The 57,671-nt window shown below is 37.5% G+C and carries 54 protein-coding genes and 3 tRNA genes (1 of these 57 running past the window's edge); 17 read left to right on the top strand and 40 right to left on the bottom strand.

All coding sequences use genetic code 11. The features are described from left to right. From AXA65_RS13835 to AXA65_RS13810, 7 genes are all read right to left on the bottom strand, one after another. Positions 1–848, bottom strand: the 5' portion of a protein-coding gene (locus AXA65_RS13835; protein ID WP_063970684.1) for an MBL fold metallo-hydrolase. Its footprint begins 19 nt before the window's first position; the window shows 848 of its 867 coding nt (coding positions 1–848); its start codon is at positions 846–848; its stop codon lies beyond the left edge, outside the window. A gap of 27 nt (positions 849–875) precedes the next feature. After that, complete coding sequence (locus tag AXA65_RS20235) at positions 876–1,133, bottom strand: hypothetical protein (protein ID WP_228391686.1); 258 nt, start codon at positions 1,131–1,133, stop codon at positions 876–878. Between the two features lie 12 nt (positions 1,134–1,145). Then, positions 1,146–1,487, bottom strand: coding sequence for an FMN-binding negative transcriptional regulator (locus AXA65_RS20230; RefSeq protein ID WP_228391685.1), 342 nt, complete (start codon positions 1,485–1,487; stop codon positions 1,146–1,148). Between the two features lie 18 nt (positions 1,488–1,505). Further along, on the bottom strand, positions 1,506–2,528 hold the full coding sequence (gene ruvB / locus AXA65_RS13825) for a Holliday junction branch migration DNA helicase RuvB (protein WP_063970683.1): 1,023 nt from the start codon (positions 2,526–2,528) through the stop codon (positions 1,506–1,508). Between the two features lie 95 nt (positions 2,529–2,623). Next, positions 2,624–4,240 carry an LIC_10190 family membrane protein gene (locus tag AXA65_RS13820; protein WP_063970682.1) on the bottom strand — a complete coding sequence of 539 codons (1,617 nt, stop codon included), beginning with the start codon at positions 4,238–4,240 and terminating at the stop codon, positions 2,624–2,626. A 59-nt stretch (positions 4,241–4,299) separates the two neighbouring features. Beyond that, positions 4,300–4,851: a YMGG-like glycine zipper-containing protein gene (locus tag AXA65_RS13815; protein ID WP_063970681.1), complete on the bottom strand. Its 552-nt coding sequence runs from the start codon at positions 4,849–4,851 to the stop codon at positions 4,300–4,302. Positions 4,852–4,994: 143 nt separating this feature from the next. Further along, positions 4,995–6,281 carry an adenylosuccinate synthase gene (locus AXA65_RS13810; RefSeq protein WP_063970680.1) on the bottom strand — a complete coding sequence of 429 codons (1,287 nt, stop codon included), beginning with the start codon at positions 6,279–6,281 and terminating at the stop codon, positions 4,995–4,997. Positions 6,282–6,807: 526 nt separating this feature from the next. Here AXA65_RS13810 and asnB point away from each other — a divergent pair. Together asnB and AXA65_RS13800 are read left to right on the top strand one after the other, a co-directional pair. Next, positions 6,808–8,469 carry an asparagine synthase B gene (gene asnB, locus AXA65_RS13805; RefSeq protein ID WP_063970679.1) on the top strand — a complete coding sequence of 554 codons (1,662 nt, stop codon included), beginning with the start codon at positions 6,808–6,810 and terminating at the stop codon, positions 8,467–8,469. Between the two features lie 391 nt (positions 8,470–8,860). Beyond that, complete coding sequence (locus AXA65_RS13800) at positions 8,861–9,595, top strand: hypothetical protein (RefSeq protein ID WP_063970678.1); 735 nt, start codon at positions 8,861–8,863, stop codon at positions 9,593–9,595. A gap of 224 nt (positions 9,596–9,819) precedes the next feature. Here AXA65_RS13800 and AXA65_RS13795 read toward each other — a convergent pair whose 3' ends face one another. From AXA65_RS13795 to AXA65_RS13785, 3 genes are read right to left on the bottom strand one after another with little or no spacing between them, the layout of a single operon-like run. Beyond that, positions 9,820–10,284, bottom strand: a complete 465-nt coding sequence (locus AXA65_RS13795; protein WP_063970677.1) for a hypothetical protein — start codon at positions 10,282–10,284, stop codon at positions 9,820–9,822. Between the two features lie 2 nt (positions 10,285–10,286). Next, on the bottom strand, positions 10,287–10,667 hold the full coding sequence (locus AXA65_RS13790; protein WP_063970676.1) for a RidA family protein: 381 nt from the start codon (positions 10,665–10,667) through the stop codon (positions 10,287–10,289). Between the two features lie 44 nt (positions 10,668–10,711). Continuing rightward, positions 10,712–13,333, bottom strand: coding sequence for a putative LPS assembly protein LptD (locus AXA65_RS13785; protein ID WP_063970675.1), 2,622 nt, complete (start codon positions 13,331–13,333; stop codon positions 10,712–10,714). Positions 13,334–13,375: 42 nt separating this feature from the next. Between AXA65_RS13785 and AXA65_RS13780 the strand changes: the two genes are divergently transcribed. Continuing rightward, the gene (locus tag AXA65_RS13780) at positions 13,376–14,659 is read left to right on the top strand and encodes an N-acetylmuramoyl-L-alanine amidase (protein ID WP_063970674.1); all 1,284 of its coding nucleotides are present in this window, start codon (positions 13,376–13,378) and stop codon (positions 14,657–14,659) included. Positions 14,660–14,717: 58 nt separating this feature from the next. Further along, positions 14,718–14,789 (top strand) — tRNA-Glu (locus AXA65_RS13775). Between the two features lie 128 nt (positions 14,790–14,917). Here AXA65_RS13775 and AXA65_RS13770 read toward each other — a convergent pair. The 4 genes from AXA65_RS13770 to msrB form a co-directional block, all read right to left on the bottom strand. Next, positions 14,918–15,727, bottom strand: a complete 810-nt coding sequence (locus AXA65_RS13770; RefSeq protein WP_063970673.1) for a ferritin-like domain-containing protein — start codon at positions 15,725–15,727, stop codon at positions 14,918–14,920. Between the two features lie 29 nt (positions 15,728–15,756). Next, the gene (locus AXA65_RS13765) at positions 15,757–16,467 is read right to left on the bottom strand and encodes a ferritin-like domain-containing protein (RefSeq protein WP_063970672.1); all 711 of its coding nucleotides are present in this window, start codon (positions 16,465–16,467) and stop codon (positions 15,757–15,759) included. A 73-nt stretch (positions 16,468–16,540) separates the two neighbouring features. Continuing rightward, positions 16,541–17,110: a fasciclin domain-containing protein gene (locus tag AXA65_RS13760; RefSeq protein WP_063970671.1), complete on the bottom strand. Its 570-nt coding sequence runs from the start codon at positions 17,108–17,110 to the stop codon at positions 16,541–16,543. Between the two features lie 111 nt (positions 17,111–17,221). Next, complete coding sequence (msrB, locus tag AXA65_RS13755) at positions 17,222–17,692, bottom strand: peptide-methionine (R)-S-oxide reductase MsrB (RefSeq protein WP_228391689.1); 471 nt, start codon at positions 17,690–17,692, stop codon at positions 17,222–17,224. Positions 17,693–18,039: 347 nt separating this feature from the next. On the opposite strand from msrB, the gene AXA65_RS13750 reads away from it, so the two are divergent. From AXA65_RS13750 to aroQ, 9 genes are all read left to right on the top strand, one after another. After that, positions 18,040–18,609 carry an RNA polymerase sigma factor gene (locus tag AXA65_RS13750; RefSeq protein ID WP_228391684.1) on the top strand — a complete coding sequence of 190 codons (570 nt, stop codon included), beginning with the start codon at positions 18,040–18,042 and terminating at the stop codon, positions 18,607–18,609. A 1-nt stretch (position 18,610) separates the two neighbouring features. After that, the gene (locus AXA65_RS13745; RefSeq protein WP_063970669.1) at positions 18,611–19,426 is read left to right on the top strand and encodes an anti-sigma factor domain-containing protein; all 816 of its coding nucleotides are present in this window, start codon (positions 18,611–18,613) and stop codon (positions 19,424–19,426) included. A gap of 232 nt (positions 19,427–19,658) precedes the next feature. Further along, positions 19,659–19,913, top strand: a complete 255-nt coding sequence (gene rpsT / locus AXA65_RS13740) for a 30S ribosomal protein S20 (protein WP_034972803.1) — start codon at positions 19,659–19,661, stop codon at positions 19,911–19,913. Between the two features lie 11 nt (positions 19,914–19,924). After that, positions 19,925–19,996 (top strand) — tRNA-Glu (locus tag AXA65_RS13735). A gap of 108 nt (positions 19,997–20,104) precedes the next feature. Next, positions 20,105–20,176 (top strand) — tRNA-Glu (locus AXA65_RS13730). A 166-nt stretch (positions 20,177–20,342) separates the two neighbouring features. Beyond that, positions 20,343–20,963 carry a hypothetical protein gene (locus AXA65_RS13725; protein ID WP_063970668.1) on the top strand — a complete coding sequence of 207 codons (621 nt, stop codon included), beginning with the start codon at positions 20,343–20,345 and terminating at the stop codon, positions 20,961–20,963. Positions 20,964–20,966: 3 nt separating this feature from the next. Continuing rightward, entirely contained in the window at positions 20,967–21,566 is a 600-nt protein-coding gene (locus AXA65_RS13720; RefSeq protein ID WP_063970667.1) for a hypothetical protein, read from the top strand. Positions 21,567–21,637: 71 nt separating this feature from the next. Then, complete coding sequence (locus AXA65_RS13715) at positions 21,638–21,976, top strand: DUF5763 domain-containing protein (RefSeq protein ID WP_063970666.1); 339 nt, start codon at positions 21,638–21,640, stop codon at positions 21,974–21,976. Between the two features lie 27 nt (positions 21,977–22,003). Continuing rightward, positions 22,004–22,411: a type II 3-dehydroquinate dehydratase gene (gene aroQ, locus AXA65_RS13710; protein WP_063970665.1), complete on the top strand. Its 408-nt coding sequence runs from the start codon at positions 22,004–22,006 to the stop codon at positions 22,409–22,411. An 81-nt stretch (positions 22,412–22,492) separates the two neighbouring features. Here the strand turns inward: aroQ and AXA65_RS13705 are convergent, their stop codons facing one another. The 14 genes from AXA65_RS13705 to AXA65_RS13645 form a co-directional block, all read right to left on the bottom strand. Next, the gene (locus tag AXA65_RS13705; protein WP_063970664.1) at positions 22,493–22,990 is read right to left on the bottom strand and encodes a hypothetical protein; all 498 of its coding nucleotides are present in this window, start codon (positions 22,988–22,990) and stop codon (positions 22,493–22,495) included. After that, the gene (locus AXA65_RS13700) at positions 22,953–24,347 is read right to left on the bottom strand and encodes a DUF4153 domain-containing protein (protein WP_063970663.1); all 1,395 of its coding nucleotides are present in this window, start codon (positions 24,345–24,347) and stop codon (positions 22,953–22,955) included. The genes AXA65_RS13705 and AXA65_RS13700 overlap by 38 nt, the downstream gene beginning before the upstream one ends. A gap of 34 nt (positions 24,348–24,381) precedes the next feature. Beyond that, positions 24,382–24,867, bottom strand: coding sequence for a Coq4 family protein (locus tag AXA65_RS13695; RefSeq protein ID WP_063970662.1), 486 nt, complete (start codon positions 24,865–24,867; stop codon positions 24,382–24,384). Positions 24,868–24,877: 10 nt separating this feature from the next. Then, on the bottom strand, positions 24,878–25,717 hold the full coding sequence (locus AXA65_RS13690) for a metallophosphoesterase (protein ID WP_063970661.1): 840 nt from the start codon (positions 25,715–25,717) through the stop codon (positions 24,878–24,880). 113 nt (positions 25,718–25,830) lie between these two features. After that, the gene (locus AXA65_RS13685) at positions 25,831–26,121 is read right to left on the bottom strand and encodes a winged helix-turn-helix domain-containing protein (protein WP_034966172.1); all 291 of its coding nucleotides are present in this window, start codon (positions 26,119–26,121) and stop codon (positions 25,831–25,833) included. 110 nt (positions 26,122–26,231) lie between these two features. Then, positions 26,232–26,354: a four helix bundle protein gene (locus AXA65_RS19595; protein ID WP_086048212.1), complete on the bottom strand. Its 123-nt coding sequence runs from the start codon at positions 26,352–26,354 to the stop codon at positions 26,232–26,234. A 60-nt stretch (positions 26,355–26,414) separates the two neighbouring features. Beyond that, a complete protein-coding gene (locus AXA65_RS13680; protein WP_063970660.1) occupies positions 26,415–27,032 on the bottom strand; it encodes a hypothetical protein in 618 nt (205 codons plus the stop codon). 70 nt (positions 27,033–27,102) lie between these two features. Further along, positions 27,103–27,516 carry a PaaI family thioesterase gene (locus AXA65_RS13675; RefSeq protein ID WP_063970659.1) on the bottom strand — a complete coding sequence of 138 codons (414 nt, stop codon included), beginning with the start codon at positions 27,514–27,516 and terminating at the stop codon, positions 27,103–27,105. 111 nt (positions 27,517–27,627) lie between these two features. Beyond that, positions 27,628–28,428, bottom strand: coding sequence for an enoyl-CoA hydratase/isomerase family protein (locus AXA65_RS13670; protein WP_063970658.1), 801 nt, complete (start codon positions 28,426–28,428; stop codon positions 27,628–27,630). 124 nt (positions 28,429–28,552) lie between these two features. Then, positions 28,553–30,913 (bottom strand): reprolysin-like metallopeptidase, encoded by a 2,361-nt coding sequence (locus AXA65_RS13665; protein WP_063970657.1) that lies wholly within the window; start codon positions 30,911–30,913, stop codon positions 28,553–28,555. A 13-nt stretch (positions 30,914–30,926) separates the two neighbouring features. Then, positions 30,927–31,223 carry a hypothetical protein gene (locus AXA65_RS13660; RefSeq protein WP_131797824.1) on the bottom strand — a complete coding sequence of 99 codons (297 nt, stop codon included), beginning with the start codon at positions 31,221–31,223 and terminating at the stop codon, positions 30,927–30,929. Between the two features lie 205 nt (positions 31,224–31,428). Further along, positions 31,429–32,373 carry a T9SS type A sorting domain-containing protein gene (locus AXA65_RS13655; RefSeq protein ID WP_063970655.1) on the bottom strand — a complete coding sequence of 315 codons (945 nt, stop codon included), beginning with the start codon at positions 32,371–32,373 and terminating at the stop codon, positions 31,429–31,431. Positions 32,374–32,549: 176 nt separating this feature from the next. Next, the gene (locus tag AXA65_RS13650; protein ID WP_131797823.1) at positions 32,550–33,530 is read right to left on the bottom strand and encodes a helix-turn-helix domain-containing protein; all 981 of its coding nucleotides are present in this window, start codon (positions 33,528–33,530) and stop codon (positions 32,550–32,552) included. Positions 33,531–33,546: 16 nt separating this feature from the next. Continuing rightward, complete coding sequence (locus tag AXA65_RS13645) at positions 33,547–34,080, bottom strand: hypothetical protein (protein ID WP_131797822.1); 534 nt, start codon at positions 34,078–34,080, stop codon at positions 33,547–33,549. A 430-nt stretch (positions 34,081–34,510) separates the two neighbouring features. Here AXA65_RS13645 and clpB point away from each other — a divergent pair, with 430 nt between their 5' ends. Continuing rightward, a complete protein-coding gene (gene clpB, locus AXA65_RS13640; RefSeq protein ID WP_063970652.1) occupies positions 34,511–37,102 on the top strand; it encodes an ATP-dependent chaperone ClpB in 2,592 nt (863 codons plus the stop codon). An 85-nt stretch (positions 37,103–37,187) separates the two neighbouring features. Here the strand turns inward: clpB and AXA65_RS13635 are convergent, their stop codons facing one another. Further along, positions 37,188–37,898 carry an FKBP-type peptidyl-prolyl cis-trans isomerase gene (locus tag AXA65_RS13635; RefSeq protein ID WP_063970651.1) on the bottom strand — a complete coding sequence of 237 codons (711 nt, stop codon included), beginning with the start codon at positions 37,896–37,898 and terminating at the stop codon, positions 37,188–37,190. A gap of 200 nt (positions 37,899–38,098) precedes the next feature. Here AXA65_RS13635 and AXA65_RS13630 point away from each other — a divergent pair, with 200 nt between their 5' ends. Continuing rightward, the gene (locus tag AXA65_RS13630; RefSeq protein ID WP_063970650.1) at positions 38,099–39,019 is read left to right on the top strand and encodes a DUF4238 domain-containing protein; all 921 of its coding nucleotides are present in this window, start codon (positions 38,099–38,101) and stop codon (positions 39,017–39,019) included. A 57-nt stretch (positions 39,020–39,076) separates the two neighbouring features. Here AXA65_RS13630 and AXA65_RS13625 read toward each other — a convergent pair whose 3' ends face one another. Next, entirely contained in the window at positions 39,077–40,936 is a 1,860-nt protein-coding gene (locus tag AXA65_RS13625) for a M1 family metallopeptidase (RefSeq protein ID WP_063970649.1), read from the bottom strand. Positions 40,937–41,344: 408 nt separating this feature from the next. Between AXA65_RS13625 and bglX the strand changes: the two genes are divergently transcribed. Further along, positions 41,345–43,567 carry a beta-glucosidase BglX gene (gene bglX, locus AXA65_RS13620; RefSeq protein ID WP_063970648.1) on the top strand — a complete coding sequence of 741 codons (2,223 nt, stop codon included), beginning with the start codon at positions 41,345–41,347 and terminating at the stop codon, positions 43,565–43,567. Positions 43,568–43,709: 142 nt separating this feature from the next. Here the strand turns inward: bglX and AXA65_RS13615 are convergent, their stop codons facing one another. From AXA65_RS13615 to folK, 6 genes are all read right to left on the bottom strand, one after another. After that, complete coding sequence (locus AXA65_RS13615) at positions 43,710–44,540, bottom strand: endonuclease/exonuclease/phosphatase family protein (protein WP_063970647.1); 831 nt, start codon at positions 44,538–44,540, stop codon at positions 43,710–43,712. A 119-nt stretch (positions 44,541–44,659) separates the two neighbouring features. Further along, positions 44,660–45,610 carry a methionyl-tRNA formyltransferase gene (fmt, locus tag AXA65_RS13610; protein ID WP_063970646.1) on the bottom strand — a complete coding sequence of 317 codons (951 nt, stop codon included), beginning with the start codon at positions 45,608–45,610 and terminating at the stop codon, positions 44,660–44,662. A 171-nt stretch (positions 45,611–45,781) separates the two neighbouring features. Then, positions 45,782–47,683 (bottom strand): ATP-dependent DNA helicase RecQ, encoded by a 1,902-nt coding sequence (locus tag AXA65_RS13605; protein WP_063970645.1) that lies wholly within the window; start codon positions 47,681–47,683, stop codon positions 45,782–45,784. 82 nt (positions 47,684–47,765) lie between these two features. Further along, positions 47,766–49,202: an OmpA family protein gene (locus AXA65_RS13600; RefSeq protein ID WP_063970644.1), complete on the bottom strand. Its 1,437-nt coding sequence runs from the start codon at positions 49,200–49,202 to the stop codon at positions 47,766–47,768. Positions 49,203–49,228: 26 nt separating this feature from the next. Then, complete coding sequence (locus AXA65_RS13595; RefSeq protein WP_063970643.1) at positions 49,229–50,656, bottom strand: OmpA family protein; 1,428 nt, start codon at positions 50,654–50,656, stop codon at positions 49,229–49,231. Positions 50,657–50,676: 20 nt separating this feature from the next. Next, positions 50,677–51,093, bottom strand: a complete 417-nt coding sequence (folK, locus tag AXA65_RS13590) for a 2-amino-4-hydroxy-6-hydroxymethyldihydropteridine diphosphokinase (protein ID WP_063970642.1) — start codon at positions 51,091–51,093, stop codon at positions 50,677–50,679. Positions 51,094–51,114: 21 nt separating this feature from the next. On the opposite strand from folK, the gene sppA reads away from it, so the two are divergent. After that, a complete protein-coding gene (gene sppA, locus AXA65_RS13585; RefSeq protein WP_063970641.1) occupies positions 51,115–52,860 on the top strand; it encodes a signal peptide peptidase SppA in 1,746 nt (581 codons plus the stop codon). A gap of 399 nt (positions 52,861–53,259) precedes the next feature. Here sppA and AXA65_RS13575 read toward each other — a convergent pair whose 3' ends face one another. The 4 genes from AXA65_RS13575 to AXA65_RS13560 all read right to left on the bottom strand — a co-directional run bounded on the left by AXA65_RS13575 (position 53,260) and on the right by AXA65_RS13560 (position 57,402). After that, on the bottom strand, positions 53,260–53,928 hold the full coding sequence (locus tag AXA65_RS13575; protein ID WP_063970639.1) for a DUF6048 family protein: 669 nt from the start codon (positions 53,926–53,928) through the stop codon (positions 53,260–53,262). Continuing rightward, a complete protein-coding gene (locus tag AXA65_RS13570) occupies positions 53,894–54,367 on the bottom strand; it encodes a DUF6452 family protein (RefSeq protein ID WP_063970638.1) in 474 nt (157 codons plus the stop codon). The genes AXA65_RS13575 and AXA65_RS13570 overlap by 35 nt, the downstream gene beginning before the upstream one ends. A 44-nt stretch (positions 54,368–54,411) precedes the next feature. Continuing rightward, positions 54,412–55,818 (bottom strand): 23S rRNA (uracil(1939)-C(5))-methyltransferase RlmD, encoded by a 1,407-nt coding sequence (rlmD, locus tag AXA65_RS13565; protein ID WP_063970637.1) that lies wholly within the window; start codon positions 55,816–55,818, stop codon positions 54,412–54,414. 90 nt (positions 55,819–55,908) lie between these two features. Continuing rightward, on the bottom strand, positions 55,909–57,402 hold the full coding sequence (locus tag AXA65_RS13560; protein WP_063970636.1) for a TlpA family protein disulfide reductase: 1,494 nt from the start codon (positions 57,400–57,402) through the stop codon (positions 55,909–55,911). Between the last annotated feature and the right edge of the window lie 269 nt (positions 57,403–57,671).

Here is a 57,671-nt window from a genome sequence, read left to right as displayed (position 1 = left end):
TTAAAACTAAAGGCCTGATCCAGCTTTACGCCTCTTTCCGTCATCTTCAGACTCGCCAATTCGTTGTGTGCATCGTGCTCGAAAAACAAAAGGTAATCATTATCGACGCATTGTTTCAAGAATTTTCCTTTTTCTTCCATGGTCAGCATTGGTCTTGTATCGTAACCCATCACATAAACCTGAGGAATATGACCAGCCGTCGGGATAAGGTCGGCTGCGAAAACAATTGTCTTTTCCTGATACTGCAAAACCGGTAACATCTGCTTTTCTGTATGACCATCGACGAAAATGACGTCCATTTTCAAATCTGGAGCAAATCCATAATTACCAGTGGTTGGCAAAGGTAAGAAGTTAAGTTGTCCACTTTCCTGCATTGGCAGAATGTTTTCTTTCAGGAAACTTGCTTTCTCTCTTGGGTTTGGCTCTGTTGCCCATTGCCAATGGTTTTCGTTGGTCCAAAAGTGCGCATTTTTGAAAGCTGGTCTATAACCAGTTTTGTCATCGTTCCATTCCACTGCACCACCGCAATGGTCAAAGTGGAGATGCGTCAAAAAGACATCTGTAATATCATCCCTCACAAAACCGAATTTTTTCAAATTCTTATCCAAAGAATCATCTCCCCAGAGCGAATAGTGTCCAAAGAACTTTTCGTCTTGTTTGTCTCCAAGCCCACAATCGATGAGGATCAATTTTTTGCCATCTTCTACAAGAAGAGAGCGAGTTCCTAATTCGATAAGGTTTTTTTCGTCAGCTGGATTGGTTTTTTCCCAAAGCGTCTTAGGGACAACCCCAAACATGGCACCACCGTCTAATTTGAATTTCCCGCACTGGATCGGATATAGTTTCATAGTTTTATAATAATTAATAATAAAAAATCACGATCGAAGTTGCCTCATTTTCTCAGCAACTTTCAATGAATTTTCGTTTTTCGATTCCCCTAAATTAAGAATAATTTTTTCAAAATCCTCGTCATTTCTGTTTTGACTTAGTTTATTGGTGATAAAAATCTCCGTTGGAATGATATTGATCCCAAAAGCACCTTTCATTTCTTTCCTAACGAGTTCATCGCCCATATTTTCTACAAACATTGGGCATTTCTGCACGTTTTCATATTTGAACGTCAGCTTTTCCAAATGTTGATACAACTACTCATCATTCATCAATTTCACTTTTCCACGAATTTGAACAGCCTCATAGTTCCAGGTTGAAACATTTGTTTTCTCGTACCAAGACGACGAAATGTAAGAATGTGCGCCTAGAAAATCACACAAAACGTCATCGCCATCTTTCAAAACCTTCGCTTGAAAATTAGCTTTGGAAATATGCGTTTCTAGATAAAAGTTATCATCAGTTTCATTCAATATAAACATAGCATGAGTTGCCGACAGTTTTTCTTTGTCAGAAATCAAAAGCGCAAAAGCATTTTCACTGATGATCTTCTTCATCAATTCCTGGTCTTCGGATCTATATACTTTTGGGATGAACATATTACTTTGAGTAAAAGATTAAAACAACTCACCTGGACTTTTCGGTCTCGAAATTCCTAAATGTTTGTAAGCCTTATCCGTCACTTCTCGACCTCTCGGCGTTCTGATGATAAAACCTTCCTGAATTAAAAACGGTTCATAAACTTCTTCCAAAGTTTCAGGATTTTCGCCGATAGAAGTTGCCAAAGCTGAAATTCCAACTGGTTTCCCACGGAAATTCTCGATCATCACGCGCATGATTTTGTTATCCATATCATCCAAACCGAATTCGTCAACATTGAGGGAATTCAAAGCGAACTTGGTGATTCCGATCTCGATTTCTCCGTTTCCTTTGATCTCTGCAAAATCACGTACTCTTCTCAAAAGTGCATTCGCAATCCTGGGTGTTCCACGGCTTCTTCTTGCAATTTCCAGAGCGGCGTCTTCATATATTTTTATTCCTAAAACCCTTGCGCTTCTTTCGATGATCATTCCAAGAAGTTCGATCGTGTAATATTCCAGTCGGCTTTGAATTCCGAATCTTGCGAGCATCGGTTTGGTCAACATTCCAGAACGTGTGGTTGCACCAACCAAGGTAAAAGGATTGAGTCCAATTTGCACAGAACGAGCATTTGGTCCTGTTTCCAGCATGATGTCGATCTTGTAATCTTCCATCGCCGAATACAAATATTCCTCGACAATCGGAGAAAGACGGTGGATCTCATCAATGAAAAGCACGTCATTTTCCTCAAGATTGGTCAATAATCCAGCTAAACTTCCGGGCTTATCCAAAACAGGACCTGATGTGATCTTGCAACCAACACCCAACTCATTCGCAATGATATTGGCCAAAGTCGTCTTTCCCAAACCTGGCGGACCGTGTAAAAGAACGTGATCCAACGCGCCACCACGATTCTTGGCAGCAGCAACGAAAACTTCCAGATTGTCAAGGGTTTTCCTTTGTCCGGCAAAATCATTGAAACTCTGCGGACGGATCTTTTCTTCCTGAATCAAATCGTCATTGGAATAATTCTCCTTATCGGGATGTAAAAAATCGGGCATTATGGTCAATTAATAATTAAAAATGAAGAATTAAAAATGAAGAATTAAAACTTTAAAATTGAGCTTCAAAGTTCACAGTCAAAGATAGAGAAATTTTAAGGGAGTTTTGGTTTGAGTTTTTCGGTTTCGGAGATGATATTTTTCAATTGTATCTTTTCTGAAGCAGTTAGTTTTTTCTGAAAAATTCCATTTTTAAAATCCTTTTTAAAGTATTGGGGAAATATTCCGTAATAGTCATAAAGCTTCAGATCATAAATGCTGAGCGCTGGAAAATGAACTTTATCACTAGGATCTTTGGACGCATTGAAGTTGAAATTCCCGATCTTGAATTCTTGATTGCTACTAATTGATCTTAATTCATTTGGCTTGTAAAATTGAGACCATTTGAAAGCTGACATTCGTTTCCCCATATCAAATTGTTGAACAAAACCCGGAAATGTAAAAACTACCGCAATGAAAATAGAGAGAAATACAGCGGTAAAAACAGCTTTCTGTTCGGAAAAATTCTTGATCAGTAAAAATAGGGCAATCAAATAAACATCAATAAAAAATCGATATTGCGCAGAAAACGAAATGATAAAAACTGTTTTTATCAATAAACAAATTAATAACAAATAGTAAAATCTATCTTTCTTCGTAAATGCAAAAAATGCTATTACCACAAGTGAAATTAGAACGGCAATATTTAAAATCGATTTATAACCAATTGTAAACCAATGATAAATCCGGTCAATGAAATTAAATTCGATAACCTGTTGATAGGCATATTTCATATCGTAGGATTTCATCATCCCAATTTGAGAGGAGTAGGTCAGCATTTCTGGACGTGGCTTCCAAGGTAAATTGAAATCGAAAAATGAAACTGGAAAAACTGGAAATCCAAATAGCCAAAGATTTTTTAGTATCAATAAAATACCAAAAATGGAAACTGGAATAATGACTTTAAAATTAAATTCCTTCTGACGAAAATTATTTAAAATCACAAAAAGCGGTAACCAGAAAACAATCGGTTTGATGCACACTGCAAATAGCGATAAATAAATTATAATTGAGTTTCCTCTGTTGTTGACCAATTCATTAATGATAATCAAAGTGATGATCAGTATCGGCAGATCTGGACTTGGCTGCTGAACGAACAATAGAAATATGGGAATGAAAATCAATAAAAAGTATGGTTTCCTTTCATAGATGTAGATCAGAAATAAAACCAGTAAGTAAGAATTGATCTTCAAAAACGGGTCAATAAAATGCGAAAATCCAGCCTGATAAATATGCCAGAATGACGTTTGTCCCAACAACAGGTCAAGATTTGAAATCCCTTTTACAAAACCAACTTCGTTCAGATAAGAGATTGTTGGGACATAATAACCGTAATGATCGAATAGATAAGGTGAAAACGAAGCCGAAAAAATGACAATTAATAAAAAGAAATAAAACCAAAAATCAAATTTAAAATTGAACTGTGATAATTTTTCATGAATTAAAAACCAGCCCATTCCAGCCAATCCAATAATGATGAAAAGAATTTCCAAGAGAGAACTCAGCGGAAAGAAAAATGCGACAATCGTCTCCAAAAGTGTAATACCGATGATCCCTAAAAATGAGACCAAGACAAAACTTGGAGACTCAATTTTAAGCAAATTCCTGATGATAATTCCGTTCCCGAAATTCACAGCAAGCAACATCAAAATGGTGAAGAAAATTGAAAGCATAAAAAAAGATTGCCTAAAAATAAGCAATCTTTCGTGTTTAAAATATATATGAAGAAAATTTACTTCTGAACTCGACCAGTTTTTCTGTCATTGGCTCTACCAATGGTATAACCTGTTGCACCACCGGCAACACCACCAATTACCGCACCAAGACCAGGATTTTTTCTGGAAATAATGGCACCAGCCGCTGCGCCACCTACAGTACCGATCACAGTACCTTTAGCAGCACTACTCCAACCTTTCTTCTGCGTTGCAGTAGTTCCTGTAGAACTAGAACCGGAATTAGAAGCTGTAGAGCCTGAAGATGAGCTTCCACCACCAGAACTACCGGAAGATGAACTTCTTCTAGGCGTGGATTTTCTTGCCACTCTGTTTGCTTCTGCTTTTCTATCTGCCTCTTTTTCCTCTTCTATTTTATTAAGACTATCTTTTTGTTTCTCAAAAGATATTTTTTCTTTTTCTATCGCTAATTTTTGTTTTTCAAGATCGATCTGTCTCGCTTGATAGTCCAATTTTTGTTGTTCAAGAGATGCAGTTTGTATCTTTTCGTCCTTGTTACAAGATGTCAAAAGAAATGTTGCTGCGAATAGTGTTAAAAATAACTTTTTCATAATCATTCATTTTTTCACAAACGTGAATTATTGAATTAGTCTTTTCAATTATTATTCCAAAAAACAAAATCCTTGTTAAAGTTTGTTAAACAAAAAAAGCTTTCCCGTAATGAGAAAGCTTTGTGAATATGATTTTCAACTTCTTAGAAAAGTTCTTTTCTGATAATGTTTTGCGAACGTTCAGGTCCTACTGAAACCAAATAAACGTTGATCCCCAAATGCTCCTCGATAAACTCGATATATTTTTTTGCATTAGTAGGAAGTTCGTCGTAAGTTCTGGCGTTGGTAATATCCTCATCCCAACCTTCTAATTCCACATATTGAGGTTCGTAATCGTAAAGTTTAGTCGTAGAAGAAGTGAAATAATCGATGATCTTTCCGTCTTCCGTTTTATATTGTGTAGCAATTTTCAGAGGGGAAATCCCTGACAAAACATCCAACTTCGTGATCACCAAATTATTAATTCCATTGATCATCGTAGCATGTTTCAATGAAACCAGATCCAACCAGCCTGTTCTTCTTGGTCTTCCTGTAGTTGCACCGAATTCGAATCCAATCTGACGGATCTTCTCTCCCAAATCATTGTTCAATTCTGTAGGGAAAGGTCCTTCTCCAACTCTCGTTGTGTAAGCTTTTGCCACACCGATCAGATTTTGAAGACTTGTTGGCGGCACTCCCGCTCCGGAACAAACACCACCAGTTGTAGGTGAAGAAGAGGTTACGTAAGGATATGTTCCAAAATCGATGTCTAGCATTGCAGCCTGTGCGCCTTCAAATAATATATTTTTTCCGTCGTGGATAGCCTGGTTCAGCTCCAATTCGGTATCTACAATTCTATCTTTTAATTGCTCTCCTAAAGCTAAGAATTCATTATAGATCTCATCAAACTCTAAAGTTGGTTTTTCAAAATATTTTTCGAAAAGAGAATTTTTTATTTTTAGATTTTTTCTAATTTTCTCCGCTAACACTTCCGGATTCAGAAGATCGATCATTCTAATACCAACTCTCGCAATTTTATCTTCATAGCAAGGTCCAATTCCTTTTTTGGTCGTACCAATATGGGTTCCTTCTTGTTCCTCTTCTCTGTAAGTATCCAGCAAAATGTGGTAAGGCATGATCACGTGTGCTCTTCTGCTGATGAAAACGTGATCGGTTTTAAGGCCTTTGGCCTCGATCTGTCCAATTTCCTTTAGAAAAGCTTTAGGGTTTACTACCACACCATTGGCAATGATACATTTCCCTTTGCATTGCAGAACACCGGAAGGCAAAAGATGCAAGACGAATTTCTCATCGCCTACATAAACCGTGTGACCAGCGTTGTCGCCACCTTGGAAACGAACAACATAATCAGATTTTGCCGATAGAACATCCGTTATCTTTCCTTTTCCTTCGTCCCCGTACTGAAGACCTACAACTACGTAAGTTGACATATTTTTTACTTTTTTTAGATTATTGACAAAGTTAAATCTTAAATATCGGCTGGCAAAATCGATTGCACAAAAAACCCTCTTACTAATGAAAATAAGAGGGCAAAAACACAAATGATGAAAAAAATTATAAATGCATTTTGAAGTAATTGCTCACTTCACATTTACAATACAATTTTCGGTGCAAAAATCGTACATTTTTTATAAATTATCCTAATAAAAAGCAAACTTTATTTTATTGAATTGAATATTTATCGAAATCAATGTAAAACATTTAAAAATATAATCCATTTTTTTTTAATTATTTAAAGTATTATAAACATTTATTTAAAAAATTCATATTAACCATCGACTTGTATAAAAAATAAAGAAGAAACATTCTTTTTGATTAAAAAAAAGAAAATATTAAACCAATTAAAACCAATATAATTGTTTATTTCAATTTAAATGTAATAATTATTTCATTTTCGAATTAACAACTATACTTTTGTAATATAATTTTAATCAAAATCATAAAACAAATAAAATAATGTGTGGAATTGTATGTGTGTTTGACACCAAACAAAAGAACGAAACGATAAGACCTCAGATCCTGGAAATGTCAAAAAAAATAAGACACCGCGGTCCGGACTGGTCAGGAATCTACCAACACGACAACGTGATCTTCTCCCACGAGAGATTGGCCATCGTTGACCCAACATCTGGGAAACAACCACTATTCACCAAAGATGGAAAAGTTGCATTAGCGGTTAACGGAGAAATATACAATCACCAGGAGCTAAGATCAGAATTTCCTGACTATGAATTCTTAACCCAATCTGATTGTGAAGTAATCCTTGCTTTATACAGAAGAGACGGGAAAAATTTCCTTGAAAAACTAAACGGAATTTTCGCTTTCGCTTTATATGATGAAGAAAATGATGCTTACCTCATCGGTAGAGATCATATGGGAATCGTTCCACTTTATATGGGCTGGGACAAAAACGGCAGTTTCTACGTGGCTTCTGAACTGAAATCCCTCGAAGGTGTTTGCAACAAGATCGAAGAATTTTTACCAGGACATTTTCTATACAGCAAAGACGGGCAGGAGTTGCAGCAGTGGTACAAAAGAGACTGGACAGATTTCGATCATGTAAAAGATAATGCGACCGATATTGCAGCCATCAGAAAAGGTTTGGAAGAAGCAGTTCACAGACAATTAATGAGTGACGTGCCTTATGGTGTTCTACTTTCAGGCGGCCTGGACTCTTCTATCATCGCAGCGGTGACCGCAAAATATGCCAGACAGAGAATCGAAAGTGGCGATACGCAGGAAGCTTGGTATCCAAGACTGCACAGTTTCGCGGTTGGATTGGAAGGTTCACCCGATCTGGCAGCTGCTAGAAAAGCAGCGGATCATATTGGTTCAGTTCACCACGAAATCAAATATACAGTTCAGGAAGGTCTGGACGCCATCAAAGATGTGATCTACCATTTGGAAACATATGACGTAACCACGATCAGAGCATCCACGCCAATGTATCTTTTGGCAAGAGTCATCAAATCGATGGGAATCAAAATGGTATTATCAGGTGAAGGTTCTGACGAATTGTTCGGCGGTTACCTTTATTTCCACAAAGCGCCATCTGCACAAGCTTTCCACGAAGAAACAGTAAGAAAACTTGGCAAACTTCACCTTTACGATTGTCTTAGAGCCAACAAATCTCTAATGGCTTGGGGAATCGAAGGCCGAGTTCCTTTCCTTGACAAAGAATTCATGGACATAGCAATGACCATCAATCCGAAAGATAAAATGATCACACCGGAAAGAATGGAGAAATGGGTTCTTAGAAAAGCGTTCGAAGACCTGTTGCCGGAAAGTATTGCCTGGAGACAGAAAGAGCAGTTCAGTGATGGTGTGGGTTACTCTTGGATTGATACTTTGAAGCAAGTAGCCGAAGATGAAGTGACAGACGAAATGATGGCAAACGCCAAATTCAGATTCCCGATCAATGTACCAATGAGCAAAGAAGAATACCGATACAGAACCATCTTCGAAAGTCACTTCTCAAGCGATTCTGCAGCAAGTTGTGTTCCTTCTGTTCCATCTGTAGCTTGTTCTACGCCAGTTGCATTAGAATGGGATGAAGCTTTCAAAAACGCCAACGACCCAAGCGGAAGAGCTGTGAAAGTGCACGAGACTGCTTACTAGGAATTTATTAAACCAACTATAAAGAAAACCACAAGTCTAGGCTTGTGGTTTTTTGTATTCGTTTTTGAATTTTAATTTCTTCACATTAAAAATTACTAATTTCAAATTGAGTCGCTATCGCAATATTATAGATTTTTACGGATATAAGTGTTCGAATTCTTTCAGTTTAAAAACTTCTTCAATAGCCGGTCTGGGATCAATTAAAAATAGCCTACGTACCAAAGCTCGCAATGCCCATAAACAGTAAAAAAAGAACACACAACAACATAATCCACTGAACTTCGCAACAATACACGAAAATATTTTCGCCTTTCTGTTTTCTCATATCAATATTTATTTTAATTTTATCTTATTAATGAAATTCAATTTTTAATCAAAAACATCAAAACAAATGAGCACAAACACATCCACCTCAGAAGTAGGCCACGCAAAAAACATTGCAAACCTCAATTTGCTAAACACCCACATCCTCGCATTAGGAAACCTTTATAACCCTGCCAACTCAGCTATTCTCCTTACCAATCTTCAGCAAAAATACAACGATGCATTCACCCAACAGGAAGATGTAAACAATCTACTCCCACCATATTCTCAGGCAGTCAACGAGCGGCAAGCCATCTTCAAGCCCCTCAATCGCGACCTCACAAAACTCCGCAAAGCATACAAAGTCACAGAAGGCGTTACCACCGCACAGCTGGAAGATCTCATGACCATCATACGCAAAATCAAAGGAGTCAGAAAAACAGACATCGTAGATTCAACAGATCCAGACAGCAACCAGACAAACTACTCCGTATCACAGATGAGCTACGATCAGCGAACCAATAATATGGAAACACTCATAGCACACCTGCAAAACACACCCAACTACAACCCCAACGAAACAGAATACAAGATCAAAACCTACGAAGACAAAAAAGTACAGATGCTCGCAACAACACAAGCCGTCGCAGATACTTACGTACCACTCAACAATGCCCGAAGCATCAGAAACAACACAATATATAACGCATCAGACAACCTTGTAGACCTTGCCAATACAGCCAAAGACTACATCTTCACAATCCTGGATTCAGACTCGGCACAATACAGAACAGTCGCAAAAATAAAATTCAAAAAAAGATAAAACAACAAGGCATTGTCCCAACTCAACAAAGCTTAGTCCAAACCCAACAAGGCAATGTCTCAATAAAACAAGCCTTAGCCCAAGTCAGATAAAACAATGTCCAAACCCAACAAGACAATGCCTCAACAAAACAAAGAGCAGTCTCAATAGAACAAGACAATGTCAAAATCCAGAAAAGGCTAGTCTCAAAAAAATAAACATTAGGACAACTAAAAACCACAAGCCTAGACTTGTGGTTTCTTATTTTTTAATTGTAATTGCTTTTCTCGTTTTTTCCGTCTTTCGTAGATGACCTCTGTGATCTTTCCGCCGATCCAGGAGAAGGGGAAGAAGATGAGGAATATCGATATCTTGTAGAAGACCGGATGGTAAGGATAGATGATAATGTCCAGCATCGCAATGAACAGCATGATGAAACCGATCAGGATCGCATAGGCCACCTTGGCATACTTCACAATGATCGCAGTGACCACACCTCCGAATGTAACGCCCAATCCGCCAAAGAAAAGAAGTGCGATAAAAAAGGAATCTTTGTGCTGGACGGACCTGAGCAAAGCTTCCCAGTGGTCAAAGGGTGCAAATTGTTTGTAGGTCACCCACGTGGAGTCTATCTTTATCCCTAATGTGATAATGAGAGCTGCGACCGCCAATCCGGCCAAAACACCTATGGTATTCCTACAGAAATTCATGTTTAATCTTTGAAGGCGATCATAGAGATCTCTACGTCCACATTTTTTGGAAGACAAGATACCTGAACGGTTTCTCTCGCAGGGTAGATCTCGTTTTCAAAATAAGAAGCATAGATCTCATTCACCCCAGCAAAGTCGTCCATACTTTTCAGGAAGATAGAAGCTTTTACGGCATTGCTGAAATCCATATCTGCAGCCTTCAAAATGGCTTTCAGGTTTTTCATCACCTGATGTGTTTCTTTATCAATGCCTTCTACCAATTTTCCATTTTCCGGATCTACAGGGATCTGACCTGATATATATAGTGTTCCATTAACCAATGTTGCCTGAGAATAAGGCCCTATCGCAGCCGGAGCCTCTGATGTATGAATGATCTTCTTCATTTTATTATTAATTTTTAAAAAACTATACAAATTTACTTTAAATCCTAAAAAGAACTGTTCGGCTGCGTGAAACTTCTTTCTTTATACTTCACCGCATCTTTCAGGATATTGGCTTTGATCCCGATGAAGAAATCATAGACTTTATATTGTCCAAATGGCACCCAGTTGAATGTGATCGTAAAACTACGCTGATCTCTGGCAAATCCAAGGCGGGTGTATCCCAACTCCTTTTTCTCGATATCGTAATTTGTACTTCCGTTGATATTCCAGTATGGCGTCAGCTTGATGCTACCGTCCAATCCAAGGGTAGCTGTTTTAGTCGGCAATCTGGAGAGCGTTTTCGTGTAAGCATAATTGGCGTTCACGTTCAGGGTCCAAGTTGGTGTGTAGTGGGAATAATTGTCATCATCGAAGAAATAATTCTCGTTCCGGATCTCGCCTTTTTTCTTATACTCTTTCGAGAGTTCTTCTTTCTTTCCAAAAATGGCCTCGCTCATCGGATAAGACAACTGAAGGTTGAAACCTTGAAGACTGAAATGTCCGAAGTCCTCTGTTCTCACCCCTGTGCTGCTTCCTTCCGCAAATTCTATTCTGTACGGCTCCAAGGTAAGACTCGTGTTGACATTCAGTTTATTATTAAAGAAAGACGACTGCCCATTGACTGTGAAGACAGACCATTTGTATTTTTCTGCTGCGAAGTTGTAACCTCCCGAGACATTCAGGTTTTCAAAGATCTTTACTTTTTTCACCCCTGTCGAATCGCTTTTGGATCTCACCTTCATCTCCAGATTATTGTTGATATTGAATCCCACACTTTGAGTAAGACCGGATGATGGTGCTCCGTATATCCCATTGTCAAAGATAGAATACGGCGTCATCTCGCCTCTGGCATTAGAATAGTCCTTGAAATAACCCCAACTTCTCTCCCCAAAATCAGGTGCGTATGTAAAACTGAAACTAGGTGTCACCATGTGGCGTATCGCAACAATAGGAGACGTTTTGCTGAAGTTTTTCTGTCCGTAGAGAACGGTCTGCAAACTCGCACTTGTGGAGAAAGTGGTGTATCCTGCAACTCCTTTTTTAAAATTATCCTCTACCAGGTTTGTAAGCGGGTTATAACTTCTTTCCAGTGTTTTTGTTGTAAGTACGTTATCTGCGTTGGCAGCCAAGGTAAAAGTGAAATATTTGGCCAGCGTTGTATTGGTTGATAGTGAGATATTATTTTTGGCACCCGTTTTCAGATTGTCCCACATCCCTTTTTTGAAAAGCTGATCCTCTGTGGTGGTCACATAATTACTTAAGGCCAATCCAGTATTGACATTGATATTCTCCAGCAATCCAGTCCTCACCCCGGTTTTTGGTTTGAAAAGATAGAATTGATTGATTGCCACCGTCATATCGGGCAAACGAAGATCCGTAAGTCCAGTTGCAAAATTCTGAGAGTAGGCCATACTCGCACTGATGGTCACAGGAAGTTCCAGAAAACGCTTGGTAACATTCACCCTAGAGGTTTGCTGTGTGTTCAGGACATTCTGGTTGAAGATGTAATTGTTGTTGACGGTATTGTCATAAAACTTGGTACTTACAATATCCACACTCGCATTGAACGTAAAATAAGGATTGGCCTTAGAATCCTGAGAATGTCGCCAGGCAATCCTAAACGTTTTGTTTCTAGAATAGTCGTCCAGTCCCTTGATCCCACGAACCGTGTAACCATAATCGGCCGCAAAATTTCCGGAATATCTGTATTTTTTGAGGTAATTAAGCTCAGGTTTCAAGTTCCAGCTACCCTTCGTATAAAGGTCTGCCAATATCTTGAGATCAAAATGGTCGCCGATCGGCTGATAGTAGCCCAATCCATTCAGAAAAAACCCAACATCCTGGCGTTCCCCAAAACTCGGGATAAGGATTCCCGCAGACCGCTTATCTGAGAATGGAAGTATAGCAAATGGCATTACCAAGGGCGTTGGCACCTGCTCTATGTACATCTGTATCGGCCCGGTGATGATCTGTGCATTATCTTTTGTTTTCAGAAGTTTGATCATCCTGGCGGACATATGATAATCTGCAAGGGAATCTTTTTTCTTCAGAAAATATTCATCTGTTGTATACATGGCCCTGCTCATCACAAAGACAGAATCATTGTATTTCTTTGTCTTCTGGGCTACAATGACACCTTCGCTCTCCTCCGTTCTTGCATTGAAGGCGATAGCCTGCTTGGTCTTGATGTTGTAGATAACCTCGCTGTATTCGAATTGTTTACCGCCTTGTGTGGCAACAGCAGGTTTTATGATCTTTCCTTTCTCATCTTGCTCACCTCTTGCATAGATCTTACCAGTTTCCCATTCGAATCTGATATAATCTGCATCGATCTGCATATCCTGATAGATGATCTGTGCGTTTTTGGTAAGCGTAGTCTGCTTGTTGGAAATAGAGGAACTGTTCCTGTATTCCGCCTTCATCTTTACGACATCATCCAATTGTTCTTTTGGGATGATGGTGTCTTTCTTTACGTTTAATGAATCTTTACCTATATTTAATGAATCTTGAACACCACTTTTTTGATCAATATTTTGAGGCACAGTTTGTGCTAAAATATTGTTAAAAATTAGGATATTTAAAATTAGTAATATACTTTTGAAAATACTTCGAGCCAATGCAGTCATTCTGAAATTGGGTTCAAAATTAATTAAATTTTAAAGATTAAAATGATTAGTCCAAAACTTTATAATAAATTTTTTTTCCTGTTAACATTTTTTATCAGTATCACCTATTTATATTCACAGAAAAAATTCACGCTTGTCTTGGATGCAGGTCATGGTGGCAGTGACATCGGGGCCAACAGGAATTATGCAGACATCGGTTCCGTCCAAGAGAAAAATGTAACATTAGGCATTGTTCTGAAATTGGGCAGAATGTTGGAAAAAAACAAAGACTACAAAGTGATCTACACCAGAAAAATAGATGAATATCCCTCATTGACTTCCAGAACAGACCTGGCGAACCGAAGCAAAGCAGACCTTTTCATCTCGGTCCACGTGAATTCTTCGCCAAGTAAAAGTGCAACAGCACAGGGAACAGAGACTTTTGTACAAGGCCCCAATCAAAACAGAGCCAACTTGGATGTAGCCAAAGCAGAAAACGATGTGATCTTCCTGGATGAAAGAGACAAAGAAAATTTCGCCTCTTACAATCCAAGTTCTCCAGAATCCCTTATCGCCCTTAAAATTCAACAAAGCAAATATCTAGAAGCCAGCCTTATCATAGGCGGAATGGTAGAAGATAACTTCGTAAAGAAAGACAAAAGATTGTCCAGAGGTGTAAAGCAGGAGAACCTGCACGTTCTAAGAATGAATGCGATGCCCTCTATCCTTATAGAGACAGGATTTGTCAATAATTATGATGACGCTCATTATATTTCCACAGAAGAAGGTCAGCATGCCATTGCGGAAAGCATCTTCAATGCGATTGTAAGCTACAAGAAACTAGTGGACAGAAATGTAAAAGAACCTGAACCAGAGAAACCGGTTGAACAACCGTTGAAAAACGATTTCAGGATTCTATTGATGAGTACACCTAATAAGTATAATGATCAAGATCCAGCCTTAAAAGGACTGAAATACATTTTACCTATCAAAGAGAATGGCTTCTACAAATACTATTATGGGACTACAAACTACGCGTCCGTAAAAGATACCAATCTGAAAACGGCGAAAGACGCAGGATTCAGAAACTCTATTGCAATCAGCTTTGTTCCTAATCAATCGCTAGGGATGGGCTATTACACCCTTGAGATCTACAGTGGTAAAGATAAGCTGGACTCGAAGTCCAAAATTTTGAAAACCATTCCTGATATTATCAGAAATAAAGAAAACGGCATATTCTACTATACCTTCGGGAAATACAAAACTTTGGAGGACGCGATCAAAGCCCAAAAGGATTTTGAAGGCAAAGGAATCACCAACACGATCATCGAGAAAAGATTGAAATAGATAAAATCATTTGCCAGAACTGTATAAAGTCTTTATTTTTGCAGTCCACAAAACCAACGGCCTATTCGTCTAGTGGTTAGGACTCAAGATTTTCTTTCTTGCAACAGCGGTTCGATTCCCCTATAGGCTACATTTAAAAAACCAAAACAAGCTCATCTCTGAGCTTGTTTTTTTGTGATAACATAATTTAAGGCAAAAAAATCCCTTTCCAACGAAGGAAAAGGATTAATTAATCTCTCATCATTATGTTTAAAAAATTTATGCAATAAATAGTCCGGCAATTGCAGCGGCATCAGATCCACTAAGCACCTCATCATAAGCCGCAGAACCTGCTGCATCCCCAAACGCCGTACCAGTATTGAAACCAGCCTGCATAGTCACACCTTCACCTGCATAGACAGCATCGGTTGCAGATGGCATATTGCCGCCATTTGCCAATTCTATCCAGCCTTTCTGAGCTCTCATTCTTCTCACCTGAGAGGCGTGCCTTGCTTCCACAGAATGGATTTGGAGTGCTGCGGTTAACACATCTTTGTTGGACATTACATTGCCAGCCTGACCTTTGTATGCTCTTACGCCTGTATCTTCAAACGCTTGCGCCAAGATCATAAACGTCTGATAGTCGTCCATTGGAGCAAAACTGCCTCCAGCCGTAAAATCAAAATCTGGTTTTGCACCAGGTGTTTCTCCCAGAGATGTCAATGCTGTTTTAAGGAATGCAACGTGTGCAGTCTCATGTTTTGAGATTGTTTGGAATACCACTCGGTCTGCAGTAGGAATCAATCCAGCCTTTGCCAATCCCATTTGATAATATTCGTCTTCTAGATACTCTAATGTTAAAGCCAATTGCAAAGCATCTGTCAATGGGCTTTTAAACATCGTGGCAGATGAACTTGTAGTTTCTGCTTTTGCCGGCGTTGACATCAATGCTGCCAATCCAAGTGGTACAGATGCAACCGCGGCTTTTTTACCAAAATCAGCAATACTGGTCAAAGTTTGTAATCTTGAAGCTTCTCCTGTGAAGAATTTGTCGTTAGAGAGCTTATCTAATATTCTAAGAATGTTCATAATAGTAAATTTTTGAAATTAATGATGAATTAAATACCTCTCTCTTTCCAAGTGAATGGTGTTTTGAAGAAGCCTCCTGCTGCTGCAACAATGTCTTTTGGTTCTTTGGCAACATCCAAGCCCATGGCGTTGATGACGTCATCTCCTGCGAAATCTGCAGAACCAGGGTTGATAAGATTCCTGATGGCAGACGCGTGTCTTGCCTCCACGGAGACTATTTTACCCGCAATCACCAGATAAGCTGGATTGGTGATATATTTCCCAGCGCCATTATAAGCAGCCACGCCAGTATCTTCCAAAGCTTTCGCTGTTGCAAGAACCGAAGCCTTGTTTTTGAAGTCTACACCATTATATTGAAATTCCAACGTTGGCAATAAACTATTAGGAGCCGCACCGCCAATTGCTGCTTTGAAAAAGTCTCTGTGGATCACTTCGTGATTATAAAGATCGGTAAAAATCTGCTTTTCATTCTCAGATATTCCGGTGTAGAAGCTATTCACCACTTTGGTATAAAAATCAGCTTCCAATTGTTCAAGGGCATAAGCGTAATTCAAAACACCTACATCACCAGTTCCCAAATCAAACACATTGGCACCTGGATCAATGATCAGATCGTCATCATCACAACCTACCAGCGCAAGTCCTGCAATTGCCAAACCCACACCGCTTAGTTTCAAAAAATTTCTTCTGTTGGTATCCAAGGTAGCTGCACCATTGGAAACGCTAATTGTTTTTTTCATAATATTATTTTTAAAGTTTGATTTAAAAAATTAAAAACCAGCATAATAAAACTATGCTGGTTTCAGATCATTATTACGGCATAAGAACTGTGTCTATCACGTGGATCACACCGTTTGATTGGTTTACATCAGAGATAGTTACTTTTGCGCTGCCGCCTTTTGCGTCTGTCACGTATAGGTCTTTCCCTTTTGTCCAGAATGTCAATTCTTCGCCTTCCACCGTTTTCATTGGTGCTTTTCCATTGCCAGCTTTTACGGCTGCCCATATCTGTTTTGCATTATATTTTCCTGCTAAAACGTGATAGGTCAATATCTTGGTCAAAGTTTCTTTGTTCTCAGGTTTCACCAGACTTTCTACAGTTCCCGCAGGAAGTTTTGCGAAAGCCTCATTGGTTGGAGCCAAAACTGTGAATGGTCCTTTTCCTTGTAGGGTTTCCACCAATCCTGCTGCTTTCACTGCTGCAACAAGCGTTGTGTGGTCTTTGGAGTTCATTGCGTTTTCAACAATATTTTTTGAAGGATACATTGCAGCACCGCCAACCATTACTGTTTTTTCTTTCATTGCCTGTGCAGCTACATTCCCACTGAATGCAAATGATAATGCGATCATTCCGAAGGCTGCGATTTTTGTTCTTGAGTTCATTTTGTTTATTTTATATTAATATTTTCTGTGTGTTAATTGCAGTTACGAGGTTAGTTTGTTTTTGGATTGAAAAAATTGAAAATAAGTCTCAACAAACTGTAAATCAGCCGATTATTTTTTAGTTATTGGAACAAAATCCAGACAAACAGAGTTCATACAAAATCGTTTTCCCGTTGGTGCTGGCCCATCATAGAAGATATGTCCTAGGTGAGAATCACATCTTCCACATAATACTTCCGTTCTTGTCATATTATGAGAGTCGTCTTTTTTGTAGATGACACTATTTTTACGGATCGGCTCATAGAATGATGGCCAGCCGCAAGTGGTCGCAAATTTGGAAGTTGAAAGGAACAAGGCATTTCCACAAACGGCGCAGTAATAAGTTCCTTTTTCATCAAACTCATAGAACTTTCCCGTGAAGGCTGTTTCGGTTGCCGCTTCTCTTGCGACCTGATAGAGTTCTGTTTTTAAAATCTTCTTCCATTCTGCGTTACTGACTTTCAACTTAGCTGTTTCCGTTTTTGAGTAGTATGGATTTTTGATTTTAAAGTTGGCTGACTGAGCAGCGATGTTCCCTTGCATCAAAGCAACGGAACTGACGAGGAATATTTTTTTAAGCTTTTTCATTGCCGTACTATTTATAGTTACTTACGACATATGAATAAATTTGGTTTTAGTTCAAGTGATCGAGTCATATCAATTGGAGTGAAAAGTTTCAATTCTGCGAAGCGCTCCCCGGCTTGAGTGGAGCTCTTTTTGTCATTGCGATCGTGTAAATTAAATTGGATGATCTCCCGTGATTCGCAATGACAAAAAAGCGGGAACGGAAGACGGATAGAGGCGCCCAAATTTTACAAGTATTGACATTGAATTAATGAAAATTGAGCAAAATGAAAAAATAAATCATTATTGTTATATTTTTTCTATATTTGATCAGCAAATCACTAATTATTAAAACAACCTATTCCGAGGAAGAACTTTTGGAACTGCTCAGAAAGAAGAGCGAATCAGGTTTCAAATACTTATACAACCACTATTCTGGTGCGTTGTATGGTGTTATTTTCCGGATAGTCCAGTCCAAAGAATATACTGAAGAAATAATCCAGGATGTCTTTGTCAAAATATGGAACTCTATCCATCAATACGACGTTGTCAAAGGCAGATTCTACACTTGGATGATCAACATTGCCAGAAATACGGCCATTGATTATCTCAAATCCAAATCTTTCCAGAACGAACTTAAAAACCAATCGCTTCCAGATTTCGTATATAACAGTACGAAACTTTCTACGACCAATAAGTCTTCGGATTTCATTGGTTTTACAGATGTTTTATGTAATTTGGAATCCGATAAGCGTGAAATGATCGATTTGGCCTATTATCAAGGTTATACTCAAAACGAAATATCTGAAAAACTGAAAATACCGTTAGGTACAATAAAGACCAAGATGCGTACTGCTCTTATTAAATTGAAAGATCTATTACAAGATTATAAATAAAGTGAACATAGAAGAATACATATCATCCGGAATCTTAGAATCTTATATTCTAGGTCTTGCTTCTCCTGAGGAGGCAGGCATTTTGGAGTGTGTCATGAAGAATAGTGCTGAGGTAAGAACAGCATACGAGGAAGCACAAAAAACGATGGAGGACCTGGCAACAGCACAAGCTGTAATGCCACCTAAAGACCTGGAAACCAAAATCTGGGCCAAGATCCAAGAGGAACAAGCCACCGCAAATATCAAACCTCTAATTTCTGGGAAACCAGAGACAGAAAGCGGCGAGATCACTCAAAAGATATATCCGAACAAAGCAATCAACTGGCAGAAATATGCGGTTGCAGCTTCTGTGCTTTTCCTGATGAGTATTGCTGGGAATTTATTTTGGATCAATGATATTTCTAAAAACAAAAAAGAAATAGCACAACTACAAACTCAGAAAAAGTCTCAAGATCTCGCTTTGAAGACCTCTCAGGAGAAGTTAGCGATCTTATCTAATCCGAACATCATCACTGTTCCATTGAAAGGTGTAGAAAAACATCCGGACTCAAAAGCAATGGTCTATTGGGATTCAAACTCCAAAGACGTTTATCTGAATGCGGAAAATCTACCTGAAGCACCAGAAGGAATGCAATATCAGCTATGGGCACTTGTCGATGGCAAGCCTGTAAGCGCCGGAATGTACTCATCTGATAAAAACACCAAAGAAATCTTGGCTAACATCCCGAAAGCACAAGCCTTTGCCATAACCCTTGAAAAACAAGGTGGTAGCACTGCTCCCACTATGGAAAATATGTTCGTGATTGGAAACATCTAATATTGGATATCAAAAAAATCGAAAAAAAATTTCAAAATATTTTGAAATTTAAAAAATATCCATACTTTTGCACCACCTTAAAGGAGAAAAAGAAGATAATAAATCTTCACGAAATTAGAAATGATTTCGAATCATCAAATTAGCTTCAATCAGGCAAAATAAAATTTTAATTTTAAAAAAAAGTTTGCAAATTAAAAAATAGTTTTTATCTTTGCACCCACATTTGAAAGATATGGCAAATCATAAATCAGCACTTAAAAGAATAAGACAAAACGAAGTTAGAAGACTTCGTAACAAATACAATCACAAGACTGCTAGAACAGCTTTGAAGTCACTTAGAACTGAAGAGAACAAAGCAGTAGCAGTAGAGCAATTACCAAGAGTAATTTCTTTACTTGACAAATTAGCTAAGAGAAACATTATTCACAAGAATAAAGCAGCTAACTTAAAAAGCAAATTGACTAAGCACGTAAATAGCTTAGCTTAATATAAGTCCTTGGCCCGTTCGTCTATCGGTTAGGACCTCAGGTTTTCATCCTGGTAAGAGGGGTTCGACTCCCCTACGGGCTACTTAAAATACCTTCACTAATTTTTCTGAAGGTATTTTTTATGAAACATTTAAAATCTGTCTATTCCAATAGGATAATACAGATAATAAATAAAAGAAAAAATTAACTAGGCCCGTTCGTCTATCGGTTAGGACCTCAGGTTTTCATCCTGGTAAGAGGGGTTCGACTCCCCTACGGGCTACTTAAAAATCCTTAGAATTTCTAAGGATTTTTTTTGCTTTATATGAAATAACTTGATGATTCCTTCGTTGATATTTCTGCACGATTCGTCTACAAAAACTGCTCGTTTATCTCTATTTATTTTTATCAATCGATCACTTTAATACCTTTACCAAAAAAACACAATTATGTACATTATCATTGCAGTCATTCTAGTTTTAGTTGTCATCTTTCTAATCAACTCTTCCAAACTGGAAAGTTTTCGAAGCAAACGCGGTAGAACTTTGGAATTTTTCATCTCCTTAATATCAACTTTCATCGGTTTCTTTTTTGCTTTGAGCCTCAATACGATGTTATCGGACATCACTCAGAAAGAAAATCTGGTGAAACTTTTGGACGCTACCAACCTTTCTCTCGAAAACAGTGAAATGAAAACCAAAGGAATGTATCTGAATCCGGCAAAAAGCGGCGTGGATGTTTCAGAGATCATTCAGTACTCTCCGGTAGAAATTCCGAAACTTTACACCAATCTTGAAACCAATTCCTTGGTTAGCGATTATTTTCTGTCTAATGCATTTCAGGCATATATTTTGTGTAACGACAATCTGCAGACTTTCGTAAAAGGCGCCAACGCGGCCAACGCAAGTTCTGAGCAGAAAACTTTGATCCTAGAAAAATATTTGGCTTACCTAGGTCTAGCAAAGCAAATCAACACTTTGGAAATAAAAAGGCTGAATGGCGAAATTTCCCAGTCGGATGAAAACGCTGAATTGCAAAAATTAACAAAACAGATTATTAACAATCAATAATAAATGAAAAAAACACTTTTAACATTGGCACTTGCAGGACTTGTTTTGACAGCCAATAGTTGTAAAAAAAACGAAACGTCGGATGTGAAGATAGATTTTACACAATCCTATGAAGATGCTGCATTGGCATTAGCTACAGCGCAACAAAATTATCAGGAAGCTGTTGCAAGCAAAGACCCCGCAAGAATAGAAGCGGCAAAAATAGAATTGCAAAAAGCACAGGACAAATATGTAGAATCCAAAAACGTTTATGTTGCGGAAGGTGGAACTGTAAAGACAGAATATGAAAACAATTTGGCTACTTCTACCCAGATCCTAGGAAACACTTCAACTGGTATGGTAAGCAACGCAATTACGAAAACCGATAGCATCATCACAGGAAGAACAAATGCTGAAATAGACAATACAGCAAAAGAAATAAAAGACAAGGTCAATACTGAGAAAGCAAAATTGGTAGAAGACGCCAACAAAACTGTTGCAGATACAAAAGCTGCGGCAGAAAAAGCAAAAGCTGACCTCAAAAAATCAACTGAGGAAACAAAAAAAGCAGCGAACGAAAAAATTGATAAAGCTCAAAAAGACCTCAATGATCTTTTTAAATAGATTGCAATAAATACATATCTTTATAAAATCCTTAGAAATTCTAAGGATTTTTATATTTACAAATATTCTCTATGAAATCCATTTCTATTCTCTTCTTTCTGTTCAGTTTTATTTATGCAAATTCCCAAACGGTTTATTATACACCAAGCGGACAAAAATACCATACAGAAAATTGCAGAATGGTAAAAAATGTGTCCAACAAAACAGACCTTAACTCTGCTTTGGAAAAAGGATTGATGGCTTGTAAAATATGTCAGCCAGTTTCAACTTTAGGTATCTCAAGTTCTGGAAGAAAGAAGACTCAAGGAATAGAAGCTACTGTACAATGCAAAGGCACTACAAAAAGCGGCTCGAGATGCAAGCATAAAACGAGCATCGGAAATGGATACTGTTTTCAGCATCAAGCTTAATTTTATATCTTTGAAAAAATATTCTGAATGAAAATCCTTATCATCAACGGCCCAAACCTCAACTTACTCGGAACGCGTGAACCAGAAATCTACGGTTCGGTGTCTATGGAAGATTATCTTTCGGATTTGAAAGATGAATTCAGTGGTGATGATATTTTTTATTATCAATCCAATATTGAAGGCGAGCTTATCAACCGCTTACAGGAAGATAACTTTGACGCTGTGGTCATCAATCCTGGTGCTTTTACGCATTACTCTTATGCGATTTCTGATTGTCTTAAGAATATCAACAAACCGAAAATTGAAGTTCATATCAGCAATATTTATAAGCGTGAGGAATTCCGTAAGAAATCTGTGACGGCGGAAAGTTGCGATGCTGTGATTTCTGGTTTTGGAATGAAAGGTTATAGATTAGCACTTCAAAGTCTAAAGTAGAATTTAGACATTAGAGTTTAGAAATTAGAAATTAGATAAATACTTAAATAAAAAAAGAATCTCAATCGAGATTCTTTTTTGTTATTCTATTTTCACGAAGAATTTACCTACTGGTTCGCCGTCTGCCATATTGTTCTTGGCAAATATCAGCCAATATTCTCCTTTTTGTTTCGTTTCATAGTCAATCGTTCCTCCGAAAGGTCCGTCAAAAGTATTGTCAGGCATTCTGATTTGGTTGATTCTGACATTCATTGGACTTTCAGTTTTCACATAACCTTTGATTTTTGGTTGGTCTACATTTTCCAGCTTCAGAATAATCTGGTCGTTCGGATTTGTAATTTCGAGGTTCAATCGGATTGGCATTTTGGATGCGTCGACCGTAATGATTTTCTGGTTGGATTCTCTTTCCGTTTTTTCAATCGCGGACAAAGAATCGACAGGTTTTTCGATGGTGGTGATGGTATCTACTTTGGTGTCTTTCACTTCTGGTTCTTTTTTACAAGCGACCAGAAACAATGGAATCAGTGCCAGATATTTTAAACTATTTAATTTTTGATCTGTCGAGATTAATCGTTTCATAATATAAAATTTTTGAGAGGAAAGTTTCTTGTTGATAAGATTCGATTCTTTCTATAAGTTTGTTTTTCATTTCGGAGTTTCCGGTTTTTTCAGCGTAATCCAGCAATATTTTTTCATTATAATTGATGGAACACAAGTGGTAATTGTCCGCAAAATCCTTTCTCTTAATGTCATTGGACGTGATAATTCCGCCCCAGTTGACGTAACTGCAAACCAAAATCAAGCCATACGACGTCCAAAACATTTTGTTGAAAAGGAAAACATTGGTCTTCTTATTTTGAATTTTGATGAATGTAAAAATCAGCCCAATCAAAGCCATTGTGAGAAACGCATATACGCCCAAACGTTTGTAGGTCAATCCAAAATTGATAATGTATTCTGAGTTTTTGAGTGAAGCAGAAATGACCAGAACAGCATTCAGAACAATCCAAATTTTCGCAGAAATTTTCAGCGACTTTGCTTTTTCATCAAAATTAAATCCTCTTTTAAAATAGAAAAGAATCACAAGAATCGCCATCACGATGGACATTATCACAGAATTAACTCGTTCGTGAGTTTCTGCACTCAATCCGTCAGCAGACTTCGTCACTTCAAAAAACTGTTCGTAATTGTAAGTGGCGATGAAAATTAAAAGTAAAATATTAAGCGCAGAAAACGAAATCAATCCACTGGTTCTTTCGGAATCGATATCGAGGAAAGAGAAAGTCGGTTTTTGAATTTTTATCAATCCTGAAAAATCGTCATTCAAATATCTGTTTTGTTTGAAGATAAATCTTTCCACTCCAAAATTCCAGAAAATAAAGCCGACATAAAATCCAATAATTGCCAGAATAATGATATCAAAGAAACTAAAATCTAACTTTATCTCACTAAAAAATTGGTCGAAATGTGAACTTCCTGCTGAATAGATGCAAAGGAAAATTGTAATTAATATGCCAGGAATTAGAATAAATGTAATCAGTTTTTTACCAAAACCGCCACCTTCTTTTGGCTTTTCGAACCATTGTTCTGTGTAGAAAACCCTTCCCAGAAATGAGAAAAGGCTGACCAATAAAACCTCGATGTAAAGAAATGGTTTTAGTTTCGGATAAGTGCCTTTGAATCTTAATAAAAATACCGACACCAAAACTGCTACAAACGAAATAGCATCGCCAAACCATGCAAACGCAAATGAAGAAAAAATCGAAGTGACAAAAAGTGTAAGAAACATTTTGGTACGAAACTCAGATTTGGTTTGAGTAAAAGTTAGAATACTCAGAAAAATCCCTAAAATTCCGAGATTGAGTGCGACATATTTTTTGTAGAAAAGAATGATAACCGCAAGAACTGTGATGAAAATCAAATGATGCTTTTTCATAATTACAATGTTTTATTAATTTAAATATTGAAATCTAGTAGAAAACTGGCGTTTGTTTTTGGTAAACAAAATCTCTGATATTCTCAAAATCGTGGCTAAGCAATTTCTCAAAATCCCAGTAGTAGAAAGGCCTCATACTTTTCCCCTTCTTATAAGCCTGCATATAAATCTTGAAATATTCGGGCAGAATGAGACTTCCAAAGAAAATAGCAGCGAGAAGATGTGCATTCATTTTTCCATTGCCTAAAAGCAAAAACTGCATCGCAATTTCCTCCTCGAATTTGGTTCCGCAATCCGTCAGCAGATGATGAACGTCGTGATTTTCCATTTTGGGAATCATTGTAAAACCGTGTTTTTTGTAGAATTCGCCAAGTTTACTGCCGAGCGTATCTTTCTGGAAAGCCAATAATTGCTGTTGGGAAAATGCCCATTCTCTTTTCTTTTTCTTAAAGTATTTTCTGTAAAGCTTTTGTGTGTTATTGTAAACAAAAAGCAGAAACTGAATGCGGATTTTTTTCATAATTTTTATTTTAAATAGATATCAAAGTGAAAAGTGTAATCTCCGGTCTGCAATTGAATCTGACCTGATAAGAATGTCCCAAAGCCCGATTGATATAAAGCATTCTTCCATCTTCCAAATCGATGAATCCGGAAGTGTATTTTCTATTTTTAACTGGTAAAATTAATGGCGGAAGAAATGGCGGTTTGGCTTGTCCGCCGTGCGTATGTCCGGAGAGAATCCAGCCCTGATAATTGTTCCAGACATCCAGATCGCAAACGTCGGGATTGTGACAAAGGACGAGATTGGCTTCATCTGGATTGATGGTTTTGGTCAGATTTTCAGGATGGAAATTGGTTCCCCATAATTCTTCAAAACCATAAATATTGAGTCCGGAAAAATCTGCTTTCTCATCGCGAAGAACATTAATTTCAGAATCTGAAAGGATTTTTGAAACCTCATCAGCAACAGATTCTTCTTTCCATTCTGCGCCATAATCGTGATTACCGAGAATTGCGACTGTTCCTAAATTTCCGAGAACGGCTTCTTTCATTACGATTTTCAGTTGTTCAAATTGTTCCGGATTATTTTCCCAGCAGACGAAATCGCCGGTGTAAACCACAATGTCGGGTCTGTAAGCTTTTGCTTTCTTGAAAGAATCAATCAGAAAATTATAATCGAAACGATTGCCGACATGCAGATCTGAAAGCTGCATCAGGACTTTGTTATGAAGTTTTGAAGGTAAATTTTTGATTGGTAAATCTTGTTTTACAAACTCCAGCCAACATGGTTCAACTTGCCAGGAATAAAAACCTAGCGAAACTCCCGCTGTAGCGAGTAATGATTTTGAAATAAATTTTCTACGATTCATCCTTCTTAATTATAAAGTTCTTTGAATTACAAAGTTAATTTTCAAAAAAAATTGGGAATTATCGTCCCAACAATTTTGTTTCCCCAACCCTAAAGGGAGCAAAATTTATAAAGTTATCTTCCCAATAATTTTTCCAAGTTATTGATATGTTCTGTGAACGCATCTCTTCCCTTTTGCGTCACCCGGTAAGAAGTTCTCGGTTTTTTGCCTACGAATTCTTTTTTGACTTCTATGTATTCTGCTTTTTCCAACGCTGTACTATGGCTGGCGAGATTTCCGTCGGTGGCGCTCAAGAGGTTTTTCATTTCGGTAAAATCAACCCAATCGTTGACCATAAGAACGGACATAATGCCCAATCTTACACGACTTTCGAATTCTTTGTTGAGTTGATTAATATTGAGCATTAGTTATTCAGTTAAATAGTTATTTAGTTTTAAGTATCTCGTTATTTTGTTTGATTGTTTTAGTAGTAGTTTTTGATAGATTTTGAGTATCTACTAATTAATTTGCTTACCTATTCTGCATCTAGTATTAGTTTTTCAAAATCAACTAATGATATATAATTCAGGCCTTTTGCTAAGATTAAATAATATTTGACCTCTTCTAATGAACCTTCAGAATATGATAGAAAATTAATTTTGTTTGGTAAAGTCTTTTTCTAACTAATTAACTAAAAAACTGACTAACAAAATAACTACTAATCATATTTCCTGTACATCAAAATCCCATAAAAAATATGCAAAAATCCAAATCCAATTGCCCAAAATATCAATCCCCATCCAAGCCAGAATAAAGCAATCATTCCAAGAACGACTTCGCAAATTCCGAGATATTTGACATCACTTAAGGTGTATCGTTCTGCATTGATCAAAGCTAATCCGTAGAAAATTAGCATTGACGGCGCAATTAAAGGAAAAAAATGGTGATACCAAAGTGCAATACAAAAAATACCGCCTGTGACTAAAGGAATTGCAAAATTGAATAACAACTTCTTTGTAATCGAATCCCAAATTTTCAGATTCTTCTTTTTGCTTTTTCTCGCTGTGAAAATATAACCGCTGGAAATTGCTAAAACCAAAACCACCAACGCAACAAAGAATAATTCCTTTGCTAAAGCCGGTCCGTAGATATTGCGATTGCCATCAAAATAGTCGATGCCTTCTCTCTGGAAAACGAAATAAACATAAACAGAGCCCAGCAACGCCACGATTCCCGCAATGACGCCGGACAAACCACTCAATGAAATAAATCTTGAACTGCGTTCCATCATCTGACGGATGTGCGCTAACTCTTCCTGATAATTTTTCGATTCCATAAAAAGAACTTTGAATTACAAAGCTACAATTTATTTTAAAACTCCAAAATTAATTTTGAAGTTTTTTAGTTTATAATTCAGTTAGTTTCTTACCAATCTTGTAAACTGTTCCCCGGAAACCTGCAACGACCTCATCATTTTGATTCTTAATGGTGATATCGTAGACTGCAGTTTTTCTTGTATCTGTTAGCAAAATACTTTCTGCGGTCAAAACGTCGCCATTTCTTACAGCTTTTGTAAAATTAATATAGCAGTTGAGTGCAACCGCTGCTTCACCAGTATTATTTGAAGAAAAAGCCAAAGCTGAATCTGCAAAAGCGAATGTCACGCCACCGTGAACCGTTTCCAATCCGTTGATCATTTCAGGCTTGATGGGCATTCTTATAAGGCAGTAATTTGCTTTGATATCGGTGAGTTCTATTCCCAACCATTGAGAAAAAAGGTCTTTCCCGAACATATATTCGGCGGTTTCTTTCGGCGTCATAAATTATTAATGATGATTGATAAATGGATGATGGAAGTTTGAAGATGGAAGATGGAAGATGGAAGAGAAAAATACTCTCAAATTCTCCCACACTCAAACTCTCCAACTTATTTATTTCCCTTTGTAATTTGGTAAACGTTTCTCGATGAAAGCGGTTACACCTTCACGGAAATCTTCTGTCTCAGCGGCATCTTGCTGGATGATGGATTCGTAGTCCAATTGTTCTTTCAATGTAAAATCATAGGATTTATTGAAGGCTTTTTTCGTTAAATAAAGTGCAGTCGTGGCAGAATGAGCGAGTTGTGTCAGAACTTCCATCGATTTTTCTACGAATTCGGAATCTGGGAAAAAATCAGCTATCAAACCAATTTTCTTGGCTTCTGGCGCTGGCACTTTTTTCCCTGTAAATGACAAGTAACTCGCTAACTGTTTCCCTACTAATTTTGGTAAGAAGTAAGTTCCTGCGGTGTCTGGAATCAAACCAATATTGGCAAATGCGAAAGAAAAATACGAACTTTCCACCGCCAACGTGAAATCACATATCGAAGCCAACATCGCTCCAGCACCAACTGCAGGACCATTGACCAAAGCAATCACAGGTTTTCTACATTTTACAATTTCCAAAACCAAAGGATTGTAATACTCGATCACAAAGCGCTGGATCTCTCGGTCATCTTCGTCTTCGCCAAAACTTAATGCTTCTTTCAGATTCTGACCAGCACAGAACGCTTTTCCTCTTCCTGCAATGGCGATGCAACGTACGTTTTCGTCTTCACTGAATTTGTGAACGGCATTTCGCAATTCGGAAAGCATCACCTTGGTCAAGCTGTTATAACTTTCGGGTTGGTTGAGGTAAATGAGTTGAAGTTTACCTTCGAACTGGGCGTCTATTTCTATTTGGGTGTAATTCATTTTGACATAATTATTGTTAGTTGCAATTTAATATAATTAATTCAAAACCTGAGAGAAAGTTCTATTCTGAAAATAACAAAAGCCGATCATTGCTGATCGGCTTTTGATTGATATCTGAAATTAATTATTTGATGATCAATTTCTGAGTGTAGTTAGCTTTTGGAGAAGTTACTTTTAGCAAGTAAACACCTTTTGTCAAGTTAACATTGAACTCATTTGTAGATTCTCCTGTCAAAACATTGAAGCCAGATGTGTGAACAATTCTACCATTCATATCGTAGATCGCTACTTTGGCATTTCCTCCAAGATCTTTTGATTTGATGAAGAAGTTACCGTTGGATGGATTTGGATATACTTTGATATTATTAGAATTGAAAGCACTCTCGTTTACTGCAAGGACTTGCGCGTCTCTAGTACATAATTCCAATGACCAAGTGGTAACTTTACCCGTTAGATTTCTAACGTTGTCTGAAGCAAATAGATTCCAAACACCTTTGGTATCGTTCCCTTTGAAAATAGTTAAAGACTCGTCTGGTTTTACAGTTCCTGCGATTGGAGAAGCACAAGCATAAGCAGAACCCTCATCACTGAATGTTGCAGTAATTCCTGAACTTGTACATTTTCTGTTCCACAACCAAGCACTTTGACCTAGTGGCCCTTGGATCCCTACTACGATCTGGCTTACTCTTGGATGCTCAACGGTTGGTTTCACTCTGATCTTAGTGATCACACCAGAATCCTGAACATCAATTGGAACCATGATCTGAGGAGAAGAGATCGGTCCACTCGTAGTTCCACTCCCATCATTGATATCTACAGCTGGACCTGAATAGTTGTATGTATTACAAACCTCACTTGTAGCAGAATAATCCACCACAAAACTTGGACTCATTGCAAAATAAACATTGTCAACCGTCTCTATCATGATATAGGCATTGGCTGTTTGTGAACTTGCAGGAATGGTAACAGATTCTTCTCCGTCATTCGGTGTATTCGCAGCTATTGTTGTGAAAGTTTTCCCACCATCTAGAGATAATTTGATATTAACATTGGCCGTGTTGACTGGTGCAACATTGGTGTTTGCAACATTCCATTTTACACTGTAAGCCGCATTAGAAAGAAGACTTTCTCCAAAAGTTGGCGCTGTAACCACAAACGGACCAGCCGCTGCACTTACCGTGATTTTCATAGCATCAGTTTGTGTTTGAGCACCATCAACAGAATTATCTCTAACGGTCAATGTAAAATCCAATATTCTACCAACACTAGACAATGCTTCCCAACGTGTCGCGTTGACGCCCGCTAGGACTTTTCCATATTCTGGGAAATATCTAACCGGTTCTGCTTTTGGCGGGAACATTTTGAAGTTTGGACCTCCGGCTTTTGTAGGAGAAGCATATGATCCACTTCCGAATTGTGCTGCTGTGGTAGCAGAGTTATTTTGCTCCCAAACGTAAGTCAATGCTGCTTGATTTTCTGCATCCGTTATTGTACCTTTCAATACAAATGGTGTACTGATAGGAATGGCCACATCCTGACCAGCATTCACAACTGGTGGAGTGTTTGTAATTGCTGTGTTTACAGCACAAGCTTTGTTCGCCAGTCTGTTCTGAATCTGAAGAATATTTCTGTATGTAAAGAAATCATTGGAATTGAACTGTGTATCTGTAGCTCCGGTAATTCCCGTGTAGCCCATAATTGTGTTACCACTTCCTACTTCCACCTGTACTCCTGAACCTTCTGATGAGCCATAGGTATGGGTGTGATTGGCACCTACCTGGTGACCGATCTCGTGGGCAACATAATCAATATCAAAAATATCATTCACAGGAATGTAGTGTGAAGCGAAAGCAGATCCCTTGTTTCTATCACAGATACATCCAATACATCCTGCATTACCATTAGGACCTGCATAAGCCAAGAGATGTCCTATATCATAATTTGCTGCGCCGATCTCCTCAGTCAATACCGATTGCACCTCAGTATTGAAATCACCCGTGTAAGGATCTGTAGCTGGGACTAGGTAGATCACTTTTAGTACATCAATCAAATTAAAGTGTACCGCCAGATCCTTCTCATATAATGCATTGACCCTGGTCACAGTATTATTGATGGCTGCAAGTACAACGATCTTCTTCTCATCATCTGTTGCTCCAGTAGCGTTGGCTCTCGTAATATGATACTGAGAATATTCTGCTTGTGCAGACATAGCTAACCTAAAAGTTTTAAAAACCTGATTGCTGGATTTATTAGCACTCACTTCACCTTGGTCTTCCTTTATGATCTCATCCATCGTAGAACAAATAAATTCGTCCTGCTGGTCCAAAATTCTGGATGCTGAAGAATAAGCTGCATAGACATCATTACCAGCTGTGTAAGCTTCTACAAAGCTAGAGCCTTCTTTTCCGAATGTAGAAGATGAAAGCCCCTGATCAGAAATACTGAACCTCAAGTAAACTGTAGGATCTGTAACTCCTATTCCCACATAAGATCTGATGCTAAGGAAATATAGCCTGCACTTCCGGCGTGAAATTGGAATATTCCCAAACCTGGAATTTTTCCAAAACCCCTTTAGCATTTGGCATCATCAACTCCACACCTCTCTGTCCAGAGAATTTATGTGGTGCATTCTGCAATTTTGACTTTAAAAGTGTCTTGTCCAAAGAGAACAATTGCTTCTCCTTGAGAGTAGAAAACTCTGCCTTCACTTGTTTACTTGTATTGCCCACTTTAGACCATTGGGCAAAACTTAACATCGGTAAAACCAATGCCGACATTAGTAAATACTTTCTCATATTAAATTTTTTTGCAAATTAAGAATCATAAAAGAATATTCATCATTTTTCATTTAATAAAATCACAAAAACAAATAATATCTGATGATGATAAGGACAAAAAATTACAAATCATAAAACAAAACCCTTTAAAACTTATAAATAACAAAAAACTCGCCTGATGAAGATGCATTAGACGAGCCTTGTTGAAATTAAAAATATGAAATTACTTCTTGATCAATTTGTTCGTCAAAGTATTGCCGTTGGACGTTCTGGTCTGAACAATATAGACGCCACTTTTAAGCTCACTGATATTGATCTTGGAATTGGAATCGTTCACAGATTTTACCAGACTTCCGTTGGCCGAGTAGATATTTGTAGAAACTATTTTGTCACCGTTGATGTCACTGTATTCAAAATGATCTTGGGCTGGATTTGGATAGATCCCTACTTTTGATTTCAAGTTGGTGTCAGAAACATTCAGGATGTCACACTCGGCATTTAGCTCATAAAGACCTTCTTGGTTGAGCAACTGGAACCAGTCATAGGTATTTCCGCCCATTGCGACACTTTCTCCCACTACGCCCTCACCCGTTTCGTAATGAGCTGTAATGGACCATGCATTGGCATCAGATTTTGTACTCATCCAAATTCTGTCATGCGACATTGTCCCGTTCAACAAGATCGGCGTTTCCAGGCTGATCTTCACTTTTCTGATGATGAATTCGTGCAAAGGCTCATAACCAACCTCTTCATATGATTCTATACTTGTATTGGTAACAGAAAAAAGCTGCTGATTCGGAATATTCCTTCTAGGATCTTCCGGATCTTCGGGTGTAGAGAGGATGTTATTGTAGAAAATAAAATTCACAAATGTCGGTGGTAATTTACTTGCCAAAGTGACAACAATACTGTTAATTTCAATAGTCTGATTTTCCCCAATTGGAATATCAACTGCAGCTTTTTGCCCACCATTTCCGATGATGAAAACACCATTTTCCTCTTCGGTATCATTAATGACGATCGTGTTACAAGCTTCTGCTTTTAAAGCTGTTTCTTTAATTTGAGTAGTTCTTGGTGTCGAATCTGAGAAAGATTTCCCGTAACCTAAGTTTTGAGAATACATCATCATCGAACCAATTGCCGATAAAAAAAATACAATTTTTTTCATAATTAATTTTTTAAGATTTAATAAAATTGTTGGAATAATCACATCAAATAGAATTATTAATTATTCTTTTGACGAAGTAAATGTATATACTTTAAGAATCAAAAAATAGCACTACTCTTTCAAAATATCATATTTTAAAAGGAAAAACAAAAATTAAAACCCTGATAATTAAAGAATTAAATAATCATCCGTTTTTTATCAGCTTCTCTTAGAAAAACCGAAGGTGAGATACCTGTAACACTTTTGAAAATGGTGGTGAAAGTGCTGTGAGAAGAAAAACCTGCATGTTCGGCGAGGTAACTTATTTTATAATTGAGAAATTCCGGCCGCTCCAAGATCTGTTTGCAGATATAATTGATGCGGAGCTCATTGATATAATTATTGAAGTTTTTCTCTTTGTGTTTTTTGATGGTCTCGGAAAGATAAGTGGGATTGGTCTTGAACATCACCGCCAGACTCGCCACAGAAAGTTTAGCATTGGTAAATTTTGTTGAAGTCTCAAACTTATCTAATTTTTCCAAAATCATAGTTTCCGCAGAACTTGGAATTGAAAATGATGCTTTTTCTTTTTCTTCAATTTCCAACTGAATGATTTCTTTCGGTTCAAAAGCTTCCTTTATCTCTTGCTTTTCAAGATTCGAAATGAAGTTTTGATAAATCAATTTCTCTTTCTTTCTTTTTTGATTGATGTAAACCACAGAAATACCACCTATCAGAATCAACAATCCACAACTGATGATCAAAAGTTGGTTATGTCCTTCCTTATCAGAAATTTTATCAAGAACATTCTTTTGCTCCTCAGAAACCGCGGTGTTAATACCTTTCAGATTATTGTCCTTCACATCGGGTTCCAATTCTATAAGCTTTTCAGAATACTCGATGTATTTTTCTTTATTATTCAATGCTTTGTAAGAAGCGATGAGCTTTTTGTACATATCAGCCCGTAATCTGTTGTCCTTGAAAGCAGCTTCATTCAGAACAACTTCCAAAGAATCGATCGCTCTCTGGTGTTGATTTTTATCGCCATAAACCTTCGCTAAAGTATTGTAAATAAAATACTTGAATTCTTTATTTTCCGTATCACGAATCGCTAAAGCTTTATTAAGAAAATATTCTGCCGAATCATTTTGTTTCAGATAGGCATAAGAAACACCCATATTGTAAAAAGCCCTTCTAAATTGGAAAATATTTTTTTTTGCTCGGATTCCCGATGTTTCCAAGAAATTTCAAAGCTTTTTGATAATCTTTCTTGGCAACCAGAAAATTTTCTTTGTCCGCTTCAAGATTTCCATATTCGATGTACAATCTTGCGGTTAGATAATTTTTCTCGTAGCCGTTGGGCAATTTATCAACTTGCTGCTTCGATAAATCTAAATAAGGTTTAATCTTATCAGGAAAATTCAGAAAAGAATATTGATTGGCGATTGAACCGTAGATCTTTGCTTTCAGCTTGGTATCATCCAATTTCTCAGCAATCTCTTTCGCTTTGAAAAGCATCTCTGTGGATTTTGCAAAATCTGGCTTTTTAATCTTAAGGTAAGCATCGGCCATTATCATCCGTACTTCATATTGATCTTCGTCAGAAATCGGCTGTGCCAGCTTTTCAACACTTTGTTTGATGATTTGCTCAGGCGGAATCTTAGAGTAGTCCAAAGTCTCCGAACCAGACAGGTCTTCCTGATTTTGATTCTGTGCAGAACAAAACATGATCAAACAAAAGGTCATCAAACAAATAGAAAACGAGTCAATTTTAGATTTTATAGACTCAAATTTATAAATAAAAAACGCTAAATCACAGTACAATAAATTTAGCTTCTAAAAAAGAATTTACCAATTTGGCAAACATTTTCAAGTTGATGATATGATTTTCGGAAATTTTGTCTTTTTAAACCCAGCTACAATTTAATAATTCGGAAATTTTGTCTGATAATCTTAAAAATTCAACAAAAGAATACTTTTTGCGATAAGCTATTCGAATTAAATGATTGATAAAGCATTAAGAGAGCCAATCTCAAAAATTACTTTCTTAATGTTTTTTTTAAAACAAAAATCATCTTTTCAAAACTGAAAATTGCATAGAATTTGATGCAATTATAAAATCAATTATCATTTATCAACCATCAATTATAATAAAGATATGAACTTAAACCAATATACCGTAAAATCACAGGAAGCCATCCAGGCCGCTCAACAAGTGGCAATGGAATTTGGCAATCAGCAAATAGAACCTCAACACCTTTTGGAAGGAATCTTTCAGATAGACGAAAACATATCGCCCTTCTTACTCAAAAAATCTGAAGCAGATGCCACTTTGGTAAGAGAACGCAACAGAGAAAATTTAGAAAAACTCCCGAAAGTACAGGGAGGAAACATTTACCTTTCACAATCAGCAAATAAAGTTTTGCTTGAAGCGCCCAATATTGCTAAAAAAATGGGCGATGAATTCGTAACCATTGAACATTTATGGCTGTCATTATTAGAAACAAATTCAGAAGTTTCAAAAACTTTGAAAGATATGGGTGTTACCAAAAGTCTTTTGGAAGGCGGAATTAAAGAATTAAGAAAAGGAAGCACAGCAAATTCTGCAAGTTCAGAAGAAACGTATCAGTCATTAAAAAAATACGCAAAAAATTTCAATGAATTAGCTGCTGAAGGAAAATTAGACCCAGTGATTGGTCGTGACGAAGAAATCAGGAGAGTTTTACAAATTCTTTCGAGAAGAACGAAAAACAATCCGATCTTAATCGGAGAACCAGGCGTTGGTAAAACTGCTATCGCTGAAGGAATTGCCCACAGAATTATCAGTGGTGATATTCCTGAAAATTTGCAGGATAAAACTTTGTACTCATTAGACATGGGTGCTTTGATTGCCGGTGCAAAATACAAAGGGGAATTTGAAGAGCGTTTAAAATCTGTCATCAATGAAGTCACAAAATCAAATGGGCAAATCATTCTTTTCATCGATGAAATCCACACTTTGGTGGGAGCCGGAGGTGGTGAAGGTGCAATGGATGCTGCAAACATTTTGAAACCAGCTTTAGCAAGAGGAGAATTAAGAGCGATCGGAGCGACTACTTTGAATGAATATCAAAAATATTTTGAAAAAGATAAAGCTTTAGAAAGACGTTTCCAGAAAGTGATGGTGGAGGAACCTGATACAGAATCGGCGATTTCTATTCTTCGTGGAATTAAAGATAAATATGAAGCTCACCACAAAGTAAGAATCAAAGATGAGGCGATTATTGCGGCGGTGGAAATGTCTCAACGCTATATTTCAGACCGATTTTTACCGGATAAAGCGATTGATTTGATTGATGAAGCTTCAGCCAAATTGAGAATGGAAATCAATTCAAAACCTGAAGAACTGGATGTTTTGGACAGACGATTGATGCAGTTGGAGATTGAATTGGCTGCGATTTCTAGAGAAGGAAATCAGACGAAAATTGACCATTTAAAAGAGGATATTTCGAAAATTTCTGAACAGAGAAATGAAATCAATGCAAAATGGCTGAAAGAAAAACAAAAATCTGAAGATCTTACTCAGATTAAAAAAGATATAGAAGCTCTAAAATTGGAAGCCGAGCGTGCTTCCAGAGCTGGAGATTACGCCAAAGTTGCTGAAATTCAGTATGGAAAAATCAAAGAAAAAGAAGATGCTTTGCAGAAACTCGAGTTGGAGATGCAAAACCATCAGAATGAATTGATTAAAGAAGAAGTCACCGCAGACAACATTTCTGAAGTGATTGGAAAATGGACAGGAATTCCTGTTACAAAGTTGCTTCAATCTGAAAGAGAAAAATTATTACATCTAGAAACTGAACTTCATCACAGAGTGGTTGGTCAGGAAGAAGCCATTGAAGCGGTTGCAGATGCGATTAGAAGAAACCGAGCAGGATTGAGCGACGAGAAAAAACCAATCGGAAGTTTCTTGTTTTTAGGAACAACTGGAGTCGGTAAAACCGAGCTGGCAAAAGCTTTAGCAGAATTTCTTTTCGATGACGAAAACAATATGACGAGAATCGATATGAGTGAATATCAGGAGCGTCATTCGGTATCGAGATTGGTTGGTGCGCCTCCGGGATATGTGGGTTACGATGAAGGCGGACAATTGACGGAAGCCGTGAGAAGAAGACCTTATTCAGTCGTGCTTTTAGATGAAATTGAAAAAGCGCATCCTGATGTTTTCAACACACTCTTGCAGGTTTTGGACGATGGCCGTTTGACTGATAATAAAGGCAGAGTCGTGAATTTTAAAAACTCAATTATCATTATGACTTCGAATTTGGGTTCACATATTATTCAAGAGAATTTTGAAAATATTACAGAGGAAAATCAGGATGAAATTGTAGCTAAAACAAAAATTGAAGTTTTCGATTTACTGAAACAAACGCTTCGTCCGGAATTCCTGAACAGGATTGATGAAACAGTGCTGTTCCAGCCTTTAAGAAAAAAAGAAATCGGAAAAATCGTTCAGTATCAGTTGAGAGGTTTCAATGATCTGTTGCTGAAACGAAACATCATTATGACTGCAACGCAGGATGCTTTGGATTATCTGACAAATAAAGGGTACGATCCGGTTTTCGGGGCAAGACCTTTGAAAAGAGTGATCCAACAGGAAGTTTTGAATAAATTATCCAAAGAAATACTCGCAGGAACCGTGAATGACGGCGACAGAATTACGCTGGATTATTTCGAGGAAACAGGTTTGGTTTTCCGACCGGTGGAATAAGAGTTAAATTTTTTCGTACATATTAAAACAAAGAAAACCTCAGCTAATTGGCTGAGGTTTTTCGATTTTATTGAATTGAATAGCTTTATTTTATATTCACCAATTCTACATCAAAGATGATAGTAGAGCCTCCTGGAATTGCATCTCCAGCTCCCTGGTCTCCATAAGCCAAATCGGACGGAATATAAAATCTGTATTTAGAACCTTTGCTCATTAGCTGGATTCCTTCTGTCCAACCTTTGATAACACCACCCAGATTGATATCCATTGGTGCGCCACCATTTTTGTCGGTTGAGTCGAAAACGGTTCCATCCAGTAATTTCCCGGTATATTTTACCTGTACAACATCGGATGCTTTGGGTTTTGTTTTACCATCGCCTTCTTGCAACACTTCATATTGCAAGCCTGAAGCTGTGGTTTTCACTTTTGGATTACTTTTATTTTTCGCCAAAAATTCCAGACCTTTTTTCTTATTATCATTGGACTGTGATCCCGCTTCAGACTGCTTTTTTTGCTGCTGTTTCATCATAAACCCTTGCATAAAGCTGTTCATTTCTTCAGCTGGTAACATCTTTTTCTTCGTGCTGTCCATTTCCTCTTTGATACCTTGAGCCAAAAGTTCTGCATCTACTTTGAAGCCTTCCTGTTTCATATTTTGAGCGATACTCATTCCTATGTAATAAGAAGCTTTTTGCTCATCTGTATATTTGCTGTCGTCTTTTTTATCTCCTTCCTTAGCACAAGAAATGATACTAAGTGCGGCTATGCAAAACAATGCTATAGTCTGTCTTTTCATTTTATGATTTTATGATTTAAAAATTTATGGCTGCAAATCTATTATTTATTAAAGAAACTTCCTATCTGCAAAGAAATTTTTCTTTTACAAATTTTCGAATTATCGTTGGGATTATAATTGAGAAAAACTCAACGGATTTTGGATAAGGCTTATTGAATATAGTAAATTGTATATTTGACAGTTCGTTACAATTAAAAAAAATGCAATTAAAAAAAAGACATCATTATATATGGAGAAACTATTTAAGAAGTTGGTCAGAATTTGAGCAGATTAATACATATTTTATTGATACAAAAAAAATAATCAAAACCAATCTTATCAATATTTCTCAAGAAAAGATGTTTTACAAATTAGAAATTTTTACAGATATAGAAAAAGAAAAAATAGAATTTCTGTTAAATGATCATTGTGAAAAATCTGTTTTATCTTCAGCTAAAGAACTGTTAAAATGTTTTTATCTTTACTCCGACTTTTCCAAAAATAAGCCAATTCCGAATTGTATAAAAGAAAAAAAAGAATTAGAAGAATTTTTAAATTATGTCCAATCAAACACTATTGAAGATATTTTGACCGAATTTGAAAATTATGGTAAGAGACTAATAAGTGTAAAAAGTCCAACTGAATTAGATTTTTTACAAGATAAAGAGCAATTGTCTAAATCATTATTATTTTTAACAATACAATATACAAGAACTAAAAATATCAAAGACAGGTTAAATCATTCTTTAAAAGACTATGATTTAATTTATAATGAAAAATTTTGGATTCTATTAAGTTTTATTTATGCTTTGAATTTAACGTATTATTTAGGTGAAAAATTTAAATTAAAAATAATAATCTATAATAATATCTCGGAAATAAATTTCATTACTTCGGATCAGCCAGCATTTAACTCAAATCAAGAAAATAAAAACGCAAAAGATGAAGTAACAGGTTTTGATCTTTTTTATCCTATTAATAATAGACTTGCAATTAAACTAGTTTGCAACAAAGACATAGACTCATTTGCAATAATTGATGTTGATGAAAAAGAGGTTATTGAGATCAATACGTTAATATATGATTTTGCTTATAAAAACATTTTTTTCACTAGTGAAAGGGATATAGAAAACCTGATATAAAATAGTATTCTTAAAAATAAAACAAAAACGCCACAATCATCTTGTGGCGTTCCCATTTTAAAAACTCTTCGAATTATCCCCAACCGTATAATCCATAAAGATCCCGCCATCCAAATTGATAGATTTGATTTTCTTTTTAACTGGAATATTCAGATTTGTTACCTTCTGGTCTTTCTCCCAAACGGCCGGCGTGAAATGACCTTTCTCCGTCGTATTATCATCATAAGTCAAAACCACATCAAACGGAACTGCAAACCCACCAACATTCTCAACCGTTAAAACCAATTGCTTATCCTGCTCCATCACAGACGCAATCTTCAAATCAATATAATTGTTTGTGTAAAACCAATTGTTGAAAAACCAATTCAAATTCTTCCCCGAACCCGAGTTAATAGAATTAAAATAATCCCACGGAATCGGATGTTTTCCATTCCAATTGTCCATATAATGATGCAAAGCTTTCTTAAATAATTCATCACCCAAATAATCCTTCAAAGCCAAATACGACAACGCCGATTTCACATAAGCATTATTTCCATATCCAGCGCCGGAAAGCTGAGAACTCATCGTAATCACAGGTTGGTCTTGCTCGGTTGAAGCATCATTGATCCAACGTTTCACACGGAAGTTCTTCATAAATTTGTCCGCAGCTTCTTTTCCATTTTCATCAATTCCTATCAAATATTCTAGAGTAGTCGCCCAACCTTCGTCCATAAAAGCATATCTGGTTTCATTGATTCCCATATAGAAAGGGAAATAAGTATGCGCAATCTCGTGGTCCGCCGTCAATCTCGCATCTTGCAAATCGTCTGGAATACTCGTGTCGTTTATCATCATCGGATATTCCATATCGGCGTAACCTTGCACAGCCGTCATCGCAGGGAACGGATATTCCAGGCCAGGCCAGTTTTCCGAAAACCATTTCAGGTTGTAACGCATCCATTCCGTATATTTTTCAAAATCTTTAGCCCCAACTTTATAGGCAGATTGTACGCTCGCTCGTTTCGTCTTCAACTGAACACTCGATGCATCCCAAACGTAATGGTTGCTCAAGGCAAAACAAAAATCCACAATATTGTTCGCTCTGAATTTCCAAACATTCCACTCATTCTGCTTTGTCACTTTGCCTGATTTCATTTCAGATTCATTGGCAACGTGGATTGTTTTATCTGATTTCAAAGATTCTTTAAATCGTTTCAGATATTCAGGTTGTAGAACTTCTTCAGGATTCAGGAAATCGCCCGTTGACCAAACCACAAAATTCTTTGGCGCAGAAATAGCAAACGAATAATCATTAAAATCATTATAAAACTCCTGTCTGCCGTTGTGCGCCAACATATCCCAACCGTTGTAATCATCATAAACGGAAACTCTCGGGAAAGAATAAGCGACATAAAAAGTCTCTGGGTCTATTTGCCCTTCTCTCCCACTTTCCTTTGCCAATGGATATTCCCAATCTATTTTGATTTCCGTTTTGGATTTTGAGGCAATCGCTCTCGTTAGTTTCACCGCTTCCACAGTTCCCCAATCGTCGCTGTTGATATTGTATTTTTCACCATTGATGGAGAATGATTTGATTTTCAAACCATCTGTCAAAGATTCCTTCGAAGCATATCCAGCTCTCGGAGACTGCGGTTTAGTCATATTGTTCACAAACCGAATTGCCAAAACCTTCAACTCATCCGGACTATTATTGGAATACTGGATGGTCTCGGAACCCGAAACCATTTTCGTTTTCGCATCCACTTTCACGTTCACATCATAAACGCCTTTGTTCTGCCAATAATTTTTCCCCGGCTTTCCGGAAATATCGCGAGTTCCCTTTGCGTAAGCATTCTTGATATTCCTCGGCATATACAGTTCCTGCGCAGACAACGCCGTTCCCATCAGCATCAATCCTAATAATAGTTTTTTCATTTCCAAAATTTAAAACTCAAAAATAAAGAATTAAAACCAATTCCTTAGCTGAGAAACGTTTGTCCAATTTGGAATAATGATTTGGGCAGCTTTCCGCCTTCCGCTCGCGCTTTTTTGTCATTGCGAGCGACGTTGATTTTTCAGTAAAAATTTATTACAATCGAAATGACAAAAAGAGCTCCACTCAAGTCGGGCTGCAGATTCAGTATAGAACAAGAGTCAATATAAAAACGTTGCTTTGTCATTCCGTAGGAATCTAGACTGTTTAGACTGACGAACCATTTCGTTAGGTATCCTCCGGAATGACAAAAACTTAAATCATTAAAATCATATCAGATTTTAGTTTATTTACAAAAGAATGTTACTTTTACAATTATCAATTTCTCAAAAAGAGACAACAACATTACAATGAAAAAATACAGCCTTTCATTCCTCTTATTAATCTTCGGAATCAGCATTTCCGCCCAGAAAAGCATCGACCAAAAAGTCACGGAACTCCTTTCCAAAATGACCTTGGAGGAAAAAGCAGGACAACTCGTCCAATACAGTGGCTTCGAATACGCCACAGGACCACAAAACTCCAACTCCAAAAAAGTCTTGGAAGAAATAAAAAGCGGAAAAGTGGGCTCAATGCTCAACGTAACTGGCGCTGAAGAAACCAAAGCCTTCCAAAAATTAGCCTTAGAATCGAGAATGAAAATCCCAATGATATTCGGACAGGATGTGATTCACGGTTTCAGAACGACTTTCCCCATTAATCTTGGTCAGGCCGCAAGCTGGGATTTGGAAATGATTGAAAAATCTGAAAGAATCGCAGCTATTGAAGCTTCAGCTTATGGCATCCAGTGGACATTTGCACCAATGGTGGACATCGCCAGAGACCCAAGATGGGGACGCGTGATGGAAGGTTCCGGCGAAGATACTTACCTCGGAACCAAAATCGGATTGGCAAGAATCAAAGGTTTCCAAGGCAAAGGTTTAGGCAACATCGATGCGATAATGGCCACCGCGAAACACTTCGCCGCTTACGGCGCAGCAGTTGGCGGAAGGGATTATAATTCGGTTGATATGAGTTTGAGACAACTTCACGAGACCTATCTTCCACCTTTCAAAGCGGCTTCTGAAGCGGGCGTTGCCACCTTTATGAATTCTTTCAATGACATCAACGGAGTCCCAGCAACAGCGAACAAATATATTCTTAGAGATTTATTGAAAGACCAATGGAAATTCCAAGGTTTTGTGGTTTCCGACTGGGGAAGCATCGGCGAAATGATAAAACACGGCTACGCCAAAGATAACGCCGAAGCCGGAGAAAAAGCCATTCTCGCAGGTTCCGATATGGATATGGAAAGCAATATCTATATGGAACAACTTCCTAAATTGGTAAAAGAAGGAAAAGTGGATATCAAATTTGTGGACGATGCCGTGAGAAGAATCTTAATCAAGAAATTCGAATTGGGATTGTTTGACGACCCTTATAAATTTTCAAATTCCGAAAGACAAAAACAACAAACCAACAATCTTGAACACAGAAAATTCGGGAGAGAATTTGGGGCAAAAAGTGTAGTCCTTTTGAAGAACGAAAAGAAACTTCTTCCGCTTTCAAAATCCACAAAAACGGTTGCCTTGATTGGACCATTCGGAAAAGAAGCAGTGGCGATGCACGGATTTTGGTCGGTTCCGTTCAAAGATGATGCGCAAAGAATCGTCACTCAATTTGACGGTATCAAAAATCAGTTAGACAAAAACTCAACCTTACTTTACGCAAAAGGCTGCAATGAAAACGACGACAACAAATCGATGTTTGCAGAAGCCATTGAAACGGCGAAAAAAGCAGACGTCGTGATAATGACTTTGGGCGAAGGACACGCAATGAGCGGCGAAGCGAAAAGTAGAAGTAACTTACATTTCTCAGGTGTTCAGGAAGAATTACTGAAAGAAATTGCCAAAACTGGAAAACCAATCGTTCTGATGATAAATGCCGGACGACCTTTGGTTTTTGATTGGGCTGCGGATAATATTCCGACCATCGTTTACAGTTGGTGGCTAGGAACAGAAGCTGGAAATTCTATCGCCGATGTCATCTTCGGAAATGTAAATCCTGGTGGTAAATTGCCAATGACTTTCCCAAGAACAGAAGGGCAAATCCCAATCTACTACAATCATTACAACACCGGAAGACCAGCCGGAAAATCCACGGACAGAAATTACGTTTCCGCTTACATCGATTTGGATAACGACCCGAAATTCCCTTTTGGTTTTGGATTGAGTTACACGGATTTCAAATACTCCAACTTCAATTTAAGTTCTGATAATCTGAAAGGCAATCAAACGTTGACCATCAATGTGAATGTTGCCAACACCGGGAAATTTGATGGCGAAGAAGTGGTTCAGCTTTACATCCGCGACCTTTTCGGGAAAGTGGTTCGTCCCATCAAAGAACTGAAAGGTTTCCAGAAAATATTTTTGAAGAAAGGTGAAAATAGAAATGTTACTTTCAAATTAACGCCAGAAGATTTGAAATTCTACGATGACACCCTGAATTACGATTGGGAAGCCGGGGAATTCGAAATAATGGTTGGAACAAACTCTAACGATTTGATGACGAAGAAGATTGTTTGGGAAAAATAGTTTAAACACTTCGACTCCGCTCAGTGTGACAACTCTAATAATACAAATTTAATTTTTTATCAATGTCAGTCTGAGCGGAGTCGAAGACTTTTTCCGTTAAAATAAAAAAATCCTCTTTCAACAAGAGGATTTTTTTATTTAATTATTTTTCAAACTTAATTTTTGCCAAAATCGGAAAATGGTCTGATGGATAAAGGAGATTTTCCCGTCTGTCATTGATTGTCCGGTTCGATTGGACTTCGAAGCCTTTTACAAAAATATAATCAATTCTGTCTTTCGGAACGGTGTTGACATCAAAAGCCGTGAAAGTTCCTTTCGGGCCGTAATGCGGTTTCTTTGAATGATAATATGCATTGTCTAATGATTGAGAAATAATCTTGATTGGTTCTGTATCGTCCGTCAAATTGAAATCGCCTGTTAAGGTCAAAGGCAGATTTTCAGAATTAAGTTCTTTTATTTTTTCTAAAATTAACTTTGAAGAATTGACTCTCGCCACATCGCCGACGTGGTCAAAATGGAGATTCATTGCCAAGAACTTTTTCCCACTTTTCTTTATTTTGAAAAACGCATAAGTACAAACTCTGTTGTAAGCAGCATCCCAACCTTTGGAAGGTTTTTCGGGTGTTTCGCTGAGCCAGAAAGTTCCTGATTTCAGAACTTCCAATTTATTCTTGTCGTAGAAAATTGCTGAATATTCGCCTTGATTTTTGCCATCGTCTCTTCCAACGCCTACATAATCGTAATCTTTCAAACTGCTTTTGATATCAACCATTTGTTGCGGAACAGCTTCCTGAACGCCGAAATAATCCGGATGATAATATGACATTAGTGCCAACGCATCTTCTTTTCTGTTGTCCCAAGAATTTTCTTTATCACTTTCTAATGACAATCTGATGTTGTAAGTCATCACTTTCAAATCTTGTGCAAAGAAAAGATTTGATGCGAATAACAAACCTAGAAAAAGTTTTTTCATTTTTAATTTTTTTTGTTGAAAGGCACTTCGACTCCGCTCAGTGTGACAGCTTGAATACTGTTTTTAATTTATGAATTGTCAGGCTGAGCGGAGTCGAAGCCTTTATATTTTTAATTTATCTATTTCTCATATTCATCAAAATTCTGGATTCCATTAAGAAAATCTTTGACTGGCAATCTTTTCTTGCCTTGGATCTGAACATCTTCCGGATAATAGATTCCGTCCTTTGTATAGAATTTGAATTCTGTTTTTGAAATATCAAAATCACCAGCTTCCCGCGAATGTGATTCAACTTCAAATTTACCTTTGAAGATTTTTAGGGATTTTTCTTCTTCGCCAACTTTCAGAATGGTGAAAGCAGTGGGATAAGGCGACATTCCTCTCACAAAATTATGAACCGTTTCAGCAGTCTGGCTCCAATCGATTTTCAGATTTTCTTTGAATATTTTGTAAGCAGTTTTTGGATTTTCTTTATCAGGTTGTGGTTTTTCCTGGATTGAATTGTCAGCCAAACCATCCAAAGTTTTGATGATTAATTCTGAGCCGATAGTCATCAGTTTATCGTGCAAAGTTCCGGCGTTATCTTCTGGCAAAACGTCAGTCTCAGCTTGGAGAAGAATGCTTCCTTCGTCAATTTTTTCATTGATGAAAAACGTCGTCACTCCAGTTTTTGTTTCACCGTTTATAACTGCGTAATTGATTGGTGCAGCGCCTCGATAATCTGGAAGTAGAGATGCGTGTAAATTAAAAGTCCCCAATCTAGGAATCGAAAATAAAACCTGAGGCATCATCCTAAATGCCACCACAACGAAAACATCGGCATTCAGATTTTGAATGGCTTCCAGGAATTCCGGGTTTCTTAGTTTTTCGGGTTGAAAAAGGTTGAGTCCGTTTTCTTCTGCGAAAACTTTGACTTGCGAAGGTGTGAGTTTCATTCCGCGTCCGCTGGCTTTGTCAGCCGCTGTGACAACACCGACCACTTTATGATGTGATTTGAAGATGGCTTCCAGCGAAGCTTTGGCAAAATCGGGAGTTCCGAAAAAAACGACATTGAGGGATTTCGTCTGCATTGGTTTATAATTGATAAATGATAGTTGATAATTGATTTTTTTTACTGAATTACTCGCAGCCCGACTTGAACGGAAATCCTTTTTTGCTTATAATCAAGTTATATTTAAACTGAAATCGTCTGCAAAAAAGATTGGGAGTGGAAGGCGGATTAAGCTGCCATAATTATTCTTCTATTGATTGAGCATATAAGTTTTGTAATTCAGCATTTTGACTTTGCCGATGTCCAATAGGAAAATCAGTGTGTCGGCAATGGATTCTTTGGTGTGAAAATTGAGATTGGCTGCAACTTCATCCAAAGCCATAGGTCTCTTGGCAAGCTGTTCGAAAATCTCTGTTGACAAAGTTCTTTTGGTATTGGTTTTCTTTCTGCAAACAGAACATTTCCCACAATTATCGGCGTCCCGTTCTCCGAAGTAACTTAGGATGAGTTTCATTTTACAGAAATCGGTGTCTTTGATAAAGAATTTATTTTCTTCCCATTTCTTCAATTTATTTTTCTGAATGTTATTAAAAAGCGTCCAATACTCGCCGGAAAGATGTCTGTCATTTCGCGGTTTTAGGAATTTTATGGAATGTTGGCTCCCGTCGAGATATTCCAAGTGTCCGGCTTTCTGCATTTGTTTCAGTCTCTCCTTGAAATTCACGATATCGAATCCGTTCTTTTTACAAAAAGCCAGATCACTGAAATGTACTTTTTGAATGGCCAAACCTGGTAGATTCCTGAACAGTAATTCCATAAAATAAGCATCCGAAGGCGCCAGCTGTTCCAAATCCTCGGAGTTGATAAAACTCTGAAGTGTGGAGGAAGAAAAGGAATTTTTATAATAAATGAGTTCCTGATTGTTGAGAAAGGTGAGAATATTTTTGATTTTAGCTGTTGATAATTTTGTCAGATTTTTGATTCTGTTGATATCCAACTGGAAAGTACGCTCCGGCAGATCCGAATCTCCTATCTGAAAAATGGAGTAGAGATACATCAGAATCTTCTGATATTCGGTCTTGTTGGGGATTTGGTTTTTGAAAATATCATCAATATTCTTCAATTCCTGCTCGTTCCAAAGTAGCAAGACAATCGCTTCTTGACCATTTCTTCCCGCTCTTCCGATTTCCTGATAGTAATTTTCCAGCGTAGAAGAAGGCGAAAAATGGATGACGAATCGGACATTATCTTTGTCGATTCCCATCCCGAAAGCGTTGGTCGAAACCAAAACGTGAAACTGGCTGGTAATCCATTTTTTCTGAAGATTCTCTCTGTCACGAGCAGTCATTCCGGCGTGGAAAAAGTCTGCGTTTTGGAATTGGTTATTTTTAAGATAGAGTGTCAGTTCTTCTGCTTCCTTTCTGGTTCGGGTATAAATGATTCCGGAAGCTTGATTTTGTCTGAGGAATTCTAAAATCCTTTTGTACTTGTCCGCAGTATTTGCAACAATAATATTAAGATTTTCTCTTCGAAAACTTTGTTTGAAAACCTGAGGTTGATGAAGCCCTAATTTGATTGAAATCTCATCAACAACTTGGTTGGTCGCGGTCGCGGTCAAGGCCAAACAAGGTACATTCTTAAAATCCTGACGAAACTTTTTGATATTCTGATAACTCGGGCGGAAATCCTGTCCCCACTCCGAGATACAATGCGCCTCATCCACTGCGATAAATGAGATATGGATTTCCTGAATATTCCTTAAAAACAATTGGTTTTGCAATCTTTCCGGAGAGACGAAAAGAACTTTGGTCAAACCTTCCTTGCAACGGCTGTAGACTGTTTCTTCCTCGAACTCGTCCAAGTCGGAACTCAACAATTCTGCTTCTATTCCTAAAGCTTGCAGTGAAAGAAGTTGGTCTCTCATCAATGCTAACAAAGGCGAAATCACGAGACAGGTTCCTTCGAGGATAATCGCAGGCAATTGATAGCAAAGTGATTTTCCGCCACCTGTCGGCAGAAGTGCCAAAGTATCTTTACCATTGATGATGGAAAGTATTATTTGTTCCTGCGAAGAACGAAATTCATCAAACCCCCAAAATTGTTTGAGCGTCTGATGAATGAGTCTGTTTTGTGATTCTTTGGAAGAAAGCATTTGTAAATTTAATCAATTCTTTAAAATAAAAAAACCGTCTCGTAATAAAACGAAACGGTTTTTATTTATTTAGAAATATATTTTATTTAGCTTCAAAATATACTCTTCTGTTTGCTCTATTTTTCCATTCTGGACATTTGTCAGCAGGCTCACATTCTGGATAAAGAAGGTCTTTTTCTCCTTTACCTAAAGCTTCAATCTTAGCCTTGTCTGCACCATTTTGAATCAAGTAGCTCTTAACATTGTTTGCTCTTCTTTCAGAAAGATTTTGGTTATATGCATCTGTTCCTCTTGTATCAGTTCCACCAATCACTTTGAAGTTATTATTGGAAGCATTGATATAATTGATCGCATTGTTCAAGATCGGTGTGTTTGAAGGAAGGATCCTGTCAGAATTCAAATCAAACTCAATTCCTTTCATGATCGTGGATTCATCTGTTACAACACCTGTAGAAGAATTATTCATTGTCAAAGGACAACCGTTGTTTTCTACTGGTCCTGGAACCGTCACACATTTGTCATAAAGGTCGATAACACCATCTAGATCTACATCCAAAGCTACACCAGCACCGTCAACTCTTGCTCCGGCAGGCGTATCAAGCTGTCTGTCCCAATCGTCACAAACACCATCGTTGTCAACATCTCCTTTTTTACAAACTTCAAGATCTTGAGTTTTATCATTAAGAACATCCAATTTGTAATAGATTTCCTGCAATGGATCGTGCCACATCAAGTGAGATTCGTGTTTTCCTAATTTGAAGGTCAATCCTAAAGTTGTATTGAAGAAGTTGTCAGAGATCTGATCTTCGATCAAGTTGTAACCAGTTTGGCCAACACCTGCTCCATCAAATTCATCATCACCTGTCACGACATACATTACTCTACCTTCAAGATCCAATCTGTTATTGATCTTGAATTTAAGACCTGCTCCAGCTTGACCGAAAAGCGAACCTAATTTGAAAGGTTTTTTCTCAATATTTAAAACTTGATTGTAAGGTCCAGGATCTTGTCTGTAAGATTTGTAAGCAATTGTTCCTATACCAGCATATCCATGCAAAGCCCATCTGAAAGGAGATTTGTTATCAACTCTTCTAAGAAGGTTTGAGAAATTAAGATCTCCTAAGATAGAGATCGCATTATATTGCGTTCTTCCTGCAGTTTGCGTACCTGGAAGATCGACGTGGTCTTTTGTATTAGCATAACCTTGTCTTGTTTCACCTCTGTCATATTGCAAATTAAGACCGAATGCATGCGTTATGGCTTTATCTACACTAATGTATGCAGAATAACCAAAAAGGTTTTTTCCGTTTCCATTTTTAATAGATGTCATATCTGCTGATTGGATCAACGGCACACCCGCACCAACCGAAATAGACCAGTCATTGAATCTTTTTGAAGATTGCGTAAATGGGGAAACATTTAGAGATCCAGAGTTAGCATCTGTGGAAGTCTCTTGTGCAGATAGGCTCATAGGCAGCAAAAAAGCGACTGCGACTAATGATAATAAATTTTGTTTCATATTTGAATGTTTTTTTTCTTAGTTAATTATTTTGCTATAAAATATACTCTTCTGTTGGCTTCATTTTTCCACTCCGGACATTTTGTTGCCGGATCGCATTCTGTATATTTAAGATCCTCTTTTCCTCTTCCTTCAGCAGAAAGTACTGACGAAGAAACACCTTTGCTCACTAGATAAGCCAGTACGGCATTGGCTCTTGATTGAGATAATTTTTTATTATAAGCAGCAGAACCTCTACTGTCTGTAGCTCCTACAACTACGAAACTGTCACCACCGCCTAATGTTTTGATAATTTCGGCTGCCTGATTCAGATCTTGGAAAGATTTTGGTCTGATGACATCTTTGTTCAACTCAAATTCTATTCCGTTGAAATATTTATTGATCTCTTCTATAGCAACTTGTTTTGTAGTTACGGGCGAAGCAGTATTAGCAGTTGGGCAACCATTATTTTCTACTGGTCCCGGAACTGTGACACATTTATCATTAAGGTCAATAACACCATCTAGATCGACATCCAATGCAACTCCTGCACCGTCAACTCTAGCTCCAGCTGGCGTATCAAGCTGTCTGTCCCAATCGTCACAAATACCGTCATTATCAGCATCACCTTTTTCGCAAACTTTGAAGTCAGCAAATTTCTCTTCTAATTCTGCTGTTTTTGCATAAGCATTTTGTAATGGGTCTACCCAACGAAGATGGTCTTGATGTTTTCCTAATTTGAAAGATATACCCAAGTTTACCAACCAAGCATTATCTGTATAAGAATCATTGATCAAATTATATCCCGGAACAGCGTCTCTTGTCCATCCGCCACCATCAAATTCTTCATCACCACTGATGATGTATAGCGTTCTAAGTTCTAGATCGATCAACTTTGAAACATTATATTTCAAACCAAGTCCCCCGATAAAATTGAAGGTATTGATCCCAATTTTTTGATCAATGTAAAGTGGCCATTTGCTAAGAACAGCATTGTCTTGTAAAAAAGTTTTGTATCCCAGGAATCCAATCCCTCCGTAACCATGTAATGCCCATCTGAAAGATGACTTGTTATCAACTCTTCTCATAATGTTCGAGAAGTTGACGTCTGCTAATAAAGCAATCTCATCAAATTTTGTATAACCATGACCTACTCCGGCCGCATCACTAACGTAGGCTTTCTGCTTGGTCTCGCCTCTCGTATAAAGTAATGAGATACCAAAAGTATGAGTGATCTGTTTATCTAGGCTTACATAGCCATTCCATCCCCAATTGACCTTCCCATCGTAGAAAGAAGTTACGTCACCGTGTGCCATGAAGGCGCCACCGCCACCTGCGGAGATAGACCAATCTTTGAAAAGTCGGCTCTGGTTGTTAAAGGGTTGTGTTTTGATTTCATTGTCTGCTGTGTTTTCATTGGTCTGTGCAAAACCTAAGAAGGGCAACATCAATAATAGAAATAGTTTTTTCTTCATAATCATTTGTGTTGTATAAATTATTTTACTTTCTTAATTAGTTCTCTGGCAAAATCTCTTTCGTAAAGATTTTTATGATGAGGAATAATTAATTTCTTCGAGATAAACCTTATATTGTTATATAATATGATATCAATATCTATAATCCTGTCCTGATAAGCATCAAAATATGAGGAATCTTGGACTCTGCCCATCACTCTTTCAATGTGTTTCAGCTTACTTAACAGCACTATAGGTGAAAATTGTGTTTTTAATTTAACTGCAATATTACAAAAATTATTGATACTGTAAAATTCTACTGGTTCAGATATGATCAATTCAGAATTTATTAATGTTGCACCCACTTCACTTTCAATTTTTTTCAAAGCTATTTTGATATTATTTTCCGGATCATTAATATTACTTCCCAGTAACAAAACTACAGTGTTGTACGACATATCTAACAAATTAATTTTATAATGAAAGGTTTTTTCAAACTCGTTCTCGCAAATTTAACTGCAATTTTTATTGTAATAGCAGGTTTCTTTGCATTTTTTATCGCCTTGATCGCTTTATCTTCTATATCAGAAACTTCAGATATCAAATCTAATTCTGTCCTGACTCTAGACCTTAAAACAAAAATAATCGATAGTCCTTCCGAAGATCAAGACGATCTCTTCTCTATTAATAAAGAAGAAAAATCGGTTTTATTATATGACGTTTTACAAGCCATTAATAAAGCAAAGACCGATGACAACATAAAAGGCATCAGCATCGAGGCTGATAACATCAACGCAGGGATCACGCAATTGGATGATATCAGAAATGCGCTTATCGATTTCAAAAAGAGTGGGAAATTTGTCTATGCTTATGGGAACACGGTTTCTCAAGGTGCTTATTATCTAGGTTCAGTTGCGGATAAATATTATCTGAATCCTTCTGGCGGCATAGAACTAAAAGGATTGTCTGCGGAAGTGACCTTCTTCAAAAGCTTCGCTGAGAAATATGGAATTGGGATTCAGGTCATCCGTCATGGGAAATTCAAAGCGGCAGTGGAGCCTTTTCTTAAAGATGAGATCTCTCCGGAAAACAAAGAACAGCTTTCGACTTTGTTGAATGATATTTGGTTGAATACCTCCAACAAAATTGCAACGGCTAGAAAAATCCCAGAATCAGAATTCAAAACGATCACGGATAGTCTGTATGGTTATTTGCCTAATTTGAGTGTTCAATATAAATTGGCCGATCAGCTGATCCAAAAAAGCGAGTACGATAACATCATCAAGAAAAAACTGAACATCGATGCTGATAAAAAATTAAACAAAATTTCTTTTGCCAAATATGCAGACTCCAAAGATTCTGAAGGTGGCAAAAACAAAATAGCGATCCTTTATGCTTCGGGATCCATCAACGGTGGAAAAGGTTATGACGGGATCTATTCTGATAACTTCAGAAAGGAGATTAAAAAACTGAGCGAAGATGATCATGTAAAAGCAATTGTTTTCCGTATCAATTCGCCTGGTGGAAGCGCCAATGCTTCTGACGAGATCTTGTTTGAAATGCAGCAGTTGAAGCGTAAAAAGCCAGTCGTAGTTTCTTTCGGAGATTATGCAGCGTCTGGCGGTTACTACATTGCGATGGGTGCAGACAAGATCTTCTCGGAACCAAATACTTTGACCGGATCGATTGGTGTTTTTGGTGTAATACCTTACTTCAAAGACCTTGCAGCCAAAAATGGGATCAGAAGTGATGCGGTTACTACGAATGCCAATTCGAACATGATCTCCGCAATCAATGGATTGAGTCCTGGCACATTGACCATCATGACGAGAAGTGTGGAATCTACCTATCAGCGTTTTGTTCATTTTGTAACGGTGAATAGAAAAAAATCTTTTGAAGAAATAGATGCTGTTGGTGGAGGAAGGATCTGGTCCGGCGTGAGAGCAAAACAGATCGGACTTGTGGACGAGTTGGGTTCGTTACAAGATGCTATCAATTACGCAGCTAAGTCTGCAAATCTTAAAGATTATGGCGTCTCAACTTACCCAGCGAAGATGTCAAAATTTGAGCAGATCTTTTCTTCTGAGACCGATGAGGACTTCTCTACCAGAGTGATCAAAAACAAGATCGGGAAAGAGAACTTCAAGATCTTCCAACAGTTTACGGATCCTAATGCGAAAGCTTCTGTGATGATGGAAACACCATTCAGCATCAAATTGAACTAAAGGAAAATTCAATAATTAAAATATAAGCAAGCACAAAACTGGTAAAACGGTTTTGTGCTTTTTGTTTGATGTAAACCTTACGCTTATTTTTAAGTCTTAGAATCATGCGCTTTTTTTGGACGAAAGTAAACTTACTCTTGCTTGATAGTAGGTTTACTATTTCAGCACGAGAAGCTTCTCACATTGTAATGGCAGGCTTGGTTCTAATATCAATATGCAGATCTGACCACCAAAACATGGATAGAAGCTCTGCTGCAGCCCGGCTTGAGTGGAAATCCTTTTTTGCTTGGTATCAGGTTCAACTTAACTGAAATCGTCTGCAAAAAAGATTGGGAACGGAAGACGGAAAAGCTGCTCAAATAAAACAAAAAAGCCTGCGACTTGCAGACTTTATTATTTTTAAAACTTATAAGCGATGCTCCAGCTGAAGCCCATATTGAAACTTCCGGAGCTCTTGCCAAAACCGGGAACGATCATCGGTTTGATCTCTTCCTGTTTGGTGGTGTAGGCCAAGTATCTGGGTTGCGCATTGACATCTATGAAGAAATTGCTGCTGAAGACCTGAACTCTTGCTCCCAAGGAAGCCTCGATCCAGTAGCTGCTTTGCGTGGATGGGTCGAAAGAGAGGAAAACGCCTTCGTTGTTCAAGCCTTTTACAGGCACGGCCATGTACTCTTGATTGTAGAAACTTCCTGCCAGTTTTGCGCCGGCATAGAAACCATTCATATCATTCTCAGGATCGATGGACAGCATGTAGACTGCACCGATCTTGGCAAACAATCCGTCTGCTTTCACATCATAGCCATTCTTCTGATAGATATTTTTGTCATATCCAAGGTCGATCACGGCATGAACTTTTTTGTTGATCCTGCTGGAAATGAATCCCTGGAATAACTGTCTGTCACCAAAAAATCCGGTTCCCAAATTCAAGACATCGACACCTACAATGAAGTTGGGCTTGTATTTCCATTTCACAGAATCCTGCTTCTTCTCTTCCGGTTTGGTCTGAGAAAACACAGAAACCGATAAAAGACTAAAAGCGCAGATAAAAATTGATGCTATTCTCATCGGTTAATGTTGTTATGTTAGATTGGATGCTTTGTACCGGATCGCGCTCAAGAACTTCTCCTTTCAGGTTTTCATAATTGACTTTGAAACCGCAGGCAGGAGAAACATAGATCGCTTTTTGATCGTACGTAATTCTTATTTTGCTTCTTGGTCCTACCAGTCTTTGTTTGATGTAGATGTCTGTGTAAGGACTATTATCAATTCTCATAGGAACCATCACAGAATCTTGTCTTACTGCTGCTGTGATGATCTGCTTCAGTGAGTCTTTTCCATAATCCACATCTACATATAAGGTATCCAAAGCCACCGTTTGATTATTGGCATTTCGGAACTGCAGTTTGAGTCTTGGTGTAGATTCCTCGCCCAAGCAGATGTCATCATCGCTCCCACAACTTGTGAGAAGCAACAGAAAACCGAAAATCCATATTATGTTTTTCATTGATCAATGTTGTATTTAGACCTTAGAACGAATAAAATTAAAGCTTATTTTCTGATCAGCAAAGCGATATTCTCCACGTGATGTGTTTGTGGGAACATATCTACCGGAAGGATCTTTACCAATTCGTAATCATCTTTCATCAAAGCGATGTCTCTTGCCTGTGTTGCAGAATTACAACTTACATAAACAATTCTTTCGGGAGCTAATTTTAGGATCTGCTCCACTACTTTCTGGTGCATCCCGTCTCTTGGTGGGTCGGTGACCAACACATCGGCTTTTGGATGGTTCGCAAGAAACTCGTCGTTGAAGACGTTTTTCATATCACCACAATAGAAAGTTGTGTTCGTAAGACCGTTCAGTTCTGCGTGTTCGATGGCTGCATCGATGGCTTCCTGAACAGATTCGATTCCGATCACTTGTTTGGCGTTTCTCGCAACATATTGTGCAATAGTTCCTGTGCCGGTGTATAGATCGTAAACCACTTCATCGCCTTTCAAATCTGCAAATTCAAGGGTTTTTCTGTATAATTCTAAGGCTTGTTTGTAATTCGTTTGGAAGAAAGATTTCGGTCCAATTTTGAATTTCAGGCCATCCATTTCTTCATAAATAAATCCTTCACCATAGTAATTCTGAATATCCAGATCATAAATACTGTCATTTCCTTTAGGATTAATAGCATAAACCAAAGTTGTGATCTGTGGAAATTGGCTTAGAAGGAAATCAAATAATTTGATCCTCTCCGCTTTATTATCCTTGTACAATTGGAAAAGAACCATCCAATCGCCTTTCGAATTTTGACGAAGCATCAAAGTTCTCAAGAATCCTTTTTGTTCCTTAACATCATAAAATTCCAAACCATTTTCGACAGCGTATTTCTTAACTGCCAATCTGATCTGGTTTGATGGATCTTCTTGAAGCCAACATTCTTTCAGATCTAGAATCTTGCTCCACATGCCTGGAATGTGAAATCCTAGTGCATCTCTGTTTCCGAAGTTTTCCTCAGAACTGATTTCATATTGAGTCAGCCAACGCGAATTGGAAAAAGAGAATTCCATTTTGTTTCGGTAGAAATATTGGTCTGGAGCACCCAAAATAGGCACTTCTTCAAACTCTGGAAAACCACCAATTCTCTTGATGTTGTTCACGACTTCGCTGTGTTTGAAATCGAGTTGTTTCTCGTAAGCGATATTCTGCCATTTGCAACCACCACACGTTCCGAAGTGGATACATTTGGCATCAACGCGGTATTCCGAATATTCCAAGATTTCGACGGCTTCGCCCTCGAAATAATTACTTTTTGATTTTTTTACTCTTACGTTGACAAGGTCACCGGGAACTGCCCCTTTTACTAGAACCGTTTTCCCATCTTCTGTCTTACCAACAGAAACTCCTTTCGCACCGGCGGAAAGGAGTCTGATATTTTCAAGAATTTTATTTCTTCTTTGTTTCATCTGCTAATTTTCATTGTTTTTCAAGGACAGATGTATCAGCCACATCTTTATTCTTGCAGATACAAGATTCGAACATCGCTGATTCATCTATTATTTTGTTTGTGCAGAATCTGCATTTGGATTCTGTAACAATTCATTTTGTAGCTGTGCCTGTGGATTCACAGTGGGAGCCTGCAGACCAGAAATTTTGTTCATAGCCTCCACAAATTTAGCATCGCCTAAGTTATAGAAAGTCTGACTTGCTACTTTTCCATCTTTACCGATCAAAAAGAAACCAGGGATCTTAAATCCATAGATAAAGAATTTCTTAGCATAGTCTGACTGCAATCCACCTTCAGCGTAGTAGTTAGTTCCAGGAATTCCTTTCAACATAGCATTAGCTGTTTTTGTGAATTGTTCTTTTGTATCATCTAAATTAACAAATGCAAAGTTAACTTTAGCTTTATAGAAATTGACAACTTCCTTCAAAACCGGAATAGTTGATTGGCTGATGTAAGGATTCCAAGAAGCGTAACTCATTACCAAAGTAGGTTTAGCGTTCAATTCTAGATTCTCCGATTTCCCATCCAGTTTTGTTAAACCCACTTTTGGAGCTTCCTCTCCTACTTTCAATCCAAATACTGCATTGATCGCAGAATTCAGATCTTTCTTAACTTCAGAATCCTTGATATATTCATCACTGATCTTCTTAACTTTTTCAACTTCGCTTGTGTAAGGATTCAAATCAAACTTAGCAATTACAAAAGCTAGCAAATAGTCTTTTGTCTTTTGGGACATTTCTTTATCAGTTGCCAAGAATCTAGCGAATATTGCTGACATACTGGCGTTGTTCTTATCAGTTTGCTTTTCTGCAAAAGTCTGGAATTTTTGACCAACTTTATTCAACAAGTAATTTCTGTAGACAGGTAAGTTCTCTACCATTCTGTCATTGTTCTCTGTCAAAGTTTTTTCATAATCTGTAAAGTTCTTTGATACTTTGAAAGATGGATCACCAGCTGCTTGACCGTGAGCTGCCTCGTACTGAACCAAGAAAGTTAAGATATTAGTTGTCAACTCATCTTTTTTAAGTTTCACAACTTCACTATCTGCACCTAATTTATCAGCAGTTTCATCAAGATTCTTTTCAAGATCAGAATGTATATTTTTGATATCAACTAAAAACTCAGATTCTTTTTTCTGCAACATTTGCATATTGAGTTTAGAACTATAAGATTCCAAATATTTTTGAGTTGCTGTGATAAAATCGTTGTTTTTCTTGGCATCACCTTCTATTTTAAAAACTTCCGGGAAAGTTGCAGAATCACCTGAGATATTCAACGTTTGACCTTTTTTAAGATAAATGAAATTCATTTTCCCTGCGTAGGTCATTGCGTACATTCCGTTTTTAGGTGCTTTGAATTCACCTTTGAAGTTTCCTTTTTCATCAACACCAAGATTGACTAGCGGCAGTGTTGCAACACCAGAAGCTTCTATGAATTCTATTCTTTCCAAAGGAGAACCTCCTTTTACATTTCCTTCAACTTTAACTTTGGAGCAAGAGACTACCAGCAAAGTGAGTAAAAGAAGAAATAAGTACTTTTTCATTTTAAAAATTAATTTGTGCAAAAATAACTTAATTAAGATTTGAAAAAAAATGAAACTTGCATTTTTATCAAAAGATTAACAGATATTATCAGTAATAGGTAAAAAGCTAATGTAATTTTTAAAAGTCACATAGACATATTTTTATACAATTTAATAATCATCTTATTTAATTGAAGTATCTATCTATGATACTCGATAATCTCAAATTATATTACTACTGACCGATAGGCTAATTGGCATATGGTTTTTTATGTATGTACCAAAAAAAA

Source organism: Chryseobacterium sp. FP211-J200 (genome assembly GCF_001643375.1).
Lineage (GTDB): Bacteria > Bacteroidota > Bacteroidia > Flavobacteriales > Weeksellaceae > Epilithonimonas > Epilithonimonas ginsengisoli.
The sequence above is the reverse complement of the archived record's forward strand: the minus strand, read 5'-3'. Positions and strand labels throughout refer to the sequence as shown.

Coding starts and splice junctions, on each gene's coding strand:
- AXA65_RS13605 (WP_063970645.1), bottom strand. CDS start 47,683: ATGCTTTCTTCCAAAGAATCACAAAACAGACTCATTCATCAGACGCTC.
- AXA65_RS13570 (WP_063970638.1), bottom strand. CDS start 54,367: ATGAAAAACATAATATGGATTTTCGGTTTTCTGTTGCTTCTCACAAGT.
- AXA65_RS13700 (WP_063970663.1), bottom strand. CDS start 24,347: ATGAAAAAGCATCATTTGATTTTCATCACAGTTCTTGCGGTTATCATT.
- AXA65_RS13635 (WP_063970651.1), bottom strand. CDS start 37,898: ATGAAAAGACAGACTATAGCATTGTTTTGCATAGCCGCACTTAGTATC.
- AXA65_RS13720 (WP_063970667.1), top strand. CDS start 20,967: ATGAAAAAAACACTTTTAACATTGGCACTTGCAGGACTTGTTTTGACA.
- AXA65_RS13685 (WP_034966172.1), bottom strand. CDS start 26,121: ATGCTCAATATTAATCAACTCAACAAAGAATTCGAAAGTCGTGTAAGA.
- folK (WP_063970642.1), bottom strand. CDS start 51,093: ATGTCGTACAACACTGTAGTTTTGTTACTGGGAAGTAATATTAATGAT.
- AXA65_RS13810 (WP_063970680.1), bottom strand. CDS start 6,281: ATGTCAACTTACGTAGTTGTAGGTCTTCAGTACGGGGACGAAGGAAAA.
- AXA65_RS13715 (WP_063970666.1), top strand. CDS start 21,638: ATGAAATCCATTTCTATTCTCTTCTTTCTGTTCAGTTTTATTTATGCA.
- AXA65_RS13600 (WP_063970644.1), bottom strand. CDS start 49,202: ATGAAACAAAATTTATTATCATTAGTCGCAGTCGCTTTTTTGCTGCCT.
- AXA65_RS13630 (WP_063970650.1), top strand. CDS start 38,099: ATGCAATTAAAAAAAAGACATCATTATATATGGAGAAACTATTTAAGA.
- AXA65_RS13820 (WP_063970682.1), bottom strand. CDS start 4,240: ATGCTTTCAATTTTCTTCACCATTTTGATGTTGCTTGCTGTGAATTTC.
- AXA65_RS13690 (WP_063970661.1), bottom strand. CDS start 25,717: ATGAATCGTAGAAAATTTATTTCAAAATCATTACTCGCTACAGCGGGA.
- AXA65_RS13790 (WP_063970676.1), bottom strand. CDS start 10,667: ATGAAGAAGATCATTCATACATCAGAGGCTCCGGCTGCGATAGGGCCT.
- clpB (WP_063970652.1), top strand. CDS start 34,511: ATGAACTTAAACCAATATACCGTAAAATCACAGGAAGCCATCCAGGCC.
- AXA65_RS13785 (WP_063970675.1), bottom strand. CDS start 13,333: ATGACTGCATTGGCTCGAAGTATTTTCAAAAGTATATTACTAATTTTA.
- AXA65_RS13660 (WP_131797824.1), bottom strand. CDS start 31,223: ATGAGAAAGTATTTACTAATGTCGGCATTGGTTTTACCGATGTTAAGT.
- AXA65_RS13725 (WP_063970668.1), top strand. CDS start 20,343: ATGTACATTATCATTGCAGTCATTCTAGTTTTAGTTGTCATCTTTCTA.
- msrB (WP_228391689.1), bottom strand. CDS start 17,692: ATGCAAGGGAACATCGCTGCTCAGTCAGCCAACTTTAAAATCAAAAAT.
- AXA65_RS13670 (WP_063970658.1), bottom strand. CDS start 28,428: ATGAATTACACCCAAATAGAAATAGACGCCCAGTTCGAAGGTAAACTT.
- AXA65_RS13645 (WP_131797822.1), bottom strand. CDS start 34,080: ATGTTTTGTTCTGCACAGAATCAAAATCAGGAAGACCTGTCTGGTTCG.
- AXA65_RS13760 (WP_063970671.1), bottom strand. CDS start 17,110: ATGAACTCAAGAACAAAAATCGCAGCCTTCGGAATGATCGCATTATCA.
- AXA65_RS13680 (WP_063970660.1), bottom strand. CDS start 27,032: ATGGAATCGAAAAATTATCAGGAAGAGTTAGCGCACATCCGTCAGATG.
- AXA65_RS13560 (WP_063970636.1), bottom strand. CDS start 57,402: ATGAAAAAGTACTTATTTCTTCTTTTACTCACTTTGCTGGTAGTCTCT.
- AXA65_RS13625 (WP_063970649.1), bottom strand. CDS start 40,936: ATGAAAAAACTATTATTAGGATTGATGCTGATGGGAACGGCGTTGTCT.
- bglX (WP_063970648.1), top strand. CDS start 41,345: ATGAAAAAATACAGCCTTTCATTCCTCTTATTAATCTTCGGAATCAGC.
- AXA65_RS13795 (WP_063970677.1), bottom strand. CDS start 10,284: ATGAATTTCTGTAGGAATACCATAGGTGTTTTGGCCGGATTGGCGGTC.
- rpsT (WP_034972803.1), top strand. CDS start 19,659: ATGGCAAATCATAAATCAGCACTTAAAAGAATAAGACAAAACGAAGTT.
- AXA65_RS13655 (WP_063970655.1), bottom strand. CDS start 32,373: ATGAAAAAAATTGTATTTTTTTTATCGGCAATTGGTTCGATGATGATG.
- fmt (WP_063970646.1), bottom strand. CDS start 45,610: ATGCAGACGAAATCCCTCAATGTCGTTTTTTTCGGAACTCCCGATTTT.
- aroQ (WP_063970665.1), top strand. CDS start 22,004: ATGAAAATCCTTATCATCAACGGCCCAAACCTCAACTTACTCGGAACG.
- AXA65_RS13695 (WP_063970662.1), bottom strand. CDS start 24,867: ATGAAAAAAATCCGCATTCAGTTTCTGCTTTTTGTTTACAATAACACA.
- AXA65_RS13705 (WP_063970664.1), bottom strand. CDS start 22,990: ATGAAACGATTAATCTCGACAGATCAAAAATTAAATAGTTTAAAATAT.
- AXA65_RS13675 (WP_063970659.1), bottom strand. CDS start 27,516: ATGACGCCGAAAGAAACCGCCGAATATATGTTCGGGAAAGACCTTTTT.
- AXA65_RS20230 (WP_228391685.1), bottom strand. CDS start 1,487: ATGTTCATCCCAAAAGTATATAGATCCGAAGACCAGGAATTGATGAAG.
- AXA65_RS13780 (WP_063970674.1), top strand. CDS start 13,376: ATGATTAGTCCAAAACTTTATAATAAATTTTTTTTCCTGTTAACATTT.
- AXA65_RS13800 (WP_063970678.1), top strand. CDS start 8,861: ATGAGCACAAACACATCCACCTCAGAAGTAGGCCACGCAAAAAACATT.
- rlmD (WP_063970637.1), bottom strand. CDS start 55,818: ATGAAACAAAGAAGAAATAAAATTCTTGAAAATATCAGACTCCTTTCC.
- AXA65_RS13765 (WP_063970672.1), bottom strand. CDS start 16,467: ATGAAAAAAACAATTAGCGTTTCCAATGGTGCAGCTACCTTGGATACC.
- asnB (WP_063970679.1), top strand. CDS start 6,808: ATGTGTGGAATTGTATGTGTGTTTGACACCAAACAAAAGAACGAAACG.
- AXA65_RS13595 (WP_063970643.1), bottom strand. CDS start 50,656: ATGAAGAAAAAACTATTTCTATTATTGATGTTGCCCTTCTTAGGTTTT.
- ruvB (WP_063970683.1), bottom strand. CDS start 2,528: ATGCCCGATTTTTTACATCCCGATAAGGAGAATTATTCCAATGACGAT.
- sppA (WP_063970641.1), top strand. CDS start 51,115: ATGAAAGGTTTTTTCAAACTCGTTCTCGCAAATTTAACTGCAATTTTT.
- AXA65_RS13650 (WP_131797823.1), bottom strand. CDS start 33,530: ATGGGTGTTTCTTATGCCTATCTGAAACAAAATGATTCGGCAGAATAT.
- AXA65_RS13575 (WP_063970639.1), bottom strand. CDS start 53,928: ATGAGAATAGCATCAATTTTTATCTGCGCTTTTAGTCTTTTATCGGTT.
- AXA65_RS13615 (WP_063970647.1), bottom strand. CDS start 44,540: ATGAAAAAACTTTTTCTAGGTTTGTTATTCGCATCAAATCTTTTCTTT.
- AXA65_RS13770 (WP_063970673.1), bottom strand. CDS start 15,727: ATGAACATTCTTAGAATATTAGATAAGCTCTCTAACGACAAATTCTTC.
- AXA65_RS13815 (WP_063970681.1), bottom strand. CDS start 4,851: ATGAAAAAGTTATTTTTAACACTATTCGCAGCAACATTTCTTTTGACA.